At 62.9% G+C, this 57,671-nt stretch carries 51 protein-coding genes and 1 pseudogene (1 of these 52 running past the window's edge); 15 read left to right on the top strand and 37 right to left on the bottom strand.

The genetic code is table 11. The features are described 5' to 3' along the window. The 14 genes from astE to P3T25_RS39635 all read right to left on the bottom strand — a co-directional run. Positions 1–591, bottom strand: the 5' portion of a protein-coding gene (astE, locus tag P3T25_RS39700) for a succinylglutamate desuccinylase (protein WP_429362649.1). The gene continues 474 nt to the left of window position 1, outside the view; only the first 591 of its 1,065 coding nucleotides appear in the window; its start codon is at positions 589–591; the stop codon falls past the left edge of the window. Beyond that, entirely contained in the window at positions 575–1,915 is a 1,341-nt protein-coding gene (astB, locus tag P3T25_RS39695; protein WP_429362647.1) for an N-succinylarginine dihydrolase, read from the bottom strand. Before astB ends, astE begins: the two co-directional genes overlap by 17 nt. Before the next feature lie 9 nt (positions 1,916–1,924). After that, entirely contained in the window at positions 1,925–3,388 is a 1,464-nt protein-coding gene (astD, locus tag P3T25_RS39690; RefSeq protein ID WP_429362645.1) for a succinylglutamate-semialdehyde dehydrogenase, read from the bottom strand. 2 nt (positions 3,389–3,390) lie between these two features. Further along, the gene (astA, locus tag P3T25_RS39685) at positions 3,391–4,428 is read right to left on the bottom strand and encodes an arginine N-succinyltransferase (RefSeq protein ID WP_429362643.1); all 1,038 of its coding nucleotides are present in this window, start codon (positions 4,426–4,428) and stop codon (positions 3,391–3,393) included. Further along, positions 4,425–5,483 carry an arginine/ornithine succinyltransferase subunit alpha gene (gene aruF, locus P3T25_RS39680; protein WP_429362662.1) on the bottom strand — a complete coding sequence of 353 codons (1,059 nt, stop codon included), beginning with the start codon at positions 5,481–5,483 and terminating at the stop codon, positions 4,425–4,427. Before aruF ends, astA begins: the two co-directional genes overlap by 4 nt. A 55-nt stretch (positions 5,484–5,538) precedes the next feature. Then, the gene (locus P3T25_RS39675) at positions 5,539–6,774 is read right to left on the bottom strand and encodes an aspartate aminotransferase family protein (RefSeq protein WP_154566829.1); all 1,236 of its coding nucleotides are present in this window, start codon (positions 6,772–6,774) and stop codon (positions 5,539–5,541) included. A gap of 143 nt (positions 6,775–6,917) precedes the next feature. Further along, on the bottom strand, positions 6,918–7,967 hold the full coding sequence (locus P3T25_RS39670) for a GlxA family transcriptional regulator (protein WP_093632258.1): 1,050 nt from the start codon (positions 7,965–7,967) through the stop codon (positions 6,918–6,920). Between the two features lie 37 nt (positions 7,968–8,004). Beyond that, positions 8,005–8,796, bottom strand: a complete 792-nt coding sequence (locus tag P3T25_RS39665; RefSeq protein ID WP_054043063.1) for an ABC transporter ATP-binding protein — start codon at positions 8,794–8,796, stop codon at positions 8,005–8,007. A 79-nt stretch (positions 8,797–8,875) separates the two neighbouring features. Further along, complete coding sequence (locus tag P3T25_RS39660) at positions 8,876–9,589, bottom strand: ABC transporter permease (protein ID WP_054043065.1); 714 nt, start codon at positions 9,587–9,589, stop codon at positions 8,876–8,878. Between the two features lie 4 nt (positions 9,590–9,593). Further along, positions 9,594–10,283, bottom strand: a complete 690-nt coding sequence (locus P3T25_RS39655) for an ABC transporter permease (RefSeq protein WP_168435988.1) — start codon at positions 10,281–10,283, stop codon at positions 9,594–9,596. 1,126 nt (positions 10,284–11,409) lie between these two features. Beyond that, positions 11,410–12,363, bottom strand: coding sequence for a patatin-like phospholipase family protein (locus tag P3T25_RS39650; RefSeq protein WP_171929487.1), 954 nt, complete (start codon positions 12,361–12,363; stop codon positions 11,410–11,412). A 21-nt stretch (positions 12,364–12,384) separates the two neighbouring features. Beyond that, complete coding sequence (gene bamE / locus P3T25_RS39645; protein ID WP_266261861.1) at positions 12,385–12,936, bottom strand: outer membrane protein assembly factor BamE domain-containing protein; 552 nt, start codon at positions 12,934–12,936, stop codon at positions 12,385–12,387. A 641-nt stretch (positions 12,937–13,577) separates the two neighbouring features. After that, positions 13,578–14,768, bottom strand: coding sequence for an acyl-CoA dehydrogenase family protein (locus tag P3T25_RS39640; RefSeq protein WP_154565693.1), 1,191 nt, complete (start codon positions 14,766–14,768; stop codon positions 13,578–13,580). A 22-nt stretch (positions 14,769–14,790) separates the two neighbouring features. Continuing rightward, the gene (locus P3T25_RS39635; RefSeq protein WP_154565692.1) at positions 14,791–15,777 is read right to left on the bottom strand and encodes an ABC transporter substrate-binding protein; all 987 of its coding nucleotides are present in this window, start codon (positions 15,775–15,777) and stop codon (positions 14,791–14,793) included. A 197-nt stretch (positions 15,778–15,974) separates the two neighbouring features. Here P3T25_RS39635 and P3T25_RS39630 point away from each other — a divergent pair, with 197 nt between their 5' ends. Continuing rightward, positions 15,975–16,886: a LysR family transcriptional regulator gene (locus tag P3T25_RS39630; RefSeq protein WP_154565698.1), complete on the top strand. Its 912-nt coding sequence runs from the start codon at positions 15,975–15,977 to the stop codon at positions 16,884–16,886. A 19-nt stretch (positions 16,887–16,905) separates the two neighbouring features. Here the strand turns inward: P3T25_RS39630 and P3T25_RS39625 are convergent, their stop codons facing one another. The 5 genes from P3T25_RS39625 to P3T25_RS39605 form a co-directional block, all read right to left on the bottom strand. Then, entirely contained in the window at positions 16,906–18,507 is a 1,602-nt protein-coding gene (locus P3T25_RS39625) for a rhodanese-related sulfurtransferase (protein ID WP_429362637.1), read from the bottom strand. Continuing rightward, positions 18,504–19,112, bottom strand: coding sequence for a cysteine dioxygenase (locus P3T25_RS39620; protein WP_429362635.1), 609 nt, complete (start codon positions 19,110–19,112; stop codon positions 18,504–18,506). Before P3T25_RS39620 ends, P3T25_RS39625 begins: the two co-directional genes overlap by 4 nt. A 33-nt stretch (positions 19,113–19,145) precedes the next feature. Continuing rightward, entirely contained in the window at positions 19,146–20,207 is a 1,062-nt protein-coding gene (locus P3T25_RS39615; protein ID WP_154565689.1) for an ABC transporter substrate-binding protein, read from the bottom strand. A gap of 12 nt (positions 20,208–20,219) precedes the next feature. Further along, entirely contained in the window at positions 20,220–21,026 is an 807-nt protein-coding gene (locus P3T25_RS39610; RefSeq protein ID WP_429362660.1) for a class II aldolase/adducin family protein, read from the bottom strand. 248 nt (positions 21,027–21,274) lie between these two features. After that, a complete protein-coding gene (locus P3T25_RS39605) occupies positions 21,275–22,354 on the bottom strand; it encodes an LLM class flavin-dependent oxidoreductase (protein ID WP_429362633.1) in 1,080 nt (359 codons plus the stop codon). Between the two features lie 603 nt (positions 22,355–22,957). Between P3T25_RS39605 and P3T25_RS39600 the strand changes: the two genes are divergently transcribed. Together P3T25_RS39600 and P3T25_RS39595 are read left to right on the top strand one after the other, a co-directional pair. After that, positions 22,958–23,083, top strand: a complete 126-nt coding sequence (locus P3T25_RS39600) for a hypothetical protein (protein WP_429362631.1) — start codon at positions 22,958–22,960, stop codon at positions 23,081–23,083. 455 nt (positions 23,084–23,538) lie between these two features. Then, complete coding sequence (locus P3T25_RS39595) at positions 23,539–24,534, top strand: LLM class flavin-dependent oxidoreductase (RefSeq protein ID WP_154565688.1); 996 nt, start codon at positions 23,539–23,541, stop codon at positions 24,532–24,534. A 115-nt stretch (positions 24,535–24,649) separates the two neighbouring features. On the opposite strand, the gene P3T25_RS39590 is transcribed toward P3T25_RS39595, so the two are convergent. Beyond that, positions 24,650–25,804 carry an alpha/beta fold hydrolase gene (locus P3T25_RS39590; RefSeq protein WP_429362628.1) on the bottom strand — a complete coding sequence of 385 codons (1,155 nt, stop codon included), beginning with the start codon at positions 25,802–25,804 and terminating at the stop codon, positions 24,650–24,652. A 463-nt stretch (positions 25,805–26,267) separates the two neighbouring features. On the opposite strand from P3T25_RS39590, the gene glgC reads away from it, so the two are divergent. The 5 genes from glgC (at position 26,268) to P3T25_RS39565 (ending at position 32,595) form a co-directional block, all read left to right on the top strand. After that, positions 26,268–27,533 (top strand): glucose-1-phosphate adenylyltransferase, encoded by a 1,266-nt coding sequence (gene glgC / locus P3T25_RS39585; RefSeq protein ID WP_154565687.1) that lies wholly within the window; start codon positions 26,268–26,270, stop codon positions 27,531–27,533. A 106-nt stretch (positions 27,534–27,639) separates the two neighbouring features. Further along, on the top strand, positions 27,640–29,100 hold the full coding sequence (glgA, locus tag P3T25_RS39580; protein WP_154565686.1) for a glycogen synthase GlgA: 1,461 nt from the start codon (positions 27,640–27,642) through the stop codon (positions 29,098–29,100). A 218-nt stretch (positions 29,101–29,318) separates the two neighbouring features. Beyond that, a complete protein-coding gene (gene pdxY, locus P3T25_RS39575) occupies positions 29,319–30,188 on the top strand; it encodes a pyridoxal kinase PdxY (RefSeq protein ID WP_154565685.1) in 870 nt (289 codons plus the stop codon). A gap of 246 nt (positions 30,189–30,434) precedes the next feature. Continuing rightward, entirely contained in the window at positions 30,435–30,896 is a 462-nt protein-coding gene (locus P3T25_RS39570; protein ID WP_154565684.1) for a hypothetical protein, read from the top strand. A 547-nt stretch (positions 30,897–31,443) separates the two neighbouring features. After that, positions 31,444–32,595 (top strand): branched-chain amino acid ABC transporter substrate-binding protein, encoded by a 1,152-nt coding sequence (locus P3T25_RS39565; protein ID WP_266242388.1) that lies wholly within the window; start codon positions 31,444–31,446, stop codon positions 32,593–32,595. A gap of 95 nt (positions 32,596–32,690) precedes the next feature. On the opposite strand, the gene P3T25_RS39560 is transcribed toward P3T25_RS39565, so the two are convergent. Together P3T25_RS39560 and P3T25_RS39555 are read right to left on the bottom strand one after the other, a co-directional pair. Beyond that, a complete protein-coding gene (locus P3T25_RS39560; protein ID WP_429362625.1) occupies positions 32,691–34,595 on the bottom strand; it encodes a DUF3857 domain-containing transglutaminase family protein in 1,905 nt (634 codons plus the stop codon). Then, on the bottom strand, positions 34,592–35,491 hold the full coding sequence (locus P3T25_RS39555) for a helix-turn-helix transcriptional regulator (protein ID WP_429362623.1): 900 nt from the start codon (positions 35,489–35,491) through the stop codon (positions 34,592–34,594). Before P3T25_RS39555 ends, P3T25_RS39560 begins: the two co-directional genes overlap by 4 nt. 109 nt (positions 35,492–35,600) lie before the next feature. Between P3T25_RS39555 and P3T25_RS39550 the strand changes: the two genes are divergently transcribed. Beyond that, positions 35,601–36,146 (top strand): hypothetical protein, encoded by a 546-nt coding sequence (locus P3T25_RS39550; protein WP_171929240.1) that lies wholly within the window; start codon positions 35,601–35,603, stop codon positions 36,144–36,146. A 62-nt stretch (positions 36,147–36,208) separates the two neighbouring features. Here the strand turns inward: P3T25_RS39550 and P3T25_RS39545 are convergent, their stop codons facing one another. After that, positions 36,209–36,874, bottom strand: coding sequence for a hypothetical protein (locus P3T25_RS39545; protein WP_154565679.1), 666 nt, complete (start codon positions 36,872–36,874; stop codon positions 36,209–36,211). Positions 36,875–37,192: 318 nt separating this feature from the next. Between P3T25_RS39545 and P3T25_RS39540 the strand changes: the two genes are divergently transcribed. Further along, positions 37,193–37,327, top strand: a complete 135-nt coding sequence (locus tag P3T25_RS39540) for a hypothetical protein (protein ID WP_266242397.1) — start codon at positions 37,193–37,195, stop codon at positions 37,325–37,327. Positions 37,328–37,657: 330 nt separating this feature from the next. Here the strand turns inward: P3T25_RS39540 and hutG are convergent, their stop codons facing one another. The 8 genes and pseudogenes from hutG to P3T25_RS39500 form a co-directional block, all read right to left on the bottom strand. Further along, positions 37,658–38,476: an N-formylglutamate deformylase gene (gene hutG / locus P3T25_RS39535; protein ID WP_154565678.1), complete on the bottom strand. Its 819-nt coding sequence runs from the start codon at positions 38,474–38,476 to the stop codon at positions 37,658–37,660. Positions 38,477–38,584: 108 nt separating this feature from the next. Further along, on the bottom strand, positions 38,585–39,970 hold the full coding sequence (locus P3T25_RS39530) for a formimidoylglutamate deiminase (RefSeq protein WP_154565677.1): 1,386 nt from the start codon (positions 39,968–39,970) through the stop codon (positions 38,585–38,587). A gap of 10 nt (positions 39,971–39,980) precedes the next feature. Beyond that, positions 39,981–41,204: an imidazolonepropionase gene (hutI, locus tag P3T25_RS39525; RefSeq protein ID WP_171929239.1), complete on the bottom strand. Its 1,224-nt coding sequence runs from the start codon at positions 41,202–41,204 to the stop codon at positions 39,981–39,983. A gap of 120 nt (positions 41,205–41,324) precedes the next feature. Beyond that, positions 41,325–41,927, bottom strand: coding sequence for a HutD/Ves family protein (locus P3T25_RS39520; protein ID WP_408518003.1), 603 nt, complete (start codon positions 41,925–41,927; stop codon positions 41,325–41,327). Between the two features lie 20 nt (positions 41,928–41,947). Further along, on the bottom strand, positions 41,948–43,636 hold the full coding sequence (hutU, locus tag P3T25_RS39515; RefSeq protein WP_154565674.1) for a urocanate hydratase: 1,689 nt from the start codon (positions 43,634–43,636) through the stop codon (positions 41,948–41,950). A 79-nt stretch (positions 43,637–43,715) separates the two neighbouring features. Next, on the bottom strand, positions 43,716–44,411 hold the full coding sequence (hutC, locus tag P3T25_RS39510; protein ID WP_054040559.1) for a histidine utilization repressor: 696 nt from the start codon (positions 44,409–44,411) through the stop codon (positions 43,716–43,718). Between the two features lie 37 nt (positions 44,412–44,448). Beyond that, on the bottom strand, positions 44,449–45,972 hold the full coding sequence (hutH, locus tag P3T25_RS39505; RefSeq protein ID WP_266261845.1) for a histidine ammonia-lyase: 1,524 nt from the start codon (positions 45,970–45,972) through the stop codon (positions 44,449–44,451). A 416-nt stretch (positions 45,973–46,388) separates the two neighbouring features. Next, a pseudogene (locus P3T25_RS39500) lies at positions 46,389–46,510 on the bottom strand (LysR family transcriptional regulator); the annotation flags it as partial. A 115-nt stretch (positions 46,511–46,625) separates the two neighbouring features. Here P3T25_RS39500 and P3T25_RS39495 point away from each other — a divergent pair. Then, positions 46,626–47,531: an NAD-dependent epimerase/dehydratase family protein gene (locus P3T25_RS39495; RefSeq protein ID WP_266261844.1), complete on the top strand. Its 906-nt coding sequence runs from the start codon at positions 46,626–46,628 to the stop codon at positions 47,529–47,531. 180 nt (positions 47,532–47,711) lie between these two features. Further along, positions 47,712–47,894 carry a hypothetical protein gene (locus P3T25_RS39490; RefSeq protein WP_154565672.1) on the top strand — a complete coding sequence of 61 codons (183 nt, stop codon included), beginning with the start codon at positions 47,712–47,714 and terminating at the stop codon, positions 47,892–47,894. A gap of 93 nt (positions 47,895–47,987) precedes the next feature. Here the strand turns inward: P3T25_RS39490 and P3T25_RS39485 are convergent, their stop codons facing one another. Next, on the bottom strand, positions 47,988–49,355 hold the full coding sequence (locus tag P3T25_RS39485) for an APC family permease (protein ID WP_171929433.1): 1,368 nt from the start codon (positions 49,353–49,355) through the stop codon (positions 47,988–47,990). A gap of 198 nt (positions 49,356–49,553) precedes the next feature. Then, positions 49,554–50,390: a carbon-nitrogen hydrolase family protein gene (locus P3T25_RS39480; protein ID WP_429362616.1), complete on the bottom strand. Its 837-nt coding sequence runs from the start codon at positions 50,388–50,390 to the stop codon at positions 49,554–49,556. A gap of 275 nt (positions 50,391–50,665) precedes the next feature. On the opposite strand from P3T25_RS39480, the gene P3T25_RS39475 reads away from it, so the two are divergent. Continuing rightward, the gene (locus P3T25_RS39475) at positions 50,666–51,511 is read left to right on the top strand and encodes a response regulator transcription factor (protein ID WP_429362614.1); all 846 of its coding nucleotides are present in this window, start codon (positions 50,666–50,668) and stop codon (positions 51,509–51,511) included. Between the two features lie 28 nt (positions 51,512–51,539). On the opposite strand, the gene P3T25_RS39470 is transcribed toward P3T25_RS39475, so the two are convergent. From P3T25_RS39470 to P3T25_RS39455, 4 genes are all read right to left on the bottom strand, one after another. Further along, positions 51,540–52,274 carry a DUF899 domain-containing protein gene (locus P3T25_RS39470; protein ID WP_154565668.1) on the bottom strand — a complete coding sequence of 245 codons (735 nt, stop codon included), beginning with the start codon at positions 52,272–52,274 and terminating at the stop codon, positions 51,540–51,542. A gap of 53 nt (positions 52,275–52,327) precedes the next feature. Continuing rightward, complete coding sequence (locus P3T25_RS39465; RefSeq protein ID WP_154565667.1) at positions 52,328–52,756, bottom strand: SRPBCC family protein; 429 nt, start codon at positions 52,754–52,756, stop codon at positions 52,328–52,330. Next, the gene (locus tag P3T25_RS39460; RefSeq protein ID WP_154565666.1) at positions 52,663–53,088 is read right to left on the bottom strand and encodes an ArsR/SmtB family transcription factor; all 426 of its coding nucleotides are present in this window, start codon (positions 53,086–53,088) and stop codon (positions 52,663–52,665) included. The genes P3T25_RS39465 and P3T25_RS39460 overlap by 94 nt, the downstream gene beginning before the upstream one ends. 244 nt (positions 53,089–53,332) lie before the next feature. Continuing rightward, a complete protein-coding gene (locus P3T25_RS39455; protein ID WP_154565665.1) occupies positions 53,333–54,715 on the bottom strand; it encodes an NCS2 family permease in 1,383 nt (460 codons plus the stop codon). Between the two features lie 518 nt (positions 54,716–55,233). Here P3T25_RS39455 and P3T25_RS39450 point away from each other — a divergent pair. Further along, positions 55,234–56,214, top strand: coding sequence for a PRC-barrel domain-containing protein (locus P3T25_RS39450; protein WP_429362611.1), 981 nt, complete (start codon positions 55,234–55,236; stop codon positions 56,212–56,214). Next, positions 56,211–57,464, top strand: a complete 1,254-nt coding sequence (locus tag P3T25_RS39445; protein WP_171929430.1) for an MFS transporter — start codon at positions 56,211–56,213, stop codon at positions 57,462–57,464. Before P3T25_RS39450 ends, P3T25_RS39445 begins: the two co-directional genes overlap by 4 nt. Positions 57,465–57,671 lie beyond the last annotated feature (207 nt).

Here is a 57,671-nt window from a genome sequence, read left to right as displayed (position 1 = left end):
CTCGAACATCGCGCGCGAAAACGGCTTGCCGGTGTGCGGCAACAAGGCGAATTGCTCGAAAGCCGAGGGGCGGATCGCCGTATGCATGTCGACGTGCCAACGGGCGCCCGGCTCCTGCGACGCGGCGGCAAAGAACTGCGTTGCCGCACGCTCCAACGCCGCCGCGCGCGGCGCTTCGTGGCTGTGCGGCACCTGCTCGTGACGTCCGCTGAAGAGGCGATTCAGATCGTCATCGCGATACCGGGACGCGTCGCGCATGGCGTCGACGTTGCCGAGAATCACCAGCAGGCGGCACGTCAGCGCGGCATCGCCCTGCGCGATATCGCGCACGAGATACGACAGCAGTTCAATTGGCGCGGTTTCATCGCCATGCACGCCTGCAGAAACGAGCACGCTGCGGGTACCGTCATCCCGCACTGCGGGCTCCATGAGCAACACGCCGTCGTCAAGCCACGACCAGCGCACGGCGTTGTCGTTGTTGGCGCACACACCCTGCGCTTCCTGCGCGCCAGGCCGCGTCCCGGCCAACGTGTAGGCAAGGAAATCGTCGAGCATCGAAGCCGGCATGCTGTGCTCAGCGCTGGAAGTCATACAGCGAACCCAGGCCGAGAATCTGAGTCAGCTCATCGAGCGCGGTGCGCGACTCGGCGAGCAATTGCGGATCGGTCAGATCGGACGGTGCGAGACGATCGCGATAGTGCTTTTCGATCCACGTATCGAGGCGGCCGAACAGCTTGTCGTTGATCCACACGCCCGGCGTCACCGCCGCGCGCTCCGCATCGTTCAGCACCACGCGCAGACGCAAACATGCCGGGCCGCCACCGTTCTTCATGCTTTCGCGCAGATCGAACACGAGCACGTCGTCGATCGGACCGGTGTGCGAGGTCAATTCGTCAAGGTATGCACCCACGCGCGCGTTTTCGCGGCATTCCTGCGGCACCACCAGCACCTGCTTGCCGTCCGGGCGCGTCAGCAACTGGCTGTTGAACAGGTACGACGTGACCGCGTCGGACACGCTCACTTGCGCATCGGGCACTTCGATCACGTTGAACTCGGCCTTCAGCCCAGTGAGCTTCGTGCGCAGTTCGTCGTACACCGCGTTCTGTTCGACGAACGCGAGTTGATGGCAGAACAGCGTATTACGGTTGCCGACAGCGATCACGTCGTTATGGAACACACCCGCATCGATCACGTCGGGGTTCTGCTGTGCGTACACCGTGGCCGCTTCTGCCAGACCGTGACGATGCGCGACCGCGCGGCTCGCCTCGAAGGTCTGACGTGCGGGAAAACGCTTCGGCTCCGGTCCGCGGCGATATTCGCTGCGTCCGTACACGAAGAATTCGACGCCACGTGTGCCGTATTCCGAGCAAAAACGCGTGTGATTCGCCGCGCCTTCGTCGCCGAGTGCCGGCGTGCCGGGCAGCGCTTCATGCACCGCGAAACGATCCGCGTCGCTGAAAATCGCGCGCAAGGTGCGGCGCGTCGATTCGTGCTCGATCGCACGATGCAGCTTGCTGCACAGATTGGCCGGCGTGAAGTGCACGCGACCGTCGTGCGTGTCGGCCGACGGACTCACCGTCGCCGCATTCGCGGTCCACATCGCCGAAGCCGAACTCGCCGCCGCCAGCAACTCGGGGGCGTCTTTGGCGACGCGTGCGATCACCGTCGCGTCATCGCCCGAAAAGCCGAGTTCGCGCAACAGGCGCATCGACGGACGCTCCTGCGGCGGCAACACGCCCTGATGAAAGCCGAGATCGGCCAACTGCTTCATCTTGCGCAGGCCTTGCTTGGCAGCGGCCTTCGGATTTGCGACCGACTTCTCGTTGTTCTGCGACGCAACGTTGCCGAACGAGAGCCCGGCGTAATTGTGGGTCGGGCCGACGAGACCGTCGAAATTGGCTTCAGTGGCTTGCATCGTCGATCCTTAGAATTGAAGGCCCGGCGAAACGCTCGCGGGCATTTGCAGTTGCGCGCTTTCGACAGACGCCATCGGATACGCGCAGTAGTCGGCAGCATAGAACGCGCTCGGCCGGTGATTGCCCGAACGCCCCGGACCACCGAACGGCGCGCCCGACGATGCACCGTTAGTCGGCCGGTTCCAGTTGACGATGCCCGCGCGAATGGTGCGCTGGAAATGCGTCCACAGGGCTTCGTCGTCGGCGAGCAGACCGGCGGAGAGGCCGAACTCGGTATCGTTGGCTTTGTCGAGCGCTTCGTCGAACGTGCCGTAGCGGATGATCTGCGCCAGCGGTCCGAAATGCTCTTCGTCCGGCAGGTCCTTCACGGCGGTCACGTCGAGAATCGCGGGCGTGACGAAGCCGAGTTTCGGATCGCGCTGCTCCATCTTCAGCAGTGCTTTCGCGCCGTCGGCCAGGAGACGCTCTTGCGCAGCGACCAGACGCGAAGCTGCACGCGCGGAAATCACCGCGCCCATGAACGGCTGCGGATCGGCGTTGTATTCGCCGACGCTAATGCGCGAAGTCACTTCGGTCAGGCGTTCTACAAAGCGGTCACCGAACGCATCGTTCGGTACGAAAATGCGGCGCGCGCACGTGCAACGCTGCCCCGCCGACAGAAACGCCGATTGAATCGTGTGATGCACGGCCGCGTCGACATCCGCCACCGGTCCGATCACGAGCGGATTGTTGCCGCCCATCTCCAGTGCGAGGACGATCTCCGGACGGCCGCCGAATTGCTTGTGCAGCAATGTTCCGGTATCCGAACTACCCGTGAAGAACAAGCCATCGATCTGTCGATGATTGGCAAGTGCGATGCCCGTCTCTTTCTCGCCTTGCACAAGGTTCAGCACGCCGGCGGGCAAGCCCGCATCGCGCCAGATCTGCACCGTGAGCGCCGCCACGCCCGGCGCGAGTTCCGACGGCTTGAACACCACTGCGTTACCCGCAATCAGCGCCGGCACGATATGCCCGTTCGGCAAGTGGCCAGGAAAGTTATACGGCCCGAACACCGCAACCACACCATGCGGACGATGCCGCAAGACAGCCGTGCCATCGGCCATCGGCGAACGCTTTTCGCCGGTGCGCTCGTTGTACGACTGAATCGAAATCTCGACCTTCGCCGCCATCGAAGCGGCTTCAGTGCGGGCTTCCCACAGCGGCTTGCCGGTCTCGCGGCCGATCGCTTCGGCAAGCGCTTCCTTGCGTTCGGTCACGAGCGCGGCGAAGCGGCGCACCACGCCGCAACGTTCGTCGAGGCTCAAGGCCGACCAGATCGCGAACGCACGGCGCGCGCCGCGCACTGCACGATCGACGTCGTCCGCCGATGCGCTGTTGCCTTCCCACACCGTCGCGCCCGTACCCGGGTTGCGCGACGCGAATGCGGGTCCTGTGCCGGCGGCCCATTCGCCGTCGATGAAAAGCTCGCTCATGATCATCCTTGTTTGTGTTTCAGCGGCAGTACCCGAACTGGGTCGCCTGCCTTGACGTCGAGTGCGGCCGCCTCGGCGGCGCTCATGCGGAACACGCCCTCTTGCGGCACGCCGGCAGCCACGCCCACGCGAAAATCGCCCAGCGACGTATTCGATACCATCGAACGCGGTGCATCCTGCGGCGCGCCCGCCGGCACGTCGGCGATCTCGACCTGCACCACCACGCTTTCGCGCACCGTGCGCAAGTCGGCGATATGGCATTCGAGCACTGGGCCCGCATCGAAGATATCGACGTGATTCTCGTAGCGCAGCCCTTCCGATTCGAGCATGCGGCGCGCCGGAATCGTGTCGTTGTGCGTGAGGCCGACGCATTCCTGCGCTTCTTCCGGCAGCAGTTCGACATACACCGGATAACGCGGCATCAGCTCGGCGAGAAACGCCTTGCGGCCGTGCGAGCTCAGATAGTCCGCCGCATTGAAATCGATCTGGTAGAAATGCGAGCCGACCGCACGCCAGAATGGCGAAGTGCCTTCCGCATCGAAATGGCCGCGCAATTCCGCGCACAAACGCTGCGGAAAGCGCTCGCGAAACTGCGCGAGAAACATGAAGCGCGAACGCGACAGCAAACCGCCGACGCCGCTCGTGCGGTAACGCGGGCTCAGGAACAGCGAGCACACTTCGGCGTAACCCGTCAGGTCATGCGAAATGTTCAGCGCGCGCATGCGCGTCCAGATGCCGAGGTCCTGGCTCGCGTGCACGACCGTGCTCACGCGATAGTTGTAGAACGGTTGCTGCAGACCGACCGACGTTTCGATGCCGCAGACGCCGGCCACGTCGCCGGTGTCGGTGTCTTCCATCACGAAGAAGTAACCGGCTTCGTGCGGCTCGGCCTTGTCTTCCATCGTGCGGCGGGCACGCTCAACGCGCGCCGCCAATGCATCGCGATCCGGCTTGAAGGTGGTGAGACCGGGACCGGTCTCCTGCGCGAGCCGCATGAGCGCGTCCACATCGCCTCGTTGCACAACACGAACGACGATCATCGTGCGTCTCCCGTCAATTCTTCCTGATGCGGCTGATGCAGCGGCACGCAGCGTACCGCGTCGCCCTCCTGCACGCCGAGTGCGGCGCGCGCCGCATGCGACAACGATGCGCCGGTCGTCTTATCGCCGGGCAATGTATCGAGCACACAGCGGAACTCACCGTCCGCCCCGTTATGCGCGATCAGATACGTCGAACCTTCGGCAGCCGCGCCGGCTTCGCGCACCACACGTGTTTCATTACGCGTCACGCAGGCGCTGCGATCCACCTGCGCGGTCAACACCGGGCCCGCGTCGAAAATGTCGATAAAGCGGTCCGTCTCGAAGCCTTCTTCGAGGTGAATGTCATACGCGAGCAGCGCCTTCGAATCCGGCTCGCCGAGCACGCGCTGCGCGGCTTCCGGCAGCAAGGGCACATAGATCGGATAGGTCGGCATCACTTCGGCGATAAAGGTGCGGCTGCGGCCGCCCGATTCGATTTCGATGTCGGCGAAATTGCGGCCGAAGAACTTGCGTCCCACCGCTTCCCAGAACGGCGATACGCCTGAGTCGTCGGTCACGCCGAGCAGCAGCGAGAACACTTCAGGCGTGAAGCGCTTGCGATTGGCGGCGATATACATCATCCGCGCCCGCGACATCAGATGCGCGGCCGCATCGCCACGCAGCGACGGGTCGATGTAGAAGCCCGCCAGCCGGCTCTTGCCCGTCAATTCATGCGACATGGTCAACGCGTGAATCTTGCGATTCACGTGCAATTCACGCGACGCATGAATCAGCGCGTCATTGCGAAACGCGTAAAACGGGTCCGAGTAACCGGCTGCGGCGACGATGCTCGCCGTGCCCATCAGCTTGCCGCTTTCCGCATCCTCGAGCACGAACAGATAGAACTCCTCGCCCGGAAAATCCACATCCGCGCGAAACGAGTCTTCCGACAACGCGACGCGCGCTTCGAGCGCGCTCCGGTCGTGCGGCAGCGAATGCAGCACCGGTTGCGCGGTGCGCGCCATATGTTCGAGCGCATCGAGATCGGCGAGGCGGCCGGGGCGTACGAAGAGCATCATCGTTCCTGTTGAATGTGACGCATGATTCAGTGCTTTAGCGCGGTGCCGTGGTTCACTTCGACGCGGCTTCAGTCTTTGCGCCGACGATCTCTTCGATCGCCTTCGCCAGACGCGCGAAGCCTTCGTACATATCGTCGAGCGGCATGATCAGCGACGGCACGAAACGCAGCACGTCCGGACCCGCCATCAGCATGATCACGCCGTGCTCACCCGCAGCCGTGACGAAATCTTTTGCGCGGCCCTTGAACGCATCGGTCAATTCAGCACCGATCAACAGACCCTTGCCACGCACTTCCTTGAACAAACCGAAGCGTTCGTTGAGCTTCGCGAGTTGGCCCTTCAATGCTTCGCTGCGGGTACGCACGCCTTCGAGCACCTTCGGATCGCTGATCAGTTCGACCACCTTCTCCGCGATCGCCGCGCCCAGCGGATTGCCGCCGTAGGTCGTGCCATGCACGCCGACCTTGAAGTGCGCGGCCAGTTCGGTGGTGGTCAGCATCGCGCCGATCGGGAAACCGTTGCCGAGCGCCTTCGCGGTGGTCAGGATGTCCGGCGTCACGCCAGTGTCCTGATAGGCGTAGAAATGGCCGCTGCGGCCCACACCCGTTTGTACCTCGTCAAAAATCAGCAGTGCGCCGTGCTCATCGCAGGCTTCGCGCAGCGCCTTCAGGAATGCCGGATCGGCCGGGATCACACCGCCCTCGCCCTGGATCGGCTCGACGATCACCGCGCAAGTCTTCGCGCCGATTGCTTTCTTCGCCGCTTCGATATCGTTGTAAGGCAGATGGATGATGCCGGCCGGCACCGGGCCGAAGCCTTCCGAATACTTCGGCTGGCCACCGACGCTCACCGTGAAGAACGTACGGCCATGGAACGACTGCGTGAACGAGATGATTTCGACCTTATCGGCGCCATGACGCTCGAACGCGACGCGGCGCGCCAGCTTCAATGCCGCTTCGTTCGCTTCCGCGCCCGAGTTGGCGAAGAATGCGCGGTCGGCGAAAGTCAGGTCTTCGAGACGTTTGGCAAGACGCAGTACCGGCTCGTTGGTGTAGCCGTTACCGATGTGCCACAGCTTGCTGCCCTGCTCGTGCAGGACTTTCAGCAGTTCAGGATGCGCATGACCGAGCGCGGTGACGGCAATACCGCCGGCGAAGTCGATATAGTCGCGGCCTTGCGTATCCCAGACGCGTGAGCCGAGACCGCGATCCGGCACGAAGGCGGCGGGCGAAAACACCGGCACCATCACTTCGTCGAAGGTCTGGCGTGTCACAGTCAGGTCGTTCATGGCGAATCCTCGTTACAGGTGAGAGGTAATACACGTAGTGTAGGAAACCGCACGCGATACGTCTTGCGCATACGCGACGCTTTCTATGAGCTTCCGGGCGGATATGTCGCGTGCAGCTTGCAGACTGCGCGCTTTCCGGCCGCTTATTCCGCCTGGTCGGGCCGTTCGATCAACGCGGCCGGTCGCGGCTCACTGGCCGCGGCGCCGGTCGCACCGGTCTGCTTGTCGATCCAGTTACGACGATCCTCGCGTGGTGTGACACCAAAGCGTTCGCGATAAGCATTCGAAAAGTGCGCCGCCGACGAAAATCCGCAAGCAAGGCTGATCTGCACCACCGATTTGCTGGTGCGCTGCAATTGCGTGCGCGCTTTCGAAAGCCGCAGCCCCAGATAGTATTTGGACGGCATCGAGCCGAGGTACTGACGAAACAGGCGCTCCAACTGCCGCCGCGAGACACCGACGAGACCGGCGATTTCATCGGTGGTCAGCGGATCTTCGATATTCGCTTCCATCAGCATGAGCGCATCGTTCAGACGCGGATGACGCTCGCCCGGTGCGGTCACGAACGGAATGCGCTGACGCTCTTCGCCCGCGCGCAACACGCCGACGCCGAGCGTATCGGCAATCCGGTCCGCCAATTCGGGTCCGTGATCGCGGCCGATCATCGCCAGCATGAAGTCGACGGTCGCTTGACCGCCCGCGCACGTTGCGCGATCACGGTCGATTTCGAAAATCTGTTGGGTGACGATCGAGCGCTCGAACTGCTCGGAGAACTGCTGATAGGTTTCCCAGTTGACGCTCACGCGATAGCCGGACAACTGCCCCGCCATCGCCAGCCACCAGACGCCGTGATGAATACCGGTGACGAGCGGCGTGCGCTGCCCAACGCGCGACAAACTTGCCAAAAACAGCCGGTAATCGGCGAATTGCTGGAACCGTTCGCTGACGATGATCAGCCAGTCGCACGAAATCGCATCGCCGAAGGCGGCATCGGCCGGCCATTGCGCGCCGCCCGACAAGGGCACCGCGCGGCCGTCCCACGAACACACCTGCACGCGGTACAGCGCCCGGCCGTCGATTTCGTTGGCGAGATTGAGCGCGTCGACGATCGGCCCGACGCCCGACATCGACACCGGCGGCAAGGCGACGATGGCGACCTGCGTGGTGCGAGCCGGGTTGGACGTGCGAGCCATCACTTGTCAGTAAAACGCGGAATGCGCGAGCCGCGCGTTACTTCAGGCTGCCGGAGAGGAACTGCTTGAGCCGTTCGCTGCGCGGCGTGGTCAGCACTTCAGCGGGCAAGCCCTCTTCTTCGGTGCGGCCCTGGTGCAGGAACATCACATGGTTCGACACGTTGCGCGCGAAACCCATTTCGTGCGTCACGACGATCATCGTGCGGCCTTCTTCGGCGAGCTTCTGCATCACCTTCAGCACTTCGCCGACCAGTTCGGGATCGAGCGCGGAAGTGGGTTCGTCGAACAGCATGACGTCGGGGTTCATCGCCAGTGCACGCGCAATGGCGACCCGTTGCTGCTGACCACCCGACAGATGCGACGGATACTGCTTTTCCAGACGCGGCGCGAGACCCACCTTCTCGAGATATTCGCGCGCCCGTTCTTCGGCTTCGCGACGCGACATGCCAAGCACATGAATCGGTGCTTCGACGATGTTCTCGATCACGTTCATGTGCGCCCACAAGTTGAAGTGCTGGAACACCATCGCCAGTTTCGTGCGGATGCGTTGCAGCTGCTTGTGATCGGCCACTTCCAGATTGCCGGCGCGGTCGGCTTTGGTCTTGACCATTTCGCCGTCGACGACGATCTGCCCCGCGTTCGGCCGCTCGAGAAAATTGATGCAGCGCAGGAAGGTGCTCTTGCCCGATCCGCTCGCACCGATGATGCTGATCACGTCACCCTTGTTGGCGTTCAGCGACACGCCTTTGAGCACTTCATTGTCGCCGTAGCGCTTGTGGATGTCCTGGACGGCGAGCTTGCAAGCTTCGGTTTGAGTCGTGTGGAGCAAGATGCTCTCCCTTTGAAAATACGGATCAATCTACGTGACGGCGCGAACCCGCCGCGCCGCTCAATCGAAACATGCCTACTCAGTGCGTGCGCACCGCCAGGTAACCCAGCCAATGACGCTCCGCGCGGCGGAACAAGGCCACCAGCCCAAACGACACCACCAGGTAAATCAGCGCCGCGAGGCCGAACGCATCGAACGACTGATACGTGGCGGAATTCGCATCACGCGCCACCTTCAGGATGTCCGGCACCGTGGCCGTAAACGCGACCGTGGTGGCGTGCAGCATCAGGATCACTTCGTTACTGTACAACGGCAGCGCCCGGCGCAGCGCGGACGGTATCACAATGCGGCGGTACATCGTGAACCAGCTCATCCCGTAAGCACGGGCCGCTTCCACTTCGCCGTGCGAAGTCGAACGGATCGCGCCGGCGAAAATCTCGGTGGTGTACGCGCAGGTGTTCAGGGCAAAAGCGAGAATCGCGCAGTGAAAGCCGCTGCGGAAAAACGCGTCGAGCAGTTGATGCGAGCGCACGAATTCAAGGCTGTACATGCCAGTGTAGATCAGCAGCAGTTGCACGTACAACGGCGTGCCGCGAAACACGTAAGTGTAGAGACGCACCGGCGTCGACAACCAGCGCTTCTTCGATACGCGCGCCACCGCGAGCGGAATCGCCATGAAAAAGCCGATCCCGATCGACGCCACCAGCAGCCACAGCGTGACCGCCAGACCGGACATACGTTGACCGTCCCAGTACAGGAACGCGCGCCAGAATTGATTGAGAATGTCGATCATGGTCTTAGAGCTCCGCGTGGCGCACGCCGATGGAATAGCGCTTTTCCAGCCAGATCAGCACGAGATTCGACGCGGTGGTGATCGCCAGATAGATCAGCGCGGCGACCAGAATGAAGAAAAACATGTTGAAGGTGCTCTTGCCGGCGTCCTGGGCGGCTTTGACGACATCGGCGAGACCGATGATCGACACCAGCGCCGTGGCCTTGACCAGCACTTGCCAGTTATTGCCGATGCCTGGCAGCGCGAAACGCATCATCTGCGGAAACAGGATGCGCCTGAACACCCGCGCGCCGCTCATGCCGTACGCACTGCCCGCTTCGAGCTGGCCGCGCGGCACGGCGAGAAACGCGCCGCGGAAGGTTTCGGTGAAGTACGCGCCGTAGATGAAGCCGAGCGTCAGCACGCCGGCCACGAACGGATCGATATCGAACTGCGGCAGATTGAGCGCATCGGTGAGATTGTTGACCGCGATCTGGATGCTGTAGAACAGCAGCAGCATCAGCACGAGGTCGGGCACCGAGCGGATCAGCGTCGTATAGCCGGTTGCGATCGCCCTGAGCGGGCGGTTGAAGGAGAGTTTCGCCGCCGCGCCCGCGAGGCCGAGCAGCACGGAGGCTGCCAGCGACAGGACGGACAGCTCGATCGTCTGGATCGTGCCGGCCAGCAACACCGGACCAAAGCCGTAAAGGAACACGCGTGTCTCCATCCAGGTTTTATTGAGGATGTCATGGATGGGGGCGGGTCATGCCTGCCCGACTCATCCGGCATGACGCGGAGTCTCGCAAGCGGAAATTAATTTCTCAAAGGGAGACGGAGGGGGTGCTGCGGTGCAGCAATCGGCCGTTTGCCACGGCTTGGTGCTGGCAGGGCTTGGTTTTGCGGGGGATATGGGTTTGTAAGGTGCGTGACACGCGGTGAGCGCTGCCGCGATTTAGCAAGTTTTGGGTCGCTTTTTCGATATAGATTGGGGCCTGCGGCGCGTCTTGTTTGTCTGTGTTCTTAGCGCTTTGGCCTTTCCTTGTTCTGGCTTTGGTGCCTTTCCTTGTTCTGGCTTTGGTGCCTTTCCTTGTTCTGGCTTTGGTGCCTTTCCTTGCATTGTTAGTGGTCTATTAGTGTTGCCCCTGTGCGGGGCGGCACCTACTTCTCTTTGCTGCAAAGAGAAGTAGGCAAGAGAAAGCAGCTTAAACCGCTAATGCTAAGTGGGCTCCGTGGTCTGCTACGGGTAGTGGTGCATCTGGAATCCGTGTTCTCTCACATTCCGCGTTAGTGACAAAGGACTCATCAGCTCCCACTCCGCACTACGTGCGTCGCGGACGGGTCTGCATGGGAAACCACCGGCTTCGGTTGAGGTCCGTGGGAGCCGTGGACTTCGCCTCGGCGATGCGCTCTGCCCTCACCTGGGACCCCCCACTTCAAATGATTTGTGGGTGCCCCGCAATCACGGTCACGGCTGCTGCTGCGGCGGCGGTGCAAGGACGAGCCACGATCTGATGGTGAGACGCGAGCGCCAAAACGTAGCGGGTGGTTTTATGAAGTACTCTTCGGCGCGCGCAGCGCCGCCGGAAGTATGACGCCCTTGTCACTAGCCTATGCAGGGGCACGAACACAGATTCCAGATGCACCACTACCCGTTGCAGGCTACGGTGCCCACTTAGCATTAGCGGTTTAAGCTGCTTTCTCTTGCCTACTTCTCTTTGCAGCCGGCAAAGAGAAGTAGGTGCCGCCCCGCACAGGGGCAACACTAATAGACCACTAACAAAACAAGGAAAGGCCAATACCCTAAGAACACTGACAAAAAGCGCCACGCAGGCAAAAACCCATTATTCAATCCCCAGCCGAGCCCGAATCGCCGGCAACATATACTCAACCGCCGCGCGCCCCTCTTCTATAGCCGGCCCCGCCCGGTGAAAATCAAAAATCCCCATCCCGCCCAGCCGCGGCTGAATCAGAATATCCGCTGGCTCACCCGCCAGCCGGCTCCGCGAAATCCGCACCTGCATGATGTCGATGCTCTGCGCGATCGAACTCAGCATCGACGGCACGCGCGCACTCGGCGCCGGCGCCACGCGCACGTCATCGGAAGCGCGCCCTTCGGCGGGTGCCAGCCAGCGTGGCCAGGGCTTCCCATTACGCCGCAGCGCGACCGGCGGCGGCGCATCCGGATCGAGCGCCGGCGTGTCGACCGCCGCACCACCGAAATCGCGGCCATTCAGAATATCGTTGTTCAGATCGACCGCAATCACGCAGTCCGCCCGCATGCCGCGCGCCACCGAGACCGGCACCGGGTTGCTCAAACCGCCGTCCACCAGCCACACGCCGTTGTGAAACACCGGCGTGAAAATCCCCGGAATCGCTATCGAGGCGCGCACCGCGTCCACCACGCTGCCGTCCTGCAACCAGCTCTCGCGGCCCGAATCGAGTTCGGTGGCCACCGCCGCGAACGGCATGTTCAATTGCGCGATCGAGCGGCCGGCGAATTTGTCCGCGAATATCTGGATCACCTTGCGCCCGCCCAGCAGGCCGCCCGAAAAACGCAGATCAAGCAGCCTCACCACGGTTTGCCAGGTGAGCTTCGAAACCCATTCTTCGAGCCAGTCGAGATCGCCGTTGGCATACACGGCACCCACCAGCGCACCGATCGACGTGCCGCACACCACATCCGGCTTGATGCCAGCGTCGTGCAACGCGCGGATCGCACCGATATGCGCCCAGCCACGTGCTGCACCGCCCCCCAACACCAGCCCGATCCGGCTGTATCGACGTCGATTTATCATGTGTTCCCCGCCTTTTATCGGCTAGCGCCCGCGTATCACGTCCGAGCGCGATGTCGTGTACACCTTCTGATATTGGTCGAAGTGCACGTTGAAAATGCCTTCTTCGGTCACGCCGCCCTCGCGCCACTTCCAGCTCCACACGGTTTCCGGTTTGAGCGGAAACACGGCGGTCTGGCCTGGCTTGCCGAGCAGGCGGCGCACTTCGTCTTCAGTCATGCCGATGCGAACCTTCCCGAAGTTGTCGGCGGTCAGCACCTGCGTGATGGATTGCAATTTGCCGTCACGGTCGATGTCGACCATGTACGTGTTGAGCCCCTGCGGGCCACGCGGATATTCGAAACGCTTGGATCCGTCGGTAAACGTGCGCTCGGTTTCCGGCTTGCCCATCTGATCGCGGATCTGCGCTTCGGTGGTAATGCCCGGCGTCATATTCTTGAGTAGCAACGCGTCCGGCTTGACGGCGTTGAAGAATTCCTTGAGTTTTTGCACGGCGCGGTCGCTCTGTTGGTCGTCGCAACCGGTCAGTGCAACGCACGCGGCCAGCATGGCGACAGTAAGCAGTTTGAGGCTCACAGCGAGTTTCCTGTACGGACACGAAGCGGCAATTCGCCCGCATCCTTTTGTGTAGGGCGTACTACAGGATAACCGCGTGCGGAAAAAACCGCGAGCGAAGGCAACAAGGCGGCTGTGGGCCGCCGCCATGCAGCGTGGTTTGCGGTCGAATGCGATTGTGCGACGAGGCTGCGAAAAAAACCGGGGAAGGCCACAGGAAAAACCACCAGCGAAGGCGTCGCAAACCGCGCCGCAACAGGCACGGCTAGAGGGCGGAAAATCCGCAGTGAACCCGAGAAAGCCGTCGCCACAAGCAAAAAGGCGACGCTGTGCAAAGCGTCGCCAAGTCGGTCGATACGGTCAAACCGGAAAACAGACAGCGGCTGAACAGCCGCTTGAAACGCAGCATCACGGACGACGCGCAGCGGTCCGGACCCGGGCGAAGCGGTGAGAGACCTTGGCCTCTGACCTTGCGCCGTCGCCGGAATGGCGGACCGCTGCTTGTTTGGCCGCCCTGGTCCCTCGATAAGCCTTCCAAGTGCAGCTAATCTAAACGGATTGGCCGATTTAAACGAGAGCGCGTTTACACCGAATCGGCAGAGGATTTGCAGTGTGCTGCGCAGGCGCTGCACCCGGTTTGCGTGGCGGTCGCGCAGTTCTCCCTACGCGCGGACAAACGCGGCAAAACCCGCACGCCCTGCCCCCTGCAGCACCGAGTCGTTCTGCGGCGTATGAATCCGCGCGCACAGCACATCGCGATAGTGGCGCTCGAGCGCATTGTCACGACTCAGACCGGGATTGCCGCTCGCCTCGACGGCCAGTTGCACCGCCTCGATGGCCTGATTCGCCACCATGTATTTGACGAGCGGCGCTTCGTTGAGTGTCACGCGTTCAGCATGCACGCTTGCGTCGAGCAGCACGCGATTGCTGAACAGCAGCGCGTCGATGCGGCCGAGCGTCTGCTGAAACGCGGGCAGGCTCGCGAGCGGCGCGCCGAGATTGCCAGGTGTGCGTTCAGCGGCCCATTGCGCGAACCAGTCGCGCGCCGCCCGTGCGACGCCGTCGTACACCGCCGACAACAGCACGCTCATCCAGGCGAAGCCGAGTGCATCGAGTCCCGCACCCGGCTCGCCGGGCGGATGGACGTCAACCGCATGAGCGGCCGGTACGAACACGTTGTCGAACACGAGCTCGTGACTGCCCGTGGCGCGCATGCCAAGATGATTCCACTCGCTGCCGACTCGCACGCCCGGGGTGTCCCGATGTACCAGCCACACGCCGACGCGCGGCGGCGTCTCGTCGCTGCGCGCCCATACCGCAAGCCAGGTGAGGCCGGGGCTGCCGGTCGAGTACAGCTTGCTGCCGTCGATGATCCAGCCATCGGCACTGCGCCTCGCAAGCGTCGACGGCAAGCCGCCGCGTGCCGGCGTGCCCAGCTCGGGTTCGACGCGCAGCGAGTTGATCAATGCGCCATCGCGTACCGCTTCACGCGCCACACGTTCACGCAGTTCGACAGGCCAATGCGGGTTGCCCTGCAAGCGATGATGAAACAGGTATTGCATCACCAGCACCAGTGCCGTGGACGGCTCGCCGCGCGCCACTGCGCGCACCACCTTCAAGGCCTGCGGCAAGCTCGCACCCGCGCCGCCAAGCAATGCGGGCACCGTCAGCGAGAGCAGATCGAATTCGTGCAGGCGCGCCAGGTTGGCGTGAGGAAATTCGGCCGTGCGGTCGTAGTGAGCCGCACCGGCAGCGAACTCGCTCGTGAGCCGCCCGAGCAGTGCGTCGAACGCAGCGCTATCGAGCGGTGGATGACGGCGTGTCACCGCGCTATCGGCAATCGGGGCATTCATGCGAGGACTCCGGCAGGCCGCATCAAGGCAGCGGGAAGCTGCGATCGAAGCTCGTCCGCACGTCGAGATGCGCACGGATCACGTTGGCGGCTTCGTAGGTATCGGCAGTGCGCTGCTGCGCGCTGACGACGCTGTCGTCGATCGCAACCGGATGCACCTGGCCGCGCTGATAGACGGTTTTCAGCACATCGGTCGGCAGACCGGTGACTTTTGATTGCATCGCCGCCACTTCATCGGGATGCGAAAGCGCCCAACGCTGGCCGATCGCCACGCGTCGCAGGAAGTCGGCGAGTTGCGCGCGCTTGTCCGCGATCGCACGTTCGGTCGCAACCTGATAGCTGAGCCCTTCGGACAGGCCCACGCCGTTGGCGATGATGCGATCGTGATCGCGCGCTTCGCCGAGTGCCGTGTACGGGTCCCACACCGACCATGCGTCGACACTGCCCGACGCCAGCGCCGCCTTCGCATCGGCGGGTGCGAGGAACACGAACGTGACGTCGCTGACCGGCACATTGGCCTTCTTCAATGCGGCGAGTGCGAGATAGTGGCCGATCGAGCCACGCGTCGTGGCGATACGTTTACCCTTCAGGCTCGCTGCATCGTTCAACGGCGATTGCGCGCCGACGACGATCGCCAGATCCAGCGGATTCGACCGAGTCGCTGCGACCGCACGTACCCGCGCGCCGGCTGCGAGCGCGAACACGAGCGGCGCATCGCCCAGTCCGCCGACATCCACCGCGCCGGCGTTCAGCGCTTCGCCAAGCGGTTGCGCGGCAGGAAAGTTGAACCACTCGATCTTGTACGGCAGGTCTTTGAGTTGTCCGGATGCTTCGAGAATGCCGCGTGTTTGCAAGGACTGGTCGCCGACTTTGAGCACGGGTAGATCCGCTGCATAAGACTGCGTTGCGCAAAGCGTCGCGCACAGTGCGAGCACCGCCGCGCCGAGTGGTTTGAGCAACGCGCGTTGCAAGACGGATGAAGCGGAGAACGAAGAACTAGAAGTCGTCATGGCGGCGATTACGTCGAGGCATTCAGATAATGTGCTATCGACGATAAGGCACGCATCTGTATAAGACAAACGCATTATTCTGCTAAGCAAATATGCGAATTTTCTTGCCCGGTGAGGCGTGCGCGCACATCGATACGGGTATCATCGAACGCACGAATCTTGCGCCTCGCTGCGCACTCATCAAGTCACCGCTCATCATGAAGATCGACGAAATCGACGCCTACGTCACCGTCATTCGCTGTCAGTCATTGCAACAGGCGGCGCTCTCACTCGGCCTCACGCAGCCGGCGATCACGCGCCGTCTGCAGAATTTCGAAGAGGCGCTCGGCGTCGAATTGCTCGACCGCAATACACGTCCGCTCAAGGCGACGGCAACGGGCCGCATCGTCTACGAACAATGCCGCGTGATCCAGCGTGAACTCGACGTGCTGCGCGAGATCGTCGCCACCGACACGCCGCCCGTGGGCACGCTGCGCCTCGGCGTCGCTCAGACAATTGCCGATATCGCGCTGACCGATGCGATGCGCGGCCTCAAGTCGGCTTATCCGGATCTGCAGGCGCGTGCGTCGACCGGTTGGGGCAGCCAGCTTCTGCAACGCGTCGAACAGGGCGAACTCGACGCCGCCGCAATCCTGCTGCCGAGCAACAAGACCTTCGACGAGATCTTGTTGGCGCGCTCGCTTGGCCGCATCAAACTGGCCGTGGTCGCGCAGAAAGGCATGTTGAAAAAACGCACGCACGCGCTGGCGGAATGCCAGTCGATCGGGTGGGTGTTGAATCCGGATGGATGCGGCTTTCGCGATGGCCTGCAACGCACGCTGACAGGTCTCGGACTCGCGCTCAAGCTCAATCTGGAAACGCTCGGCACCGAACTGCAATTGCAACTGGTCGCCGACGGCAACGGTCTCGGCCTCGTGCCCTTACCGCTGCTGCACGCCAGCGCTCACGCGGACGCACTCGATATCGTGTCGATCAGCGACTTCAAGCCACTCATCGACATCTGGCTCGTGCATCCGCGCGTGCTGGGTAAATTGCAACAGCCGGTCGAGCGCTTCGGCGCGGCGATCGAGCGGCAATTCAAGGAAGCGCGAGCGCAGCGCGCGGCTTGAGCCACGCGCCGCTTGCCCATCAGATCACGCGAAAACCGTGTGTACCATCGCGCCCAAGCTGAGCAACGAGGCCGTACTCCCACTCCAGATAGGCGTTCATCGCTTCGCGCGCGTTGTCGGTTCCCTCATACGGACGACGATACCGATCGATGCGCGGAGACGCCAGCCGCGTCTCACCGCTCTCCACGGCAAAGCCCGCTTCGATCCACGCGTTCGTGCCGCCGGCCAGCACCTGCACCGGCTTGCCCGTCAGTGCCGCCAACTCAGGCGCGGCAAAGCGCGCAAGCAGACTGCTGCCGCAGGTCACCACATAACGCTGCGCATCCGGCAGCTTGCGCAACGCTTCGTTGAGTTGCCCACGAATCGCGAACCATGCGCCCGGAATATGGCGCTTCACATAATTCGCGCTGGTCGTGAAATCCAGCACGACGGTGCCCGGTGATTGCAGCAGCGTCACCAGTCCGGCCGGTGTGATCTCATCGGCAGCAGGCGGCGTGGGCGCAAAGCGCGCGGCGGGCGCGGCGCCCTTTTCGCTGAAGTCCGCGTTGCCCAGGCCGTCCACCACATACACCTCGACGTTCATCTGCGCGAGCCACGACGCGCTCATGTTCGCGCGCACGCCGTCGTTATCGGCGAGGATCACGCGCGCGCCGCGCACCGGCGCAAACATGTCGGTCTCCTGCACGAGTTGACCACCCGGCGCATTGCGAAAACCGGGTACGTGGCCCGCTTCGTATTCTTCCGGCGTACGCACGTCGAAACGATAGACGGTCCGTACCGCTTCATCGGCCCAGCGACGCGCTTCGTCGCGCGACGTGCGGCCCACCCTGGCGCGATCCGCCACCCCGCGCGCGGAATCGGCGGCGGCGAGGCGAAGTGTGTCGTCGGCAATCGGCTCGAAGCGGCGTGAGCTGCCGTGCGCGAGCGCCTGACCCGCAAGCGTCCAGCCGATGGTGCCATTGCGGAGCGCCGCGACCGGATTCGGCACGCCCGCATTGATCAGCGACTGCGCGCCGATGATGCTGCGCGTGCGTCCCGCGCAATTGACGATGATCCGCGTGGCGGGATTCGGCGCGAGCTGCCGAGCGCGCAACACCAGTTCCGCGCCTGGCACGCTGATGCTGCCTGGAATATTCATGGTCTGGTATTCGTCGAAGCGGCGTGCGTCGAGCACCACCACATCGGCTTCATGATCGAGCAGCGCCAGCACCTGCGGCGCGCCGAGGGACGGCGTATGGCGCTCGCTTTCGACCAGTTCGCCGAATGCCTTGCTCGGCACGTTGACGTCCTGGAATAGCTCACCGCCCGCCTCGCGCCAGCCTTGCAAACCGCCATCGAGCAGCGCGACATTGGTATAGCCCAGCTCGCTCAACCGGCGTGCGGCGCGTTCGGCAAGCCCTTCGCCGTCGTCGAACAGGACGACCGGCACGTCGCGGCGCGGCAAGCGCACCGGCGCTTCCAGTTCGAGCCGCGAGAGCGGCAGATTGGCAGCGAACAGCGGATGACTGCGCGCGTGCGGATCCTCCTCACGCACGTCGACGAGCGCGATTTCCTCGCGCTCGAGCAGTGCGCGGCGCACGTCTTTGAATGATCGGGTACGGAATTCTGTAGCGAAACTCATGAGATCAGGGACTCCTTCGAAACATTCCAGATATTCGGCAACACATCGTTCGAGTAGCCGGAGATAAAGGTTTTTCGGCCTCCGCCGGCCGGATAGACGGAACGCGTCACCGCGCCAATATTTCCACCGTACACGTGAATGCTGATCGACGTACGATCGTGAAAAGCATTACTCACACGATGGATATCGCCGATGCGCGGCGAGACAGCATCCACCGCGCCGGCATCGAGGCGCTTTGCCGCCCCCTCTTCTTCCAGCGCGCCGTCTGGCGTGATGCGATATCCCTGAGCAATTTCCGCACCACGCAACACACCGATCAAACCCCATACGGTGTGGTCATGAACCGGCGTCGACTGGCCCGGCCCCCATACAAAACTTACGATTGAAAAACGCTGCTGCGAATCCGCGTGCAACAGGAATTGTTGATAACGCTCGGGATCGGGCTGCGCGAAGGCGTCGGGCAACCAGTCGTCGTGGGCGATCAGCTCGTGCAGCGCGGCGCCGCCGGCTTCGAGCAGATGCGCTTCGGGCGCGCGCTCGTCGACGAGTGACGCAATCCGGCCGACGAACGCGCGCAGCCGGTCCGGTCTCAAAGCTTGAGTCATCGAATGTTCAGAATGTGGGTTGACTTGAATCGGTCACGCACCGCGGGCGAGCGCGGCGTTGAAGGTATCGGTCCATAACGGTGCGACGTCGACATGCCGGTCGATGACCGCGGCGCGCGCGAACGTATCGGCAACCTGCTGCTCGCTGGCGATATCCGCCGCCGTGACGCCGGTGACGCGGCGCGCCTGGCTCTGGTTGCGATACAACGAACGGATCGCCTCCTCGGGCACCCGCAACTCCGCTGACAATACCTTCGCGTAGGCGTCCTGATGCTGTCCGAACCACGTGCAGGCGCGTTGCAGCCGCACCAGCAGATCCGCGGACGCGGCCCGCCGTTGCGGATCGGCGAGTACCGACGGATGACCGTAGTACAGGTAATTGCCGGACAAATAGCCGTTGGCGTTTTTCAGCACGCGCGCGCCAGCTTGAGAGATCGCAAGCGGCACGTTGTAGCCGTAGATCGCCCAGGCATCGAGCGAACCGGCGTTGAAAGCGGCGAAACCGTCGCGCGGCGCGAGCGAGGTGGCCTGAATATCGCTGAACGATAGCCCCGCCTCTTCGAGCATGCGCAGCAGGTAGTAGTGCGTCGTGGTGGCGCGCAGATAGCCGACGCGTTTGCCCTTCAGATCGGCGATCGAGCGGATCGTCGAGCCCTTCGGGACCAGCACCACCTGATTGTTGACGTCGTCCTTGTAGACGGCGATCACGCGCACCTGAGCGTTCTGCAGCCGCGCGAAGATCGGTGGGATTTCGCTGCCGGAGGCGATATCGAGCGAGCCGCCGTTCATCGCCTCGACCATCGCGTTGCCGGACTGGAATTCGGACCAGTCGATGGTGTAGGGCGTGTCCGCGAGGCCTGCGGTTTTCAGCAACGTAGCGTCGCCGCCTTTGTAGGTTGCGACGCGCAAACGGACTTTGCTGAGATCGACAGGCGGATCGGTTTTCTCGCTTGCTGCCGGCGTGGCTGCTGCGGCGGCTGTCGAAATCAAACCTGTGCCTGCCGCGCCGAGAAATGAGGCTGAAAGCGCGGCCGGCAGCGCGGACACGAGCCAGCGGCGCCGGAGCGAAACCGGCGAATCGAAACGTTGGGTCATCTTATGGGGTGCTCAGGTAAGGACGTCAGGCTCGGCTTCGACCAGCCCTTCCAGCAGGCTCTGGAACGCAAACAGCGCACCGCCAGGGCGGCCGACCTGCTCGTGCGTGAGCGTGGCGACGTCGTGCGGGATGGCTTGTGGTGTGCCTGCGGCTTCGGCAAGCAATTGCGCATGGCAGGCGTTATCGAGCGCGATATACCACCAGGCCGGCGCCTCGACGCTCGGACCCGCCGTCAGGATGCCGTGATTCTTCAGGATCACCGCCTTGCGTTCGCCTAGCGCCGCCGCGATGCGCGCACCTTCATCGGTATCGAGCACCACGCCGCGGAAATCGTCGAACAAGGCATGATCCTGATAGAACGCGCACGAGTCCTGCGTCAACGGATCGAGCGTGCGGCCGAGCGTCGACCATGCCTTGCCGTAGAGCGAATGCGTGTGCGCGGCGGCGATCACATCGGGGCGCGCTTCGTGAATCGCCGCGTGAATCGCGAAGGCCGCCTGATTCACCGGCCCCTCGCCGACCACGATCTCCCCTTCTGCATTCACCAGCAGCAGATCGGACACACGAATGCGGTTGAAGTGCTTGCCGAACGGATTGACCCAGAAGTGATCGGGACACTCCGGATCGCGCGCGGTGATATGGCCGGCGAGACCCTGATCGAAACCATAGCGGGCGAACAGGCGAAACGCCACGGCGAGCCGTTCCTGCCGATAGCGCCGTTCGGCCGCGATGCTGGCACGTGGCGGGACGTCGTCGAACCAGAATTTGCGCAGCGGCGCGTGACGCTGGAGCGGAGGCGTATCTGCGGTGTTTTGCAGCGTGGGGGCACTTTGTCGAGCTGGAGCGTCTTGCAGCGCGTGCTTGCTTAGCGGCGCTGGGGTGCCTTGCAACGTGCTGGTGCTTAGCGGCACCGGGGTGTCTTGCGGCGCGCGGGCACTTTGCGGCGCCGGCGTGTCTTGCAGCGTGTTAGTGCTTTGCGGCTCTGGGGTGCCTTGCAACGCGTTAGTACTGTGCGGCTCCGAGGTGTTTTGCAACGCGGCGGACAGATCGGTCATCGTGGCTCCGTTCAGGCGGCTACGCGTTCGACGCGCGCGATCCGTTCGCGAGTGGCCGGAATCAGCTCGCGGCCATAGTCGACGGCGTCTTCGAGCGGATCGAAGCCGCGCACGAGGAAGGTCGACACGCCGAGCGCGTAATACTCCGCCAGCGTTTCGGCGACCTGCTCCGGCGTGCCGACCAGCGCGGTCGAATTCGAGCGTCCGCCGATTTCCTTGGCGACGCCGGTCCACAGACGTTCATCGACGCGATCCGACTGACCCGATGCCGCGAGCAGCCGCCGCGCGCCTTCACTTTGCGCCGGGCCGCCGACGCCGAGTCCTTGCGCCGCGCGCAGCCGCCGGGTTTCCTCGAGGATGTGCTCCGCGCGTTCCCACGCGGCTGCTTCGGTAGCCGCGAGGATGGGCCGGAACGATACGGAAAAGCGCACGTTACGGCCGTGTTTAGCGGCTTCGGCACGCACGCGGGTGACCTGTTTGCGCACTTGCGCCTTCGATTCGCCCCAAAGCGCGTAGACATCTGCATGACGTCCGGCGATTTCGAGCGCGGGCGCGGATGCGCCGCCGAAGTACACGGGGATATGGGGTTGCTGCACCGGCTTCACTTCGGAGAAGCCTTGTTCGAAGCGGTAGTACTGACCGCTGTGATCGAAGGGTTTCGCTTCGGTCCAGATGCGGCGCAGGATGTGCAGGTATTCGTCGGTGCGGGCATAGCGTTCGTCATGCGACAGGTAGTCCCCATCGCGGCGTTGTTCGGCGTCGTCGCCACCGGAGATGATGTGGACGGCGAGACGGCCGCCGGAATAGTGATCGAGGGTTGCCAGTTGGCGCGCGGCGAGCGTGGGCGAGACGAAGCCCGGGCGATGGGCGAGCATGAAATGCACTTTGCTCGTGACGCTGGCCGCGTGGGCGACGGTGAGGAGCGCGTCGGGACTCGTCGAATGATGCGGCACGAGGATGCGGTCGAAGCCCGCGGCTTCGTGAGCGCGGGCGAATTGCTCCACGTAGTCGATGTCGATGATTGGCCCTTGCGGGGCGTGGGTCTCGGACACCTTGCGGGTCTGGATCATGCCGATGAATTCGATGGACACGGTGGTGTCTCCCAAGGTGGTTTTTTGCCCGGCGGGGCGGTGGCTTCCTTGATTGGATGCGGTGCTCTGTTCGAGGGGATTAAGGTAGCAGCGCTACATGCGGATGTTAAATATTGATCGGACATATCTATATCGGGATTGCATGTAAAGATGGGGGGTTTGGCTACGCCGGGATTTTTTTGTGTGTGCTTAGTGCTTTGGGATTTTCTTGATCTTGTTTGCCTGCTCGGCGCTTTTGTCAGTGTTCTTAGGGCTTTGGCCTTTCCTTGTTTTGTTAGTGGTCTATTAGCGTTGCCCCTGTGCGGGGCGGCACCTACTTCTCTTTGCCGGCTGCAAAGAGAAGTAGGCAAGAGAAAGCAGCTCAAACCGCTACTACTAAGACTAAGTGAGCACCGTGGTCTGCTGCGGGTAGTGGTGCATCTGGAATCCGTGTTCTCTCACATTCCGCGTTAGTGACAAAGGACTCATCCGCTCCCACTCCGCACTACGTGCGTCGCGGACGGGTGTGCATGGGAAACCAGGGGCTTCGGCTGAGCTCTGTGAGGGCCGTCGGCTTCGCCTCGGCGACACGCCTCTGCATTCACCCGGGAACCCCTACCTCAAATGATTTGTCGGTGCCCCGCAATCACCGTCACCGTCACCGTCACCGTCACCGTCACCGTCACCGTCACGGTCACGGTCACGGTCACGGCTGCGGTGGCGGTGGCGGTGGCGGTGGCGATGCAATGACGAGCCACGGTCCGGTGGCGAGACGTGGGCGTCAAAACGCAGGGATCGGTTTTTGAACTGCTCTTCGGCGCGCGCAGCGCCGCCGGAAGTATGACGCCCTTGTCACTGGCGCATGCAGGGGCACGAACACAGATTCCAGATGCACCACTACCCGCAGCAGACCACGGGCCCCACTTAGCAGTAGCGGTTTGAGCTGCTTTCTCTTGCCTACTTCTCTTTGCAGCCGGCAAAGAGAAGTAGGTGCCGCCCCGCACAGGGGCAACGCCAATAGACCACTAACAATTCAAGGAAAGGCCAAAGCCCTAAGAACACAGACAAACAACCCCCGCCGGAGGCAACAAACCGATAACCCCCTTCCACGAACGTGGACATCCCAGGACGATCAGCAGAAAACCAAAACCTTTGCCACAATGCCCCATCGCGCGAAAGCGCCCGAAACATCACATGAACAGAAAATGATCCCCTTCTCGGTCCTCGACCTATCGCCGGTCATCGCAGGTGCCACCCCCGCGGACGCGTTCAAAAACACATTGGATCTCGCCCAGCACGCGGAAAACTGGAACTACCGCCGCTTCTGGCTCGCAGAACACCACAACATGACCGGTATCGCCAGCGCAGCCACCGCTGTCGTGATCGGCCACGTCGCCGGTGGGACGAAGAAAATCCGCGTCGGCTCCGGCGGCGTCATGCTGCCCAACCACGCTCCGCTCGTCATCGCGGAACAGTTCGGTACCCTCGCGTCGCTCTATCCGGATCGCATCGACCTGGGCCTCGGCCGCGCACCCGGTACCGATCAAAGCACCGCCCGCGCGCTGCGCCGCGATCTGCAAAATAGCGCAGAGTCGTTTCCCGACGACGTCGTCGAGTTGCAACGCTATTTCGCCGACCCCGTGCCGGGTCAGCGTATTCGCGCAGTCCCCGGCGCAGGCCTTCATGTGCCGCTCTGGCTGCTCGGCTCGTCGCTGTACAGCGCGCAACTGGCTGCGGCACTCGGTCTGCCGTTCGCGTTCGCGTCGCACTTCGCACCCGATCACATGTTCACCGCGCTGAAGGTCTATCGCGAGCAATTCCGTCCGTCGGCGACGCTCGATAAACCGTACGCCATGGTCGGCGTCAATCTGTTCGCCGCCGATAGCAACGAGGAAGCGCGACGTCTGTTCTCCTCGCTGCAGCAGCAGTTCGTCAACCTGCGGCGCGGCACGCCCGGTCAGTTGCAGCCGCCGGTCGAACGGATCGAAGCGTCCGAGATGGAGTTGAACGGCGTCGCGCATTCGCTCGCCTGCTCCGTGATCGGCGATCGCGATACGGTCCGCGAAGGACTGCGGTCGGTCATCGATCAGACCGGTGCGGATGAATTGATGCTGACCGCGCAAATCTACGATCACAAAGCACGGCTGCGCTCGTTTGAGATCGGCGCGCAAGTGCGTGAAGAGTTAGGCGCCGGCAAGTAACAACGCAGGCAGTAATAAAAAAGGGCGGCGTGTATCAGCACAGGCCGCCCTTCTTTTTTCGTCGATTGGCTGGCTGCCCTGAGTACACGAACATCAGGTTGCCCAGCCGCAATGCTCACCGATTTGCCGGCACCGCCGCCAGGCCATCGAGCAGCGCCTTATGAAACGCCTGCGGGTCCTGCATCTGCGGCGCGTGCCCCAAGTCGGCGAATTCGACGAGCGTAGCGTGCGGAATCGCCTTCGCAGCGGCCTTGCCCAGTTCGGGGTAGTGGCCGATCTTCGCGCGCACCTCAGGCGGCGCCGCATCCTTGCCAATCGCGGTCGTGTCCTTCTGACCAATCAGCAGCAGCGTCGGCATGCTCAGATGGCCCAGTTCGTACACCACCGGTTGCGTGTAAATCATGTCGTACAGCAACGCGGAATTCCACGCCACGATCTGTTTGCCGGGGCCCCGGTACATCCCCGCCAGCATCTGTACCCACGGCTCATAGTCGGCGCGCCACTGGCCGGCGTAATAGGTCGTCTGCTCGTAACGGCGAATGCCGTCCGCAGTCGTCTTCAGTTCGCGCTCGTACCATTGGTCGACCGATAGCGAAGGCACGCCCTTCGCCTTCCAGTCCTCTAGCCCGATCGGATTGACCAACACCAGTTGCTGCGTTTCATGTGGATACATCAGCGCATAGCGGATCGCGAGCATGCCGCCGGTCGAATGGCCGATCACGGTCGCGTCAGTCACGCCAAGCGATTCGAGCAGCGCATGCGTATTGCGCGCCAGTTGCTGAAAACTGTACTGGTAGTGCTCGGGCTTGCTCGATTTACAAAAACCGATCTGATCCGGCGCGATCACCCGGTAGCCGGCGTCGCTCAGACGATGAATGGTCGCGTCCCACGTCGCCGCACAAAAGTTCTTGCCGTGCAGCAATACGGCCGTGCGGCCGTTCGCATGGTCCGGCGTGATATCCATGTACGCCATGTGCAGCGCCACGCCTTGCGAGGTGAAGTCGTATTGCTCGACCGGTGCCGGATAGTTGAAGCCCTGCAACTCGGGGCCGTACGCCGGACCGCTGTTATCGACAGCCACAGCCGGAGTGGCGCTGGTAGCCGCGGAACCGGGCTGGGTGAGAGAGCCACCCGAACCACCCGCACGCCCCGAACTGGCCGCACTCCCCGCAACGGCCCCACTGGCCGGCGTGGCAGCGAAAGCTCCAGGCGCAGCGACTAGCGCGCAGGCGCTCAAGATGGCGAACAAAGACTCGCGGCGAAAATTCATCGATCGTTTTCTTGCAAAGGGAAATCGGCGTGAAGCATGTAGGCTGCGGGCGCTGGTAAGCCGACGTCCGCACCCCGTTCGGAGCGGACGATTCTACGACGCGCCGCCGGACTCTGCTGCCGCGCGCGCAGGCTCAGGGCGGCGCCGGCCGGTGTGGCACGCATATTGCCGCGGTTCGCCTTACGCCCTATGTGTCCTCGCGCACGGATGCGTCCCGCGCAAGGGTCGATCGTTCGCAAGGCGGCCGCGCGAGTTGCATCAGCACAATTCAGACTATTCGCCCGCGGCAAATCAGTGCTAGAACTAGCAGACGGGCCCGCGAAGACGAAAGCCGCCTGGCAGCACGAATCAATAACGCAGAGCGAGAGAACAAGACCACCCGGGGCATACTAATCAGCAACTATCTTGCATGGGACCGGAGTAAGCGTGAAAGCGCTAACTCCGGTCGACAAAGGAGACAGACATGGAAACTCCGGCACGGCTGAACGATCTGCAACGCACCACCCTCGCCATCGTCCTCGCGGGCGGACGGGGCACGCGGCTCGGGCCGCTCACGAACAAGCGCGTCAAACCAGCGGTGCACTTCGGCGGCAAATACCGGATCATCGACTTCGCGCTCTCCAATTGCCTGAACTCCGGCATCCGCCGCATCGCGGTGGTCACGCAATACAAGGCGCACTCGCTACTGCGCCACCTGCAGCGCGGCTGGGGCTTCCTGCGCGGCGAATTCGGCGAATTCATCGACCTCTGGCCAGCCCAGCAGCGGGTGGAAGGCGCCCACTGGTACCGCGGCACCGCGGACGCCGTGTTCCAGAATCTCGACATCATCCGCTCGATCCGGCCGAAATACGTGGTGGTGCTGGCGGGCGACCACATCTACAAGATGGATTACACGCGCATGATCGCGGATCACGCGGAAAGCGGCGCGGATTGCACGGTCGGCTGCATCGAGGTGCCGCGCATGGACGCCGTGGCCTTCGGCGTGATGGCCGTCGACGAAAACCGCCGCGTGACCGGCTTCGTCGAAAAACCCGCCGATCCGCCCGCCATGCCGGGCCGTCCGGATTCGGCGCTCGCCAGCATGGGCATCTACGTGTTCAGCGCCGATTACCTGTATTCGCTGCTCGAAGAGAACATCTCGAGCGTCGACACCGATCACGACTTCGGCAAGGACATCCTGCCGCGCGTCGTCACGCAAGGCACGGCGATCGCGCATCCGTTCAGCATGTCGTGCGTGTCGTCAGACCCGAGCGTGGAGCCGTACTGGCGCGACGTCGGCACGATCGACGCCTACTGGGCAGCCAACCTCGATCTTGCCTCCACCATCCCGACGCTCGACCTGTACGACCGCAACTGGCCGATCTGGACGTATCAGGAACAGTTGCCACCCGCCAAGTTCGTACGCGACCTGAAAGGCCTGCAAGGCACCGGCAACAATCTGATCGTGTGCGGCGGCTGTGTGATTTCCGGCTCGCAGATTTCGCGCTCGGTGTTGTCGTCGAACGTCAAAGTGAGTTCGTTCTGTAATATCAATGAGGCAGTCTTGTTGCCGCAGGTCACCGTCGGCGCGAGCTGCCGGCTGCAGAAAGTGGTGATAGACCGTGGCTGCACCATTCCGGACGGCACGGTGATCGGCGAAGATCCCGTGGCCGACGCCGAACGCTTCTATCGCACTGACGACGGTGTCGTGCTGGTCACACCCGAGGCGCTGCAGCAGAAGGGGACGTGATCCGCGCCGGAGCGGCAAAGCGAACGGGCTGGCGGAGCCTGCCGCCCGTCCTGCCGCTCAATTGGACCTGCCGCAAACCCGCACTAACAGGAACGAGACCGAGCCTATGACGATTCGCGCCCTGCACGTCGCAAGCGAGCTGTATCCCCTCCTCAAAACGGGCGGTCTCGCCGACGTCGCGGGCGCGTTGCCGCCCGCGCTGATCGAGCGCGGCGCTGACGTGCGGGTGCTGCTGCCCGGGTTTCCGGCGGTGGTCGCCGGCTTGGCCGACCTGCGTCCGGTGGCGCAGCTAGGCCGCCGTTTCGACTCGCCGGGAGTCACGCTCGAACAGGGCACGCTGCCGTCGAACGGCCTGATCGTCTACGTCATCCGCGCCGGCTCGCTGTACGACCGGCCCGGCAACCCCTATCTGAACGACGAACACGTACCGTACGGCGACAATGCGCAACGCTTCGCCCTGCTGGGTTGGGTCGCGGCCCAACTGGCTCAGCACCTCGACCCGGCGTGGGCGCCGCAGATCGTCCACGCGCACGACTGGCATGCCGGACTCGCGCCCGCCTACCTCAAGGCGGCTGAACGGCAGCACGGCCGCTCGTTCGCGCGCAGCGTCTTCACGGTGCACAACCTCGCGTATCAGGGCGTTTTTCCGGCGCATCAGTTCGGCCAGTTGGCGCTGCCGGACGACTTCTTCAACATGCGCGGCGTCGAATTCTATGGGCAGTTGTCGTTTCTGAAGGCAGGTCTCTACTACAGCGACCGCATCACCACAGTCAGCCCGACCTACGCCCGCGAAATCCAGACACTGGCCCAAGGCGGCGGGCTCGACGGGTTGCTGCGTCATCGCTCGCACGATCTGAGCGGCATCCTGAACGGCGTCGACTATTCCGTGTGGAATCCCGCCACCGACGCACTGCTCGAAGATCACTACACAGCCACCCGTCTGGCCGGCAAACTGGCCTGCAAGGAGGCGCTGCAAAAGCGCTTCGGCCTCGCGCAGAAAAGCGACGCTTTGCTATTCGGCGTGGTGAGCCGGCTGACCGAACAGAAAGGCCTTGACCTGCTGCTCGAGGCGGCGCCGGAAATTGTCAAACGCGGCGGCCAACTAGTGGTGTTCGGCACCGGCGACCCGGCGCTCGAAAATGGTTTGAAACGCGTCGCGCATACGCATCCGGAATCGGTGGCAGTCGAACTGGGTTTTGACGAGACACTCGCGCATACGATCGTCGCGGGCAGCGACGTGATCGCGGTGCCGTCGCGCTTCGAGCCCTGCGGACTCACGCAACTGTATGCGCTGGCTTACGGGTCGCTGCCGCTCGTGCATTGCGTCGGCGGCCTCGCGGACACGGTCGTGGACGCGTCGCTCGAAAATCTCGCCGACGACCTCGCTACGGGCTTTGTATTCGAACGATTCGAGCCGAAGGGCCTTGCGGCGGCGATCCGCCGCGCGTTTGCGCTCTATGACCGCCGCACCGAGTGGAAAGCCACGCAACGTCGCGCGATGCATCAGGATTTCGGCTGGGGCGCCTCGGCCGAGCGCTATCTGGCGCTGTATCGGGAACTCGCCTGATCCCTCACCCGTTTGATGGTTCGACGCAACAACACGGGGACGGATCGACTCGCGCGTGACAAACTCATGTATTGTTAGTTGACTATGCAGACCGCGCATTTTTCTTGCACTATCTGAAACAGTCACGCCGCTTCAGGCGCCCGGTCAAAGCCGGTTCGTTACCGCGGCTATCCGTCCGTTCTCATTGATCGCGCAAAACATCTTGCGCGGGCCACACCATGACGAAAAACGTTCTGAGCATCCAGTCACATGTCGTCTTCGGGCACGCCGGCAATAGCGCAGCCGAATTCCCGATGCGGCGGCTCGGCGTCAATGTCTGGCCGCTCAATACTGTGCAGTTTTCGAACCACACGCAATACGGTCATTGGACCGGCGGCGCGATCGAAGCATCGCAGATGGAAGAACTCGTCGAAGGGATCGGCGCGATCGGCATGCTGCCGCGCTGCGACGCCGTGCTGTCCGGCTATCTGGGCACACCCGAGCAGGCGCAGGCGGTGCTGGAGATCGTCAAGGCCGTGAAGGCCGCCAATCCGCGCGCGTGGTACTTCTGCGATCCGGTGATGGGTGCCGCGAGCGGCTGCAAGGTCGAGCCGGGCATCCAGGAATTTCTGGTCCGCACCATGCCGACGGTTGCTGACGCCATGGCGCCGAACCATACCGAGTTGCAACGCCTCGTGGGCCGTGAGATCGAGACGCTCGAAGAAGCGGTGGCCGCGTGCCGCGAGGTCATCGCCCGTGGGCCGAAGCTCATGCTGGTCAAACATCTACTCGATCGCAACAGCCCTGCCGACCGTTTCAACATGCTGGTCGTCACCGAGCGCGAAGCGTGGATGGGGCAGCGTCCGCTCTACCCGTTCGCGCGGCAGCCGGTGGGCGTCGGCGATCTGACGAGCGCGGTGTTTGTCGCGCGCACGCTGCTGGGCGATTCGATCCGCGCCGCCTTCGAGCACACGCTGGCCGCTGTGAACGCGGTGGTCAAAGCGACGTGGCAGGCCGGGCGCTATGAACTGGAACTGGTGGCCGCACAGAACGAAATCGCGCAGCCCCGTGAATGGTTCGATGCCTGGGTGGCGGAGGAGACGGCGTAGGCGCGGGGCACCTTGGCGCGGCTCAACACGTAACCGTGCGCCCCGCATCAGTTGCTAGCCGAGCCCACACCCGGCACGCGACCCGCGCTTGTCAGCCGGTCGCCCTATAATGCGTGCCGCGTGGGCGAGGCAATCGCCCGCCCATAGCGCATTTTTTGGGGCGTCCGGGCATCCGGCATCCGGCATTCAGCATTCAGCATTCAGCATTCAGCATTCAGCATTCAGCATTCAGCAGACGAGGCATCGATGGACGGTTATATCCGCAGCGAGCGGGAAGAATTTTTTGAGCAGTTGTGCATCAGTGTCGACGCGGACGAAGCGCACGAGCAGGAAGCGATCGAGTACTTCGAGAACCAGTTCGACCAGGCCGACTTCGATCCCGCACAGTGGCTCGACATCGCGCTTTTCTATTCGCCGGCGGTGGCGCGCGGCATCGTCGAAATGGTGACACCCGACGACAAGGCGCGCAGCAACATCGCCGAAATCATCGCCGACAACCTCGACATTTCGTACGGCGAGGACGAGTGCCAGCAGTTCGCCGAGACTATCGAATTCGCGCTGAACAACGGCGTGCCGGTGGATCTCGACCTGGTGCTCGACGGCTGCCAGCGCGCAATAGACGATCTCGACACCTGGGCCGACGAAGAAACCAAGGCGCCCATCCTGCGTCTGCGTGAAGAGTTGCTGCGCCAGCAAGGCGAGCAGTGAGGGCGTCGTTTTAGCCCGCCGTCAGTTGCTTCTTTTGCTTTTGTCGTTTTTCCGGCGAGCCCGCGCAGGTTTGTTTCCGCGACTGTGCAACGGTAGTAAGGCCGGCGCGCTCGCGCCGGTTTCTCGAGCGCCATCTCCAGGCCGCATCCCCGCCGTTTGTTCGGCCGCATATCGCGCCCTGTTTCTTAAGCATATGCCGCAATCCGCACCCGCGCGCCGCCGCTGACAGGCCGCCAGCCCAAGCGCTGTGCGGGCTATGCCGAAATGCTCATTCAAAGCGCCGCGAACTGCCAAGACGGTCGCAAATTGGCTTTCTATATTCGCGCCAGATTGACGGGCATATGAACGCCACTGCGCGTCCCCAAGAGGACTTCCATGGACGCCCCCAAGGGGATTTCCTATGGGCGTATTCCAGCATTGTTAATGGTGACCGATCATCCGTACCTTTGATGACGCGCCATGCGAAGTCAAACCAATGCTTGCGCGTCGATCCAGTATTACAGCCTTACCGCTTTCACACCTGAAACTGTCGATGGAGAGAAAGACCATGAGTCTTCGCAACACGCTGAAACCGCTTGCTCTGTTCGTTGGCGCTACCTTCGCGATCGCGCCGCTGGCCAGTTTCGCCGACGACCTGCCGGTGAAGATCGGCTTCGCCGCGCCGCTGACGGGTGCCAACGCCGGCTACGGGAAGGATCTGGAGAACGGTGTCCGGCTTGCCATCGAGGAAGCCAACGCGCAGAAGATCAAGATCGGCGACAAGGTCGCGCAATTCCAGCTCGTCTCCGAGGACGACCAGGCCGACCCGCGCGTCGGCGTGCAGGCCGCGCAGAAGCTGGTCGACGCGGGCGTATCCGTGGTCGTGGGCCACTTCAATTCGGGCACGACGATTCCTGCCTCGCAGGTGTACGAGCAGGCCGGTGTTCCGGTGATCGACCCGGCCGCCACCAATCCGATCATTACCGGGCGAGGCTTCGCGAACACCTTCATGGTGATTTCCACCGATGCGCAAAACGCCGGCAACGCGGGCGTCTACGCCGTCGAGGTGACGAAGGCCAAGCGCATTGCGATCATCGACGACCGCACCGCGTTCGGCCAGGGCGAGGCCGACGAGTTCGAGAAAGCGGTGAAAGCGCATGGCGGCAACATCGTGACGCGCGAATACACCGACAATCACGCGGTGGACTTCAGCACGCAGATCACCAAGATCAAGGCGACCAATGCGGATCTGATTTTCTTCGGCGGCCTGGATACGCAGGCGGCCGGCTTCGCGAAGCGGATGAAGCAACTGGGGATGAACGCGCAGTTGGTGGGGGGTGGCGGCGTGATGGACCAGGACTTCATCAAGCTCGCCGGCGATCCGTCCGAGGGCGCGATGGCCTGGGAATACGGCAGACCGTTGGCCCAATTGCCGGGCGGCAAGGACTTCTCCGCGAAGTTCAAGAAGCGCTTCGGAGTGGATATCCTGTCGTACGCGCCGTTTGGGTATGACGGGGCATGGGCCGCGATCAAGGCGATGCAGCAGGCAAAATCCACCTCGCCGGCGGTCTACCGGCCGGTGCTCAAGACACTCGATTACGACGGCGTGACCGGGAAGATTTCCTTCGATAGCACCGGGGCGTTGAAAAGCGGCGCTTCCACGCTGTATCAGGTCAAGAGCGGAACCTGGGTGCCTATCGTGACCAAGAGCGGAAGTTAAGCGTCTCTTTTTGCCCATGACGGCGTGGTTGTTCATGCGGCAGCGGCGGTACGTCTTTACCGCCGCTGCCGTGGGCACCACCGATGCCGTACGTGCTACCTGACCGCCTTCAACACCACTTCGGCGTCGAGATCCCGTTCGATCCGGATCAGATCATCCTTCACGCCGGCAAATTCATCGGCAGAGCACATCTGATGGCCAAACGCGGCTCGCAGGTGTCGCCTGACCTGCAAGACGCGCGCGGCAGGATCGAACACGTAGCGAGAAGAAAACTCGAAGAAACGATCCTTCACCGCGGCATCCGGCGGCACATCCGTCACGCGGGCGAACCTCGGCAGTGTCATCGCCAGCGTTTCATCGAATTCCCCGCCGATGCACGCCCAGGGCTGCGTCCTCGCAGGCTCCGCCAGCCATGCCTGCACCTGCCCGGCCATTCCGCCGGACAAGCTCGTCAGGGCCGGTACAGCGGTCGTCCCATCGGTCCAGACAAAATGTGCCACCCGTCCCTGCATCGACGTGGAAAAAGGTCCATCGGTCGAGACCAGATCGCCCGTGCGCAACTGCGCTGTGCCATGCAGGCCCGTCAGCAATAGACGATTCGCCGCAATCTGTTGCGTGCGCTGCCGCGTTGCCCGTCGAAACATATTGCGTTCGAGCTCCGCGGTATAGCCGGCATCTTCCACGCGATAAGCGTAGTTCGCCGCCCCGCTCTCGTCGACGTCGATCTGCAGGCGCGCCGTGCGCTCGCGCAACTGGGTGGCCGGCGTGCGCGCCAACACGCCCTCGTCGACCAGCAAAACGGGCCGATCCATCGCGCTCGGCGGCAAATAGCCAAAACTCATGCCGCCTGCCGTGGTGTCGGCAAATAGCGATAGATCAGGAATCCAGACGATTGCATGATTGATCGCGCTTTCGCCGTAGCCGGGCACCGCTGGCAAACTGTAGTACGGCCCGAGATTGAGCAGGACGGCCTCGCTGCGGATGCCGACCGCGGCGAGAAACGCGCCGTACAACGCGACGTGGTCCTTGCAGTCGCCATAGCGGTTGTGCAGGATGTCGATCGCCTTATGCGGGATCGCCGCCGTCTCGCCGAGAAACAGCGCAACGTAGCGAATATTCAGGCGCATCCAGTCGAACAGGACCTGTGCCTTCGCACGCGGATCGCTCACCTCTGCGGTCAGGCTCCGTGCGAGTTGAACGATGGCCGGGTCGCTCATCGTCGCGTCGGCGGCAGGGCCGCGATAACGCGCGGCGAAACTCGCGAAGTCCGGCACGGTCGACACCATCAGCCGGTCGCCCCAGTTCGCATAGCCCACCGCGCCCGCTTCGAGCGGCGCATACGGGCCGTGCTGGTAATCGAACTCGTAGCGGGTGCGGCCGTTTGCCGTGACCGGCGGCAGCGCGACGTAGCCGCGCGCATCGGCATAAAGCGGCACGTCGGCGGGCAGGTCGAAGATCAGGCGCTGCATCTCGACAGGCTCGCGCGTCGGTTCGACCAGGTACGCGAACGTGCCGGCCTGCAGAGGCTTCGTGCGCGTCTTGCGAAACGCCAGATGCACGCGCGAGCCGGGTTGGACGCCCGGAAAGATCACCGTGCGCAACACGCCGTCTTCGAAACTCGGTGCGCCCGCGGAGCGGGGTTCCTGCACGTCGCGGATCGCTTCAGGCCCGACCGGATGCGCGACGCGGTTCGGGTCGATCGTTTCCGCGGTCAACAGTTGCACCTGCTCGATGTCCTTGTTGAACCACACGTAGCGTTGCGCGATATCGTCGACGCCGCTCGTCGTGTTGGCCCGCAGGACCGTGTCGTCATGTTCTTCGACGGAGCCGTCTTTCTGGATCACGAAGAGGTGGACGTCGCGCTCTGTCGTCGAGGGGGAGAGGTCGTCGTTCGAGGTGCTGGAGGTGTTCAAAACACTGCCCTCAGCAAGCGCGTTGGTTGCACACGCAACCAACGCCAACGCGGCGGTCAGCGCCACGAACGCGAACCACCGCGTCATGCGCGGCGCGCCCTGCCTCGCGCGCGCCACGCACGCGGACTCGACGCAAACTCCGCGCGAAATGCGTGATTGAAATTCGACAGATCGTTGAAGCCGCAATCGAGCGCGATATCGACAACCTTTGCGCTGTCGTCGTCAAGGCGCAGCGCCGCTGCTCGCAAGCGCGCCCGCAGCACATATTGATGCGGCGTCACGCCAGTTACGCGCTGGAACGTGCGCAGGAAGTAGAACTCGCTCAGGCCCGCCGCGGCAGCGAGGCTCGTCAGCGTATGCGTGGCGCCTGGCGTGTCGTCGATCAGGCACACCGTCTGCGCCACGCGCGACCAGGCCGCGGCGCTTGCGGGTGGTTCCGCGCGCTTCAATGCACCCGCCGCCTTGAGCGTCGCGACGGCCACTTCGACCGCGAGTTCGTCCCACACCGCGCCGCCCGTATCCAGGGCGCCGGCACAGGCCCGCGCGATCAGCGGCGACAACGCAGGTAGCGACGGAATGCGCGCGCGCCTGAAGTTCAGATCGCCGCTCGCGATGCCCGCGTCCGCAGCAAGCCGCTCGAAGTACGCCGGCGCATAGCGGAAGGCAATGCAGCGATCGCCGGGCGCATGCCGATGGCCGCATTCGAAGCAGTCACCCGTATTGCCAAGCAACAGCGCGCCGGGGGTGAGCAACGCGCGTCCCGTCGCGGTCCGGTAGCCGAACGAACCGGCGACCACCATCGCGATGCACACGCCCGCGTGCCGTTCCTCGAACGGCTGGTCGCGCGGGCCGAAGGTGCAAAGGATGTCCGCGACATCCCAGCTCGCGCCTTGGGCCAGCGGACGCGCGCTTGTGCTGCCGCGCGTGCCTTCCCGCGCGCGCTGCGCGAGCGCCTGCTGCAAAGTGACGGCAATTTTCCCCAAGATGCACCTCGGCTGAGTCCGTATCGTCGTTTTAGCACATCGGCGGCCGGCGCGGTTTTGCCCGTTCCGGCGATGGCGCTTTCACTGAACGCTCGAAGGAGCACATACGATGAACATGCTGGACGACACCGTCGAGCGCGGCTTTCACGCCGCATTGACCGCCCCGGCGCGGGCCGCCGACATCGATGCCACCGACGACCTCTACGGCTGGCTGATTGGCAGTTGGGACATGGACGTGCTGCATTACCGCGTCGACCTGGGCAACTCGCGCCGCCGCGGCGAGATTCATTTCGGCTGGGTCCTGGAGGGGCGTGCCGTACAGGACGTGTGGATCATGCCGCCACGCAGCGAACATCATGCGGGGCTCGCTGCCGCCGACACCATGTACGGCACCACGCTGCGGGTGTGGGACCCGGCGCTGCGCGCGTGGCGCGTGACTTACATGAATCCGCTGACCGGCCAGCGCGATGAGCTGATCGGCCGGCGCGTCGGCAATGATCTCGTGCAGATCGGCACGCACGCCGACGGCACACCGATTCGATGGAATTTCACCGATATCACAAGGGATTCGTTCCGCTGGACCGGCGTCGCGCTGGCGCAGGATGGCGTGACGTGGACGCTCGAGGCGGAATTTCACGCACGGCGCAGGCGTTAGGTTGCGGCCGGACGACCAGGAGATTCAAGCCTGCATGCAACAAAGACGCCGAGTTGCAGGCGTCAATCCCCTCCCCCAATGTGCGCGAGCAAGGCCTGCAAGCGCTCCACATGCCTGAGCAGCAAATGCCGATGCTTTTCGATCTGCTCCAGCCGGCCAGCCAGGTCCGCCTGAATCGGGTGGTCGAGATCGGCGGCGGCGATCACGTCCTCCACTTTCGATCGCATCGATGCAAGATCCACCGGCATCTGGCTCAAATGCCGCTCGAAGCGCCGCACGTCCTGCATCGCCAGATCGCGGACCTTGCGGAAGTGGGCCTGACGCCGATGCGCTTCGGCGTCGAGCGTCTCTTCTTCCACGCGTTTGGCCGGACCCGTCTGGCCGAAAATCGGCTCGGGCGGGCGCAGCACCGTCTTCTTGCGCACCGGATGCGCCGTGCCGCGAAAACGCGCAAGCGGCTGTTCGTTGTCGATTGCTTCGCGCGCCTTGGCCGGTATGTCCTCCCCGGTATGCGACACGTTCATCCAGCCATTCGGCAAGCCCGTCACCGCCTCGATACCGCGTACGAACTCCTCGCTGAATTCGCGCTGGCCGGACAGGATCAATTTCAGGTAGCTGGCGGAAAAGGTCATCATGCGCGCCAGACGCGTCGCGGCGCCGACCTCGCGGGTCAGCAGCACCAGGTTCGCTCGCCAGACCGGGAGCAGCAATTCGTCGGAATCTTCCATCGCTGGGTCTTCCATCTTTTTGCCCGATGTATGGATGACGCGATGTGCACACGTCATCGTTCTGAAAGGGTAGTCGCTTCAGCGCATGGCGCGCAATGCCCGCGCGCGCATTCCGCGACGCTCGATGTGCCGAAACGACACGCTGCCGCGCGCCGCTGTCCAGGGATAAAACGCCTCACAGCTCGGCGTTCTGAGTTGACCCATGCATTCGGTCGGCGTTCCTCCGCTGCGTGCGCGATGTGTGGCATTCTTTTGACCCGTTGCGGCACGCCGCGTGCTGCAGCGTTAGCACCACCACCATGATTTAAGGATTTTGTAATGAAGAAACTCGTTCTCGCTATCGCAGCAACCGTCGTCACCCTGAGCGCGATCGCTCCCGCCCAGGCTTATGAACACCACCGCGAATGCCACAAGGTGCGCGTCCACCATCACTGGGAACGTCACTGCCACTGATCGTTATGCGGCGCCCCATACTGCGCGCATCGGAAAGCCTCGCCAAAAGCGAGGCTTTTTTTGCGGCCGCTCCGTTTCAACGAGGCTCGGGTCAAAACCCCGCGATTCCACAACCCCGCGGTTCACCCTTAAACCAATCCAGCGACGCTCTATACGTTCGGCGCGAACGCCGCAGCATGCAATCACGGACACATGCTGTTACACCTTTGCGGTGTGAGCCGACGCGGTCGCGGCCTCGCGGAATGCGAAGCGCGGCGAACCGCGTGGAGGAGATGAAATGGATACCACTGACAGCAGCAACGTCAAGCCGCCGCTGTCAAACTGCTGCCGTCAAGCTGCCCTAACGCGCTCCAACGCCGTCGTCACAAGTTCTTCCAGCAAAGGCTCGACCTTCGCAGCCAGCGCTTCGTCATACGCATACGGCATCTGCTCCTCCATATACGTAATCTGCGACAACTCGAGTTGTACCGCGTGCACACCCTGCGACGGCTGCCCGTACTGCCGCGTGATATAGCCGCCCTTAAACCGCCCGTTGGCGACAGCAGAGTACCCGCCATGCCGCCCGACCACAGCAGCCAATTCCTCGCCCAATCCAGCCACCGCGCTGGCGCCGTTCGACGTGCCGAAGTTGAAATCGGGCAGACGTCCTTCGAAAAAACGCGGCACGTGCGAGCGAATCGAATGCGCTTCCCACAGCAGCACCTTGCCGTGCTTCGCCTTCAGCGCGGCCAGCTCGCCCGTCAGCGCGTCGTGATAGGGCTTCCAGTAAGCATCGCGCCGACGCGCGACTTCGGCCTCGCTCGGCAGATGGCCGTCGAGGTACAAGGGTTCCTTGTCGAAGGTATCGACCGGCAGCAAGCCGGTGGTGTCCTGCCCCGGATACAGATTCGCGCCGTCGGGCGGACGGTTCAGGTCGATCACATAACGCGCGTAGGTCGGCGACAGGATCGACGCGCCCATGCGCTTCGCAAACGCGTAGAGACGGTCGAGATGCCAGTCGCAGTCGTCGGTGCGCTGCGCGACCAGCGTCATCGTTGCGGCGATATCGGCGGGGATTTGCGTGCCCAGATGCGGGATCGAAATCAGCAACGGCAAGCTTCCCTGATGCAGCGATAGAACCGGCGGAGTAGTAGTAGACGAAGCAGTCATGTCAGTCCGGAATCGATGGGATCGATAAAAATCGAAGGCTCAGCGTGTTCAGCCATTCATGCGAGCATTTCGCTTCAGCAAGTGGTTTCAGCCAGCGGCGTCAGCAGTTTACTTGAGCAAATCGGCGAGCGCCCCGCGATAACGCGCGTACGCACCCTCTTCATCGCGATGGCGGCGGTTGTCGACAACCTTGTCGCCGCCCGCATAGACGTCGCGAATCGGTGTCTCGCCATGTTCGCAGAATACAACGCCCGAGAGCCACGCGTTCGGCGCGTGCTCGGCGATGCTCGAATGATCCGGGTCGAGCACCAGCCAGTCGGCGCGGTGGCCGGCCTGCAATGCACCCACTGCACGACCGGTGGCATGCGCGCCGCCTTCGAGCGCCGCGTCGAACAGACGATCGGCCACGTGCGTGGCCTGCGCCGATGCCAGCACATTGCGCTGACGGCGAGTCAGACGCTGGCCGTATTCGAGCAAACGCAATTCCGCTCGCCAGTCGACGCCGATATGGCTATCCGATCCGACCCCGATGCGCCCTTGCGCGTCGAGATACTCTTGCGCCGGAAAAATGCCGTCGCCGAGATTCGCTTCGGTCGTCAGACACAAACCCGCGACCGCACCGCTTTTCGCGAGCGCCAGGGTTTCGTTGGCATCGACATGCGTGGCGTGCACGAGGCACCAGCGGCTGTCGACGTCGAAGCGATCGAGCAGCCACTGCACCGGCCGCGCACCTTCGGTTTCGAGGCAGGCGTCGACTTCGGCGGTTTGCTCGGCGATATGGATGTGAACCGGCGCGCTTCGATCGATACCATTCAGCAATGCATGCAACGAATCAGCCGATACCGCACGCAACGAATGCGGCGCGACACCATAACGTAACGCCGCGCTCTCGGGACGCGCCGCGCGCACCGTGCCGAGCAGATCGAGCAGACTCTCCGGCGTGTTGATGAAGCGTTGCTGATCTTCGCGCGGGGCGCGCGAGCCGAAGCCGCTGTACTGATACAGCACGGGCAGCATCGTCATACCGATGCCGCTCGCCGACGCGGCATCCACCACACGCTGCGCCAGTTCCGCCTGATTCGAATAGCGGCTGCCATCCGGCGTGTGGTGCACGTAATGGAATTCGCAGACCGACGTGTAGCCCGCCTTCAACATCTCGATGTACAGCCACTGCGCGACGGCAGCGAGCCCTTCCGGCGTGATCCGTGCGGCGAAGCGGTACATCAGATCGCGCCAGCTCCAGAAGTTGTCCGTGGCGTTCGCACGATACTCGGTCAGACCGGCCATCGCGCGTTGAAACGCATGCGAGTGAAGATTCGGCATGCCAGGCAACACGGGGCCCGCGGTTTTTTGCACACCGTCAGGAACCGCCGCCGTATCCGGCGTCACGGATGTCAGCGTGCCGTTAGCGTCCCATTCCAGCAGCACATTGCGGCGCCAGCCGTCGGGTAGATAGGCGTGGTCGGCAAATAGTGATCGTTTTGATTGCATCATCTCTCAGGCCCTAGCTCAAATCACGCCGTGTATAAACAGTCTCGCCTGCGCGCACGACTCGCGCGCACAACGGACGCCCAATCCAGTAAGCCAGCTCGGCAAGCGTTTCCACCGACCACACCGCGAAGTCCGCCGCACGCCCGGCTTGCAGCGAGCCATGCTGGTCCGCCTTGCCGAGTGCACGCGCCGCATGCGTGGTCACGCCTTGCAGCACTTCGGGCACCGTCATGCGGAACAACGTGGTCGCCATGTTCATCATCAACAACAGCGAGGTGGTGGGCGACGTGCCGGGATTGCTGTCGGTGGAAATCGCGATCGGCACCTGGTAGCGCCGCAGCAAATCCAAAGGCGGCAATTGCGTCTCGCGGATGAAGTAGTACGCGCCAGGCAGCAGCACGGCAACGGTGCCGGACGCTTTCATCGCGGCGACGCCCGCTTCATCGAGGAATTCAAGGTGATCCGCGGACAGCGCATGGTGACGCGCAGCCAACGCCGTGCCGCCGCCGTTCGATAACTGCTCGGCGTGCATTTTCACCGGCAATTTATGGCGCTCGGCGGCCTGGAACACGCGCTCGCTTTGTTCCAGAGAAAAACCGATGCGCTCGCAGAACACGTCGACGGCGTCGACCAGTCCTTCGTCGGCGAGCACGGGCAGCATCGTGTTGCAGACTTCGTCGATATACGCGTCGGCTCTTCCAGCGAATTCAGGCGGCAACGCGTGCGCCCCGAGAAACGTCGTATAGACCGTCACCGGATAGCGCTCGCCCAAACGGCGTGCGACGCGCAGCATCTTGCGTTCGCTGGCGAGATCGAGGCCGTAGCCGGATTTGATTTCGACGGCGGTCACGCCTTCGGCGAGCAGCGGTTCGAGGCGCGCGGCCGATTGGCGGAACAGCGAGTCTTCGTCAGCGGCACGCGTGGCGCGCACCGTCGAGACGATGCCCCCGCCCTGCCGCGCGATTTCTTCATAACTGACGCCCGCGAGGCGCTGCGCGAATTCATCCGCGCGCTGGCCGCCGTACACCAGGTGGGTATGGCAATCGACGAGGCCTGGTGTCACCCACGCGCCGTGCAGATCTTCGCGCGGCCATGCGGCGTAGTGGGCGGGTAAATCGGAAGCCGCGCCAAGCCACACGATCTTGCCGTTTTCAACGGCAATCGCGGCATCGGGCAGCGTGTGTTGGGGATCGCCCTCAGGGCAGAGTTTCAGGTGATGCCAGACGGTTTGCTTCATCGCGTGCTCGTTGCAGCTCGTTGCGTGTCTGTGGTGGTTCGCGGCGCGCTTTGCCGGGCTTTTGCCAGGCGTTTGCCAGGATTCAAGCGCGCACGCGAATCGTCGTCATAGTTGCGGTGATCACGTGTAGCGGATGCTGATCGCGAGCAATGCGCCCGCGCCCTCGACCACGCATGACAGCGCACTCGGCGTGTCGATGCGCAATGTGTCGTCGGCTTCAAGCACTTGCGGTTGGGCTTCGACACCTAGCGTGACCGAAACCGAACCGCTGGCGCAAAACAACAACACAACGTCGGCGGACAAAGTGCGTTGCGTAGCGCCGCGCCATACCTCAGTTTCGCCTACCGCCGTACCACGGCGGACCATCAGGTTGAAGTCGCGCGTGGCGCCGTTGACGAGGCGTGCATCGATTCGCGCTTCGCCCGCAAACCGCGCGATATCGAGTGGTTGAGTCAACGCGTGTGTCTTCACGGCGTGAGCACCGGTGTCGTCTGTTTCGTCGAGCAACATGCCCGCGCCCGACAACAACACCAACGTGCGGTCGATACCCGCGAAACGCGAGAACGGCCCTGCTTGCGCCACGTCGGCGATGCTTACGCGCCACGTGAATGCATCGAGCCCTGCGCCTGCGGGAAACGCCCCCACTTCGCGCGTGACGCCGCCGCCGTTCTTCCACGGCGCCGCCACGAGGTCGGCGCCGCGAATGAGCGTCGTGGTTGCCACGTTAGGGACAACCGCCACGATCAACGGCCCAGCATCGGCAGATTCAGACCTGCCTCGCGCGCCGTTTCCTGCGCGAGTTCATAGCCTGCATCCGCGTGACGCATCACGCCCGTCGCCGGATCGTTGAACAGCACGCGGCCGAGGCGCTCCTTCGCAGCGTCCGTACCATCAGCGACGATCACGACGCCCGAGTGCTGGCTGAAGCCCATGCCAACGCCGCCGCCATGATGCAGCGAGACCCAAGAAGCGCCGCCTGCCGTGTTCAGCAGTGCGTTGAGCAGCGGCCAGTCGCTGACCGCGTCCGAGCCGTCCTTCATCGATTCGGTTTCGCGATTCGGGCTTGCCACCGAACCGGTGTCGAGGTGATCGCGGCCGATCACGATCGGCGCCTTCAACTCGCCATTCCGGACCATTTCATTGAACGCCTGGCCCAGACGATAACGATCCTTCACGCCGACCCAGCAGATCCGCGCGGGCAAACCCTGGAACGCAATGCGTTCGCGCGCCATGTCGAGCCAGTTGTGCAGATGCGGATCGTCAGGAATCAGTTCCTTGACCTTCGCATCGGTCTTGTAGATGTCTTCCGGATCACCCGACAGCGCGACCCAGCGGAACGGGCCCTTGCCTTCGCAGAACAGCGGGCGGATATACGCCGGCACGAAGCCCGGGAAATCGAACGCGTTTTCAACGCCCATTTCCAACGCCATCTGACGAATGTTGTTGCCGTAGTCGAGCGTAGCGGCGCCACGTTCCTGCAGCGTCAGCATCGCCTGAACCTGCTTGGCCATCGACTGCTTGGCGGGCAGCACGATGCTGTCCGGCACCGTCTTCTGACGCTCGCGCCAGTCTTCGACATTCCAGCCTTGCGGCAGGTAGCCGTGAATCGGATCGTGCGCGCTGGTCTGATCGGTCACGCAATCCGGCGTGATGCCACGCGTCACGCATTCAGCGAACACATCCGCTGCGTTGCCGAGCAGACCGATCGACACCGGCTTGCCCGCCTTCTTCGCTTCTTCAAGCATGGCAAGCGCTTCGTCGAGCGTCGCCGCTTTCTTGTCGACGTAACGCGTCTTCAGACGGAAGTCGATACGTGTCTCATCGCACTCCACTGCAATCATCGAAAAGCCGGCCATGGTTGCGGCCAGCGGCTGCGCGCCGCCCATGCCGCCGAGACCACCCGTCAGAATCCAGCGGCCCGAAGGATCGCCGTTGAAATGCTGGTTCGCCACCGAGAAGAACGTCTCATAGGTGCCCTGCACGATGCCCTGGCTGCCGATGTAGATCCAGCTGCCCGCGGTCATCTGCCCGTACATCATCAGGCCCTTGCGATCGAGTTCGTGGAAGTGTTCCCACGTCGCCCAATGCGGCACCAGGTTCGAATTCGCCAGCAGCACGCGCGGTGCGTCCGCATGGGTCTTGAACACGCCGACCGGCTTACCCGATTGAATCAGCAGCGTCTCGTTCTCTTCGAGGTCTTTCAGCGACGTGAGGATCTGATCGAAGCAATCCCAGTTACGCGCGGCACGGCCAATGCCGCCGTACACGACCAGTGCGTGCGGATGCTCAGCGACTTCCGGGTCCAGATTGTTCTGGATCATCCGGTACGCGGCTTCCGCGATCCAGGTCTTGCAGGTCTTTTCCGCGCCGCGCGGTGCGCGGATCGTGCGGGTCGGGTCCAGACGCGGGTCGATGTGTTTCGGGTTGTTCATGGTGGCCCTCGGGATGCTTGAAAATGTGCGGGAGAAGTTCACGGAAATGAGTCGGAAACGGTCTTTAAAAGCGGTGAAATCAGAAATGTCCGGTGAAGCGATAGCGGCTGCCGGGATGCCAGAGATTGGCGATCGAGGCGACCTGGCTTTGCGACCACGTGCGCCGATGCAGCACGAGGCACGGTTCGAGTTCATCCATCGTCAGCAGCTCGCGTGTATCCGCATCCGCAGCCAGGGCTTCGATGCGGTACTCGACACGCTGCAACGGCGCCACCCGCACCAGATACTGATTCGGCGTGGTGTTCGTGAAGTCCTGCAATGCGTACTCGGGCGCGACCGCCGGGTTGACCCAGCGCTCTTCGAGTTGCACCGGCTCGTCGTTTTCGAAATGCAGCACGCGTGAATGAAACACCGGACTGCCCGCGCTCACCTGCATTTCTTCGGCAAGCGCTTCGTCGGCGATGCTCGCGCCGATGTGCAGCACGTTCGCCTGATGACGATGACCGCGCGCGACGATTTCGTCGGAAATACTGCGGATCGCCACCAGTGTCGATTCGTACTTGGGCCGGGCGACAAACGTGCCCGAGCCCTGCACGCGCGTCAGCACCTGCTCCGAAGTCAGCTCGCGCAACGCGCGGTTGACCGTCATGCGCGCGACGTTGAATTCGCGTGCGAGCTCGTTTTCGGAGGGCACCTGGTCGCCTTCAGCCCATTCGCCCGCGTGGATGCGGCCGAGGATGAAGTCCTTGATGCCCTGATAGGCCGGTGCGTTCATTGGCTTGATTGGCGTGCTTGAAACGTGGTGTTCGAGCTTACTGCTCGGACGCGAACGAGAACGGGCTCAGCTTCGCGATCGTGCCGTTCTGCACGAGACGCGTGACGGCCGCGATATCCGGTGCGAAATAGTGGTCGAGTTCGTAATGCGCGACGTCCTTGCGCACTGCGTCCATCACTTTCTGCAGGCTCGGGCTGGTCTTGTGCGGCGCGCGCAGATCGACGCCTTGCGCAGCAGCGAGCAATTCGATCGACAAAATGTTCGCGACGTTTTCAGCGATGTCGCCAAGCTTGCGCGCAGCGAACGTCGCCATCGAAACGTGATCTTCCTGGTTCGCGGACGTCGGCAGCGAATCCACCGATGCCGGATGCGCAAGCGTCTTGTTCTCCGACGCGAGTGCCGCAGCCGTCACGTGAGCGATCATGAAGCCCGAGTTCACCCCACCGTCGCGCACGAGGAACGGCGGCAGACCCGACAGCGTCGCGTCGATCAGCAGCGCGATGCGGCGTTCGGCCAACGCGCCGATTTCCGCGACGGCGAGCGCGAGGTTGTCAGCGGCAAATGCGACCGGCTCGGCGTGGAAGTTGCCGCCCGACAGCACTTCGCCCGTGTCCGGGAAAATCAGCGGATTGTCGGAGACGGCGTTCGCTTCGATCAGCAGCACGTCGGCCGAATGACGCATCTGGTCCAGACACGCGCCCATCACTTGCGGCTGGCAGCGCAGGCTGTACGGGTCCTGAACCTTGTCGCAATCGGCGTGCGAGACATTGATGCCCGAGCCTTGCAACAGCGAACGGTAAGCCGTTGCCGCGTCCGTCTGGCCTTGATGACCACGCAGTTCGTGAATGCGCGCGTCGAACGGCTTGACCGAACCTGCTGCTGCATCCACCGACAACGCGCCCGCCACCAGTGCGGTGCGGAACAGGTCTTCGATGGCGAACATGTTGTAGAGCGCGAGCGCGGTCGAGGCTTGCGTGCCGTTCAGCAGCGCCAGACCTTCCTTCGCTTGCAGCGTGAGCGGCTTCAGGCCCGCCAGCGCGAGGCCTTCGGTAGCCGGCATGCGCTCGCCCTTGGCGAACACTTCGCCGACGCCGATCAAGGTCGCCGACATATGCGCGAGCGGCGCGAGGTCGCCCGATGCGCCGACCGAACCCTTGACCGGAATCACCGGCAGCACGTCGGCGTTGTACAGCGTGATCAGCGCTTCCATCACCTCGCGGCGAATGCCCGAGTGGCCGCGGCCGAGACTCGACAGCTTCAGCGCGATCAGCAGGCGCACCACCGGACGCGACATCGGCTCACCCACGCCGACCGCGTGCGACAGCACCAGATTACGCTGCAGCAGCTCGAGCTGGTCATGCGGAATGTGCGTGCTGGCGAGGCGCCCGAAACCCGTGTTGATGCCATACGCCGGCTCGCCCTTTGCGGCGATATCGGCGACGGCTTTGGCGCAGGCGTCGATGGCGGCGTGACTGGCGGGATCAAGCTGCAGCGCGACGTGCTCGCGGGCGATCTGGCGCAGTTGCGGGAGGGTCAGGTAGCCGGGCTTCAGAATCATCATGGTGTTGTGTCCTGTCTTGTCTATACAATTCAAGAGGAAGTCTAGCGGCGTCGGCTTGTATATACAACTTGTTTTTGCAGCTTCGGGCCTGGGGGTTTCCATTAGAGATGGAAGCTTACGTGGTATGCATATCGCTTGAGCCGGGGGTTTCGGGTGTCGGCGCGCGCCGCATCGCATTTGTTCGTCGCGACAACCAACTTGTATATACACGTTCAAAATACAGGGCGGCAAGCGGACAAAAAAACTCATGACGCCGGGCTGGCGCGGCCGGGTCAGTCGGAACGGCCAATCCACCGATTCCGCTCTGCGTCGTTGCCCCTCGGCCTCGATGCGCGTCTTCCAGAGTTATAGGAGAGCGCACCGAAGACGCAAAAAAGCCCGCGCACTCATGGGAGCCGCGGGCTTTTTTAGACGTACCGCGTGAGTGCACGGCTCACGCCGGAGACGGTCTGCTGCAATTTCTCGGCCGCCGCGGTGATCGAGCCGCAGTCGATCACCGTCGCGAACACACCAGTAATTCGTCGGTGGAAGTCTTCATTATTGATTTCAAATCAAGATTGATTTGAGACTAACACGCTATTTGCGAGAATCAAGACGGCGGATACTGCGTCCATGTCATCGTATTTCCGGTGTTTCCACCTTAGGAGAACGTCTTGAAGATTTTCATTACTGGCGCAAGCGGCTTTATCGGCGGTTCGATTGCGGCGCACCTCGTGCGCGCCGGCCACCATGTACGCGGTTTGATTCGCAAGCCCGAACACAGCGCCGAGTTGCAACGCCTCGGTATCGAACCCGCCATCGGCACGCTCGACGACCGTGAACTGCTGATCGCCGAAGCCAAAGCCGCCGACGCGGTCATCAACGCCGCGAGCAGCGACCATGAAGGCGCAGTGAAAGCGTTGATCGACGGCCTCGCCGGGTCCGGCAAGCCGTTTCTGCATACGAGCGGCTCGAGCATCGTCGGCGATGCCTCGGGCGGTGAAGCGGGCGAAGCACGCATCTATCACGAAGACGCCCTGCCCGAGCCGACCGCGGACAAAGCGGCACGCGTCGCCATCGATCAGCTCGTACTCGATGCGGCGCAGCAGAACATCCGCTCGGCGGTGTTGTGCAACACGCTGATCTATGGCCACGGCGCGGTGCCGGGCAGCGCAAGCGTGCAGTTGCCACGGCTTGTGCGTCAGGCGCAAAAGAGCGGCGTGGTGCGGCATGTGGGCAGCGGCGGCAACATCTGGTCGAACGTGCATATCGACGACGTCGCCGAACTCTATCGCCTTGCGTTGGAGAAGACGCCGGCGGGCACCTTCTACTTCGTCGAAAGCGGCGAGGCGTCGTTTCGTGACATGAGCGCCGCGATCGCCCGCGTGATGAAACTGGGCGAGCCGCAAGACTGGCCGCTCGCAGAAGCGCAGAAGGAGTGGGGTTACGAAATGGCTTCGTACGGGCTCGGTTCGAACAGCCGCGTGCGCGGTGAGCGCGCACGCAAACTGCTCGGCTGGCAGCCTGAACGCACGTCGGTGATCGACTGGATCGAGCGCGACATGATGGCCGCCAAGTGAGTTCCTTCGCGGCTTAACCCAAGGGGGCTTCCTTCGGGGCGCAAGCCGAGGGGACGTCCTCCGGGGCGTAATCCATGTAAGCCCAGGCGTAGCAAATCCGTAAGCTCAACTCGCTAGAATCCGGCTCACGTAATAGCGCGATTCGACGATACGAGTCGCGCGTAAGCCCGGATTTGATCGATGACCTTGGCGCTGAATTTCGACTGGCTGACCAACCTGCTAGCGATTATTTTCGTCGTAGCATGCCTGTACGATGCACGCTACGACGAGTACGGCACGTTGACGCTGTCCGCAGCCGTGATGAGCCTTGTCGTGATGGCGATCGAACTGTTCCTCAAACCCGCCTTCGACATGGCGTTGTGAGTTCAGCGCTGCGCGATGCAGCGCCATCAGCTTTAACTTGCGTCTCACCTCGCCGCCGACGGACAACCACGAGTAGAGGCGCGAGCGGCTACGTCAGACCGCGACTTCCGGCGGCGCGCGACGGAAACAGCGCGTGATCCAGCCGAGATAGCACAACCCCAGCACGAACCACACCGCGCCGAGTACCAGTGCGGTTTTCTCGAGACTCACCAGCAGCCAGATATCCGCAATCGCACCAGCCAGCGGCAACAGCAGGCCGCCGATCACACCCATGGCATTCGCGCTGCCCTTCGCGTTGAAGAACTGCCGGATCACACACAGATTGACCGCGGTGAACGCGAGAAATGCGCCGAAATTGATGAACGAGGTCGAGGTCGCCACGTCGAGCTTCAGTGCGACAAGACCGATTGCACCCGCGATCGCGATGTTCAGCGCCGGCGTCTTGAACTTCGGATGCACGAAACCGAAGATGCGCTTGGGCAAGACTTCGTCGCGTCCCATTGCATACAGCAGACGCCCCACGCTTGCCTGTGCCGAGATGCCCGACGCGAACTGCGCGAGAATCAGCCCGGCCAGAAACACCGTCACGAAGATATCGCCGCCTACTTTGCGCGCGACTTCGAAGGCGGCCGAATCCGGATCCTTGAATACCGCACCCGGATGCGCGAGCTGCACCGTGTACGCGGCGATCACGAAGATCGCGCCGCCGATCAGCGCAATCAGTACAATCGCGCGCGGCATGGTCTTTTCAGGGGCGATGGTTTCTTCAGTCAACGTCGACACTGCGTCGAAGCCGAGATACGAGTAGGCGGCAATCGCGGCGCCTGCCATCGTCGCCGAGAACGGCACATGCGGCTTGAAGAACGGCTCGGCCGAAATCAGACCGCCGGGACCGACCGCCGCGGTCACATAGTGACAGCACAACACGACGAACAATGCGACGATCGCGAGTTGCACGACCATCAGCACGATGTTGAAACGGTTCGCGAGTTCGAGGCCGAGAATATTCAGCCCGCTCGTCAACACAATGAACGCGACGATCCAGATCCAGCTTGGAATGTGCGGAAACGCGGCGCTGAGATACGCGGCGCCGATCAGCCAGATCACCATCGGCAGGAAAAAGTAATCGAGCAAGGTGGCCCAGCCGATCATGAAGCCCAGATGCGGATTGAAGCTTTTGCGCGTGTATGTGTACGCTGAACCCGCTACCGGGAAAAGCCGCGCGAGCTTGCCGTAGCTGAGCGCGGTGAACACGATCGCGATCAGGGCAATCAGATACGCGAGCGCGGCGGTGTCGTTACTGGCGGTCGCCAGCACACCATAGGTGCCGTAGACGATCAGCGGCGCCATATAGGCGAGGCCGAACAGCAAAACCGAAGGCAGGCCGAGGGTGCGTTTCAGATGCGCGCTTTGGGGCGCGGCAGGTGCGCCGGCGCGCTCCGTGGGGGATGTTGGGGTCATACGGTGTCTCCTCTTGCGAATGGGCGAGCGTCGTCGAGGGCAACGTTGAACGCGCCCCGGTCGGGTTTTGTCGATCAGTCTTGCTGGGTGCGCGGATGTCGCGCCGATGATGCTTTGTCTAACGTGGTGCGCGTAGGTGCACGCAGGTGCGTATAGGCGCTTATGTGCGCCTGCACCTGCGCGGCCCGCGCACGCGCCTTAGCGCGCGCGGATCACACGCGCACGTTGCCCTTGCTCGCCGTCCAGCGTCGCGAGGTCGAGCGAAATGCGCGCGTCATGCAGATAACGATAGTGCTCGCGCGCGCCTTCGAGACGCGCGGGATCGAGCGTGGCGCGCAGAACCGTTTCTTCGTGACCGGCGTCGCACACCACGTCGCCTAACGGATCGATCAGCGCCGATTCACCGGGGAACGTGAGATTGTCGTCGCCCGAACCGATGCGATTCACAAGCGCCGCGAACATCTGATTTTCCATCGCGCGCGCCACGATTGCGCGGCGATGCACCGGCCCGAACGGGTCCATATTGCCGTTCGTCACGATCAGCAGATCGGCGCCGAGCGAGGCGACCGCGCGCGCCGTTTCCGGAAATTCGATGTCGTAGCAGACCAGGATGCCAACGGTCAGACCCTTGAAGCTGCACACTTCGTAACGGTCGCCGGGTTCGAACACACCGACATCCGACGCCCACAGATGCGTCTTGCGATAGCGCAGCGCGATCTCGCCGCGTTCGTCGACCAGCACCGTGGTGTTGAAAAAGCGGCTGCCGTCACGCTCGGCGAGACCTACCGCCACGGCTACGCGTGCTTCGCGCGCCGCATGGCGGACGGCGGTCAGCGACGGCCCGTCGATCGGTTCGGCCACGTCGCCGATGGTGTCTCGCGTCGGAAAACCCGACAGCGTGGTCTCCGGAAACACGATCAGATCGGTTCCGGCCGCGCGTTGGCCGATGGTTTGCAGCACGCGTTGCACGTTTACCCCGCCCACGCCCACGGCGCCATCCACGATGGGGATCTGTGCCAATTCGAGTTGAAGCATTTTGTCTCCTGTGTCGGCCAGAGTTGGCGCTTTAGCTGTCGACTAGAGTTGGCGCTTTAGCTGTCGGCCAGAGTTGGCGCTTTAGCGCTTACTCTGGACCCATGCAAAGCACTTACTCTAGTCCCAAGCAAAGCACTTACTCTGGTCCCATTACCAGTCTGCTTCGCGTTAAATAGCGGCTGTAGTCAGGCGCCCGCGTTTCAGGTTGGGCCTATTATTACCAGACATATTTTTGTCCGTAATCACCCGGCAGGGTTACCCTCAACGGAGCACGCATGGAACTCGAATGGCGCGATCTGGCCTTTCATCGCGAGATCGGCGCGGTTATCGAAGCACTCGACAGCGCACAATTCTGGACTCGCCTCACACGCGCGCTCGAACGCTATGTCGTGTTCGACAACTGGGTCGCCCTGCGCTTCACGCCTGGCATGGCGCCGCTCGTCTGCGCAGAATCGCCGACACCGGACGGCACGGTGGATGTGATGTTCCAGGACTATCTCGCCGCGCTCTATCAACTCGACCCGTTTTATATTGCCGCGACCGAGAAGCCCGCATCGGGTTTCGTCACGCTGGCGGACGTCGCGCCCGACAACTTCTCGATGACCGACTATTACCAGCGGTACTTCAGGAAAAACATCGTCGGCGATGAAGTGCACTTCAACTACATGATAGACGCGAGGCATACGCTGGCGTTCTCGCTTGGCGCAACGCAGCGCTACGGCGAGCGTGATCTGGCACTGCTCGCGCTTTGCGCGCCATGGGTGATCGCGCTATTGCGGCAGCGCTTGCCGTATGAGGCATTCGACGCGCCGGAGCCGGCCTCGAGCGAGGCGGTGGCGCAAACAGCGATCGACACGGGCGCCCCAGCGGATACGCCCACCTATGCCGCGCGTTTCGAGCAGGTGTCGTCGGTGGGCGGCCGCTCGTCACTCACCGCGCGCGAAGTGGAGGTGGCGATGCTGACCTTGAGCGGATTTTCAACGCGCGCCATCGCAGAGAAACTGACGATCTCGTTCGAGACGGTGCGCGCGCACAAGAAGCACATCTATACGAAACTCAACGTCAACTCGCAATCGGAGTTGTTCGCGCTGTTTTATGAAGCGGGACGCAAAGGGGCATGACGTCCCGCTTATTCTTTGCCGGCGCGCGTCAAGCGCTGCACGCGGCGCAACCGCTCGCCTTCTCCTCATAACGATCGTGATGCTTGAGCCACTCGCCCATATTCTTCTTCTCCTCGCGGCCTTTCGGCGTTACGTCGAGATGCGCGTACGCGCTGAGGAACTGCTCGCCGCCGCGTCCGTAGGTGGAATACGTGTGATAGACGTCGCCCGCTGCGTCCTTGTAGAACACGCTGTGACCGGGTAGCTCGTCGATGCCGACATCCTGCTCGGTGAAGTTGTAGTACCCCTTCTTACTGGCGATCTCCTCCGGCGTGAACGACACGTGATAGTCGAAATTGAAGTCGCTCTCATTCGATGACACCCACGGAAACTTCCAGCCCATGCGTTTTTTGAAAGCCTCGATCTTCGCGAGCGGCCCACGCGAGACCGCCACGTAGGATACGTCGTGATGTTCAAGATGCGTCAGGATGCCGTCCATGTGATCCGACACGAACGAGCAGCCAAAACAGCCCTCTTCCCAATCCGGGCCGAGCATGAAGTGATAAACGATCAACTGGCTACGGCCGCCGAACAGATCGGCAAGTGTCCTGGGGCCTTGCGGCGTTTCGAATACATAGGTCTTCTCGACCTTCACCCAGGGCAGCGCCCGGCGTTTGCGGGCGAGTTCATCGCCGGCACGTGTGTACGCTTTCTCTTCGACCAATAGCGCCTTGCTGGCGGCCAGCCATTCTTCCCTGGTGCCGATACGGTGTTGCGGGTCCATGTGCGTCTCCTTCTCTGCGTCGTGCAGATTCGATAGAGCAAAATCAGACGAATTCAGGCGAAGTAACGTTCCAGCGAATCGAGGCCGCCGTTCCAGCCGAATTGGTGGTGGTCGCGCGTTTCTTCGTCGACGAACTGTTCATGCGTGAGCGTCAGCAAGGTAGCGTTGCCGTCCGGGCGCAGCAGCACCGTGACGAGCGACTCCTGCTCCGGACTCGAACGCCATGCCCATGTGAACACCAGTTTGGCGTCGGGCACCACCTCCAGATACTGACCATTGACCTCGAGTTCCCGGCCGTCCGTCTTGAGATACCTTATCAAATAGCGTCCGTCCACGCGCGCATCCAGTTCCGCCCGAATCACCTCGGCATCACCCGGATGCATCCACTTCATGAGTTGCGCCGCTTCCGTCCAGGCGCGGAAGACTTTGGCGGGCGCGGCGTTGATTCGGCGCTGGAGGGTAAGACTGGGTTTGGCGGGCATGGCGGTTCCTCTTCGACGAAAGCAGCAAGACGATCGAGTGATTCGGACCAGAAGCGCTGATAGCGAGTGAGCCATTCCATGGCTTCCTCCATCGGTCCGGCGGACAGGCGGCACGCCACCGTGCGGCCGGTTTTTCGGCGCGTGATAAGACCAGCCTCGGACAGCACGTCGAGGTGTTTCATCACCGCAGGCAAGGACATCGCAAACGGCTCGGCGAGTTCGCTGACCGACAGATCGTTCAGTTGGGACAAACGCGCGAGCAACGCACGCCGCGTCGGATCGGACAGCGCGGCAAAGGTGCGATCGAGTAACGCTTCATTAAACTTAACCATGAGGTTAAGTATAGAGACACGCGTAAGAATGTCAAGGACAGGTGCGCACTTTTCTCAAAGCGCGCAGGAAGAGGAAGGTGCGAAGGGGATGCTGAAAAAAGATACGCGGCGCATCGCAGATCAAACTCTGCAACACGCCGCGTCAAGGTGGAGAACAACCGACTACACGTTTGAGCGAAGCGGCAAGGAAAGCCCGCCCCACTCTCGCGCTACAGCAAACCGCGCAAAACTCAATGTGGCAGAATCAGATCGCCCAACCGCCGAGATAGAAGCCGACCAGCACGACAGCGATAACAACCGTGCCCACGTTCAGCTTGCGATACTCGCCGCTCACCACGCGGCCGATCACCAGCGTCGCGAAGCCGAGCATGATGCCCGTCACGATGTTGGCGGTCAGCACGATGAACACGGCGCACATCAGGCCCGACATCGCGTCGACCATATCGTCCATGTGCAGCTTGCTCACGTTCGAGAGCATCAGCAGACCGACATACATCAGCGCCGGGGCCGTTGCATACGAGGGCACCAGACTGGCCAACGGCGAGAAGAACATCACCACCAGGAACAGCAGACCGACCACCGCTGCTGCCATGCCCGTCTTCGCGCCGGCTGCAACACCGACCGTCGATTCGATGTAGGCAGCCGCCGGTGCACCACCGAGCAGGCCCGAGAAAATCGAGCTCAGCGAATCCGCCGTCAACGCACGGCCGCCGTTGATGATGCGGCCGTTTTCGTCAAGTTGACCGGCCTGTCCGGCAACGGCGCGAATCGTGCCGGTTGCGTCGAACACAGCGGTCATCACGAGTGCCAGCACGCTAGGCAGGACCGCCATCGACAGCGCGCCCTTGATGTCCATCGCACCGATCAGCGACGAATGGCCCGGCGCGCTCAGCGACGGCAGTGCGAACACGCCGTGGAACGCCACCGCCGGATCGATCAGGAGCGCAATCGCCGAGATCGCGACGATCACGATCAGGATCGAACCCGGCACGCGACGGCGCACCAGACCGAAGATCGCAGCCAAACCCGCCACCGACATGATCGCGGGCAACGCCGTGATATTGCCCAGCGACACCGGCAGACCGGCGCCCGGATTCTTGACGACCAGACCCACGTCATTCGCGGCGATCAGCAGCAGGAACAGGCCGATGCCGATCCCCGTGCCGTGCGCGATGCCGGTCGGCAGGTTGCGAAGGATCCACGAACGCACGCCCGTCACCGAGATCCCGGTGAAGACGACACCCATCAGGAACACGGCGCCGAGCGCAACGTTCGGCTGCAGACCTTTACCGAGCACGAGGCCAAACGCCGTGAACGCAGTCAGCGAAATCGCGCAGCCGATCGCGATCGGCAGGCGCGCCCACACGCCCATCAGCAGCGAGCCGAACGCGGTGGTCAGGCACACGGCGACGAACACCGCGCTGGTATCGAAGCCCGCTTTGCCGAACATGCCCGGCACGACGAACACGGAATAGACCATCGCGAGGAAGGTCGTGATGCCCGCGACAATTTCCGTACGCTGCGAACTGCCGCGTGAAGAGATTTCGAAGTAGCGGTCAAGAAAGCCCTTTCCGTCGAATGATTCGGCGCCGACTTCAGAAATCGGTTGGGCGTGGGGTTCCATCATGATGAGTGCCTCCTTTATCAGCGGGCTGAAACGGCTCGTATTCCGGCCGCCATCAGGTTCGTCTCGTTGCGTTGATCTAATGTGGTGTGGCAAGGTTTGAACGTCGGCTTGCGATGCGTCAGACAACCCGCATGCTCCGTTCTTCTTTTGCTGTCCCGAAATGTAGGCCAACACAAATATGTCTCCCATCGCATGAATGGCATGCTCGACATGTCGCGATGCTTATATCGTTTAAGGGACGGCAAACCATGGGGACGCTCCGCGCGTTTACACCTACGATTTGTCATCGAGTTGTGAAAGGGTTTTGAGGGGTTCGACGCGCAAAAACGGGCCTACGTCGGGGCAAGGAGCGCGCAACGCGGTATGAATCGTGCGCCGGGGACACCTGTCAGAAAGCCTGCAAAACCGGGCCGCCCCGGCGCCGCGGGTTACACTCTGGCCCTTACCTGACGCAACTGAGTGTCTTAACGGCGGCGGCCCACAGCGCCCGTCCGCACTGGTCCATGGAGTCCTTCTTGATGAGCGGCGGTTTTTCGCGTCCTGCCTGGCGTCTTCTGCTTGTTGCTGTGTTCGCGCTGTTCGCGCTGTCCGGTTGCAGCCTGCTGTGGGGCCCGCAACAGGCGCCGATTGTCGATGCCACGGTGATGCCCGTCGAACCCGCGAGCGCGCCCGTAGCCGCCTCCGCGCCGGAGCCGGCCGAGACTGAAGCGGCCGAGCCCGAACAGCCGAAGAAGCCCAAGAAGCCGGTCGTCAAGCCACGCAAGGTCGAACCTCCGCCGCCGGTCGCCACGCCCGCGCCGCCTCCCCCCGCGCCCCCGCCGCTGATCGTGCTGCGCACGATCGAGCGCAGCGAGGCGCGCGCCTTGCTCGATAGCGAAGTGCAGAAGCCCGACGGCAAGGTAGTGGGCCGCGCGGTCGATCTGATCGCCGATGCGAGCGGCAAGCCGCGCGAAATCGTGGTCAATCTGCAAGGCTTCCTCGGCGTCGGCGATCGCAAGGTCAATTTCCCGTGGAACGCGTTCCGCTTCACGCCGACCGCGAAGACCGCGCCGATCACACTTAACGCGACGGCCACGCCGACTCCCGCGGCGAAGTCCGCCGCCGTGCAATTGCCGCTGATCGACACCGACGTCGAGCGCTCGAACGGCGCCAAGGTCGGCCGCGTGATCGATGTGCTGATCGACGCCAACGCGCAGCCGCAGGCGGTCGTGCTCGACGTCAACGGCATGGTCAGCACCGAGCGGCGCACGATTGCCGCCAACTGGTCCGCGCTGCGTTTCGTCACGAAAGACAAGGAGCTGCATCCGCTGATCGATCTGAGCGATGCGCAGATCAACGCGACGCCGCCGTACGCCAGCGACAAGCCGATCCGCGCGGTGTCGCCCGCGCCGCCGCCCGCTCCCGCTCCCGCTCCCGCTTCCGCGCCAGCGCCCGCCACTGCGGCTTCTGCCGCGCCGGCCACAGTCACGGCGGGTTCCAACACACGGGCGGCCCGATGACAGGCCGCACTTTAGTCACCGCGCGCAGTTTGCGCGCACTCGATTGGCTGAATTTTTTCGTCGCCAACGTGCAGACGGGTTTCGGGCCGTTCATTGCGTCGTACCTTGCCTCGCACAAGTGGACTCAGGGCGAGATCGGCATGGCGCTGTCCGTCGGCACTATAAGTGCGATGGTGAGCCAGGTGCCGGGCGGCGCTGCCGTCGACGCGTTGCGCAACAAGAAAGGCGCTGCCGCATGGGCGATCTTCGCGATCATCTTCAGTGCGGTGCTGCTGGCTGCGAGCCCGACGGTGCTGCCGGTGATTGCCGCGGAGGTGTTCCACGGCTTTGCGAGCTGCATGCTGACGCCAGCGTTGGCCGCGATCTCGTTCGCGCTGGTGGGGCGCGCGAATCTGGGCGACCGGTTGGGACGCAATGCGCGCTGGGCGTCGATCGGCAGCGCCGTCGCGGCCGGGTTGATGGGCGTATTCGGCGAATACTATTCGCCCCGCGCGGTGTTCTGGCTGACCGCGGCGCTGGCGGTCCCTGCGCTGTTTGCGCTGACGATGATCCAGCGTACCGACACGATCGAGCTGCCGAAAACCGGGCCGACACCGGCGCAGATCGAACGGCGCGAGAGTTTGCGCGAGTTGTTGCGTGACAAGCGGATGCTGCTGTTTGCGGCTTGTATCGTGCTGTTCCACTTGTCGAATGCGGCGATGTTGAACCTTGCCGCTGGCGAAGTGACGGCCGGCATGGGCGACAACGTGCAGCTTGTGATTGCCGCGTGCATTATCGTGCCGCAGGCGATTGTGGCGATGATGTCGCCATGGGTTGGGCGCTCTGCCGAGCGGTGGGGACGCAGGCCGATTCTGCTGCTTGGGTTTTCGGCGTTGCCGATACGGGCGTTGTTGTTTGCCGGGATCAGCAGCCCTTATTTGCTGGTGCCGGTGCAGATGCTCGACGGCCTGAGCGCGGCCGTGTTCGGTGTGATGCTGCCGTTGATTGCCGCCGATGTTGCTGGCGGGAAGGGGCGGTATAACCTGTGTATCGGGTTGTTTGGGTTGGCTGCCGGGATTGGGGCTACTTTGAGCACGACGGCTGCTGGGTTTGTGGCGGATCATTTTGGTAATGCGGTGAGCTTTTTTGGGCTTGCTGCGGCGGGCGCACTTGCCGTGCTGCTCGTTTGGGCCGCGATGCCTGAGACGCGGGATGCAGGGGCTGGGGATGAGGCGGAGCCTTTGGGGGATGGGAAGTCGGCTGTTAGATGAGGTTGTTTTTTGCCTTTGGCGGCGGCATTGGCCGTGTTCCTATGGTGTTGGCCTTTCCTTGAATTGTTAGTGGTCTATTAGCGTTGCCCCTGTGCGGGGCGGCACCTACTTTTCTTTGCCGGCTGTGTATAGACCGGGGACATGGTTGACAGACGTGCGGGGACATCATTGACACTTTATGGTCAGTGATTTTCGCTCCTCAGGTCA

The organism is Paraburkholderia sp. GAS32 (assembly GCF_050434225.1).
GTDB classification, from domain to species: Bacteria; Pseudomonadota; Gammaproteobacteria; order Burkholderiales; family Burkholderiaceae; genus Paraburkholderia; species Paraburkholderia madseniana.
The sequence above is the reverse complement of the archived record's forward strand: the minus strand, read 5'-3'. Positions and strand labels throughout refer to the sequence as shown.

Bases quoted from the DNA above. Each gene is read 5' to 3' on its own strand.
- P3T25_RS39600 (WP_429362631.1), top strand. From the start codon at position 22,958: ATGATTTGTCGGTGCCCCGCAATCACCGTCACCGTCACCGTCACCGTC.
- glgC (WP_154565687.1), top strand. From the start codon at position 26,268: ATGGAAACTCCGGCACGGCTGAACGATCTGCAACGCACCACCCTCGCC.
- hutC (WP_054040559.1), bottom strand. From the start codon at position 44,411: ATGAACGCACCGGCCTATCAGGGCATCAAGGACTTCATCCTCGGCCGC.
- P3T25_RS39570 (WP_154565684.1), top strand. From the start codon at position 30,435: ATGGACGGTTATATCCGCAGCGAGCGGGAAGAATTTTTTGAGCAGTTG.
- hutU (WP_154565674.1), bottom strand. From the start codon at position 43,636: ATGAACAACCCGAAACACATCGACCCGCGTCTGGACCCGACCCGCACG.
- P3T25_RS39490 (WP_154565672.1), top strand. From the start codon at position 47,712: ATGACCTTGGCGCTGAATTTCGACTGGCTGACCAACCTGCTAGCGATT.
- P3T25_RS39445 (WP_171929430.1), top strand. From the start codon at position 56,211: ATGACAGGCCGCACTTTAGTCACCGCGCGCAGTTTGCGCGCACTCGAT.
- P3T25_RS39660 (WP_054043065.1), bottom strand. From the start codon at position 9,589: ATGATCGACATTCTCAATCAATTCTGGCGCGCGTTCCTGTACTGGGAC.
- P3T25_RS39545 (WP_154565679.1), bottom strand. From the start codon at position 36,874: ATGGAAGATTCCGACGAATTGCTGCTCCCGGTCTGGCGAGCGAACCTG.
- P3T25_RS39630 (WP_154565698.1), top strand. From the start codon at position 15,975: ATGAAGATCGACGAAATCGACGCCTACGTCACCGTCATTCGCTGTCAG.
- P3T25_RS39530 (WP_154565677.1), bottom strand. From the start codon at position 39,970: ATGATGCAATCAAAACGATCACTATTTGCCGACCACGCCTATCTACCC.
- P3T25_RS39625 (WP_429362637.1), bottom strand. From the start codon at position 18,507: ATGAGTTTCGCTACAGAATTCCGTACCCGATCATTCAAAGACGTGCGC.
- P3T25_RS39475 (WP_429362614.1), top strand. From the start codon at position 50,666: ATGGAACTCGAATGGCGCGATCTGGCCTTTCATCGCGAGATCGGCGCG.
- hutG (WP_154565678.1), bottom strand. From the start codon at position 38,476: ATGACTGCTTCGTCTACTACTACTCCGCCGGTTCTATCGCTGCATCAG.
- P3T25_RS39470 (WP_154565668.1), bottom strand. From the start codon at position 52,274: ATGGACCCGCAACACCGTATCGGCACCAGGGAAGAATGGCTGGCCGCC.
- P3T25_RS39565 (WP_266242388.1), top strand. From the start codon at position 31,444: ATGAGTCTTCGCAACACGCTGAAACCGCTTGCTCTGTTCGTTGGCGCT.
- P3T25_RS39650 (WP_171929487.1), bottom strand. From the start codon at position 12,363: ATGATAAATCGACGTCGATACAGCCGGATCGGGCTGGTGTTGGGGGGC.
- aruF (WP_429362662.1), bottom strand. From the start codon at position 5,483: ATGCTCTTCGTACGCCCCGGCCGCCTCGCCGATCTCGATGCGCTCGAA.
- P3T25_RS39485 (WP_171929433.1), bottom strand. From the start codon at position 49,355: ATGACCCCAACATCCCCCACGGAGCGCGCCGGCGCACCTGCCGCGCCC.
- P3T25_RS39675 (WP_154566829.1), bottom strand. From the start codon at position 6,774: ATGAACGACCTGACTGTGACACGCCAGACCTTCGACGAAGTGATGGTG.
- P3T25_RS39640 (WP_154565693.1), bottom strand. From the start codon at position 14,768: ATGAATGCCCCGATTGCCGATAGCGCGGTGACACGCCGTCATCCACCG.
- P3T25_RS39460 (WP_154565666.1), bottom strand. From the start codon at position 53,088: ATGGTTAAGTTTAATGAAGCGTTACTCGATCGCACCTTTGCCGCGCTG.
- P3T25_RS39465 (WP_154565667.1), bottom strand. From the start codon at position 52,756: ATGCCCGCCAAACCCAGTCTTACCCTCCAGCGCCGAATCAACGCCGCG.
- P3T25_RS39635 (WP_154565692.1), bottom strand. From the start codon at position 15,777: ATGACGACTTCTAGTTCTTCGTTCTCCGCTTCATCCGTCTTGCAACGC.
- P3T25_RS39615 (WP_154565689.1), bottom strand. From the start codon at position 20,207: ATGACCCAACGTTTCGATTCGCCGGTTTCGCTCCGGCGCCGCTGGCTC.
- P3T25_RS39560 (WP_429362625.1), bottom strand. From the start codon at position 34,595: ATGACGCGGTGGTTCGCGTTCGTGGCGCTGACCGCCGCGTTGGCGTTG.
- P3T25_RS39450 (WP_429362611.1), top strand. From the start codon at position 55,234: ATGAGCGGCGGTTTTTCGCGTCCTGCCTGGCGTCTTCTGCTTGTTGCT.
- glgA (WP_154565686.1), top strand. From the start codon at position 27,640: ATGACGATTCGCGCCCTGCACGTCGCAAGCGAGCTGTATCCCCTCCTC.
- astD (WP_429362645.1), bottom strand. From the start codon at position 3,388: ATGAGCGAGCTTTTCATCGACGGCGAATGGGCCGCCGGCACAGGACCC.
- hutH (WP_266261845.1), bottom strand. From the start codon at position 45,972: ATGATGATTCTGAAGCCCGGCTACCTGACCCTCCCGCAACTGCGCCAG.
- pdxY (WP_154565685.1), top strand. From the start codon at position 29,319: ATGACGAAAAACGTTCTGAGCATCCAGTCACATGTCGTCTTCGGGCAC.
- P3T25_RS39595 (WP_154565688.1), top strand. From the start codon at position 23,539: ATGATCCCCTTCTCGGTCCTCGACCTATCGCCGGTCATCGCAGGTGCC.
- P3T25_RS39550 (WP_171929240.1), top strand. From the start codon at position 35,601: ATGAACATGCTGGACGACACCGTCGAGCGCGGCTTTCACGCCGCATTG.
- P3T25_RS39480 (WP_429362616.1), bottom strand. From the start codon at position 50,390: ATGCTTCAACTCGAATTGGCACAGATCCCCATCGTGGATGGCGCCGTG.
- astB (WP_429362647.1), bottom strand. From the start codon at position 1,915: ATGCAAGCCACTGAAGCCAATTTCGACGGTCTCGTCGGCCCGACCCAC.
- P3T25_RS39540 (WP_266242397.1), top strand. From the start codon at position 37,193: ATGAAGAAACTCGTTCTCGCTATCGCAGCAACCGTCGTCACCCTGAGC.
- P3T25_RS39620 (WP_429362635.1), bottom strand. From the start codon at position 19,112: ATGACTCAAGCTTTGAGACCGGACCGGCTGCGCGCGTTCGTCGGCCGG.
- P3T25_RS39455 (WP_154565665.1), bottom strand. From the start codon at position 54,715: ATGATGGAACCCCACGCCCAACCGATTTCTGAAGTCGGCGCCGAATCA.
- astA (WP_429362643.1), bottom strand. From the start codon at position 4,428: ATGATCGTCGTTCGTGTTGTGCAACGAGGCGATGTGGACGCGCTCATG.
- P3T25_RS39670 (WP_093632258.1), bottom strand. From the start codon at position 7,967: ATGGCTCGCACGTCCAACCCGGCTCGCACCACGCAGGTCGCCATCGTC.
- P3T25_RS39590 (WP_429362628.1), bottom strand. From the start codon at position 25,804: ATGAATTTTCGCCGCGAGTCTTTGTTCGCCATCTTGAGCGCCTGCGCG.
- hutI (WP_171929239.1), bottom strand. From the start codon at position 41,204: ATGAAGCAAACCGTCTGGCATCACCTGAAACTCTGCCCTGAGGGCGAT.